Here is a 57,671-nt window from a genome sequence, read left to right on the forward strand (position 1 = left end):
CTCTTCATTAGAGCCAATACTCTCTTTAATCTTAAGAGTGATTTCATTCGCTAGGGCTTTATCTTCTTTCAATAAGGCTTTAGCGTTTTCTCGGCCTTGCCCTAGCTTTTTATCCTGGTAACTAAGCCATGCCCCGCTCTTATCCACGATGTCTAATTTCACGCCATAGTCAATGATTTCGCCCTCTTTAGAAATCCCTTCCCCAAACATGATGTCAAATTCCGCTTCTCTAAAGGGCGGAGCGACTTTATTTTTAACCACTTTGGCTTTAGCCCTATTGCCAATATGCTGTTCGTTTTGTTTTAAAGCGGCGATTCTTCTAATATCAATCCTAACGCTCGCATAGAATTTTAAGGCATTGCCTCCGGTTGTGGTCTCTGGACTCCCATAACCCGTCATGCCGATCTTCATCCTTATTTGATTGATAAAAATGAGAGTGGTGTTCATCTTGTGCAAGACACCAGTGATTTTCCTTAACGCATGGCTCATAAGCCTTGCTTGCAAGCCCACATGCTGATCGCCCATATCCCCATCAATCTCCGCTTTAGGCGTAAGGGCCGCCACCGAATCCACCACCACTAAATCAATCCCCCCACTTCTGGTGATCGTTTCTAAAATCTCTAAGGCTTCTTCGCCCGTGCTTGGTTGGGAAACGAGTAGATTTTCTGTATCCACGCCCAGCCTCTTGGCATAATACACGTCTAGGGCATGCTCAGCGTCAATGAACGCGCACACGCCGCCATTTTTTTGGCATTCTGCGATAATGTGCAAGCTTAAAGTGGTCTTCCCGCTTGACTCTGGCCCATAAATTTCAATGATCCTACCCTTTGGAACGCCCCCAATCCCTAAAGCTAAATCCAATCCTAACGAGCCTGTAGAAATAGCGTCAATCTTTTCTACTTGCTTATCCCCAAGGCGCACCAACGCCCCCTTACCAAAAACCTTATCAATTTGTTTGATCGCTAAAGAAATCGCTTTTTGTTTGTCTTCATCTATTGCCATTAAATCACCTTATTGAATTTGATTTGTTTATTCTATCAAATCCTAGCCTAAAATCTATTATAATAAAAGGACTTACCCTATCACAAAAGGATTTTACTTTGATTAGTGTCGCTCATAGCCCTGATGCTGATGATATTTTCATGTATTATGCGATTAAGTTTGGCTGGATAGATTGCCCCATTAAAAATAAAACATTCAAAAACATTGCCCTGGATATTGAAACCCTAAACCAAGAAGCCCTAAAAAACACTTATGATGTGAGCGCGATCAGCTTTGGGCTATACCCTAAAATTGCGAACGATTACGCCTTACTCCCCACGGCAACGAGCTTTGGGAATGGCTATGGGCCTAAATTAGTGAAAAAAAAGGGCGTGAAATTGAAAAAAGATTTTAGAGTCGCATTAAGTGGGGAACACACCACAAACGCCTTATTGTTTAAAATCTATTACAAACACGCGCGTATCGCTTACATGAATTTTTTAGACATTGAAAAAGCGGTTTTGGAAGGAAAAGCGCATGCGGGCGTGCTCATCCATGAAAATATTTTGGATTTCCATGATGAATTAGAAGTGGAAAAAGAATTGTGGGATGTTTGGAAAGAACTCATTGAAGTGGATTTACCCTTGCCTTTGGGGGGCATGGCGATTAGGCGATCCATCCCTTTGTATCGCGCGATTTTGATTAAAAAGGCTTTGATTAAAGCGGTTGAAGCCGCTTTAAAACACCAGGATCTGCTCTCTGGCATGCTGTTAGAGCGCTCGCTCATTCGTGTGAATAAAGAGCGGTTACAAACTTATTTAAGCTTGTATGCGAATGAGACTTCAACGCGCTTAAGCGAGATTCAAGTTCTCGCCATAGACAAGCTTTTTGAATTGGGCTATCAGCATGGGTTTTACGCTAACTTGTTAAAGACTAAAGATTGCTTGCTCACTGATGAATATTTAAAATACCGCTTTCCTTAATCCAATTCTAATTTATGCGTAAGCAAGTAACGGATCACCCCATACAATAAAAGGATTTTTAAAAAATCCACCCCCCATAAAAGATAGTATTTATTTTCTTGCAATTCTTGTTGTTGCAAGAAATAATAAAACCCCTCATTGATGCTTAAACTAGAGCTCATTAAGGGCAGTAACGAATTGAACGCCAATTCCAAAACAACCCCCACCAGAATGAACAACAACCCCCCGAGTAAAAAACGCGCTTTTTTGATCCTAGCAGCGTTTAAAACGCTCAAAACAAATAAAAATTTCATTAAAACAAGCCCTAAAAACAGCGCAACGCCTATAGTTTTAGTGGGTTTTAACGCAAAGGTTTTTAAAGCGGTGTGCAAGATAAACAACACGCTGGATTGCGCGTTAAAAAGGTAATAGCCCAAACGAACGCTCGCCACAAACCAGAACAAACTGAAGATAAAAAACACCATAGGGAGCAAGATTTTAGGGAGCAATAAAGATTCCAAACTAATGGGTAAGGAAAAGCTTAAAACCCCTCTTTTAGAAAAAAGCGCGTTGAGATTTTTGATCGCTCCCACACTGATTGCAATCAGTAAAAACGCCCCTAAAACAAAAAAGAGCGTGTAGCTTAGGGTGAGCATGGTCGTTTCTTCAGCGCTTTGAGAGGAAAAACAAACCGCTAAAATAGTGAGCGTGATTAAAAAATTCCCTATAACAATATTCCCTACTTGCCCTAAAGCGTCATGTTTAAAAACTTTTAAAAAACCCATGCGATTATTATACCCATTTGGATAGAAAATTCAGGCTTTTTATCATCAAATACTGATAACTAAAAGTCTTACTTTAATCGCTCTTTATCTCACAAAACAAAAAACTTAATTAGCCAAAAAATCCACTCAAGGCAACAATAAAAACCGATTTCTAAACGACCGCGCAAAGCGAGTTAATTTGAAAAATCCGAGCGTATTCAAGGTTTCAAATCCCCAAATCCCATGCTCTCTTAATTGTCTCACAATTTAACAAACTTTTTTAAAAGCTAGTGCCATTTTAATTTTTGTAACCTCCTTAAAAGAGCGTTACAACAAGAAAGGTTTTTTAAATTTTTAGAATAAATTGATGCGAGTTTATGGGGGTTTTTTGTTTGTTTTGGATCACTCTTTAATTTTTAAAAATGGGATTTTGATCCCTTTATTATAAGCTCATTTTTTTAAGGAAATAGGGGGGCATTTTGAAATCCCCCCTACAACCCCTAATCCCCCTAACCCATAAAGACCGCTTTTTAAAAATTATCGCTTGTTTTTTCGCAAGCTCTTTTATTTTTTGTATTTAAAAAATGCTTTAGCATTTTTTAAAATTGATATACCCATACAAGCCATGCTACTTAAAAAAAGCCAGTTGCTCTAAAATCAATTCTTCTTTGTTTTTAAAAGTGAATTTAAAAAGGATCTTATAGCGCCCCACTTTATCGCCCTCTAACAAATCAAATTTTAAAGGCTCGCATGCGTTTGCGCAATCAAGCGTTCCTAATAATCTGGGCTGTGATTGGCTGGGATAAAACGCTAAATACACTTGAATATTTGGCGAATCTAAAGCGGGTTTGAGCGGTTGCAATCGCGCATAAAGCGTGTTGGACTTTTCTAAAATCAAAGCGTTGTTTAAAAGGTTTTCTTGGATTTTTTTATCCCCATGCGTGCCTTTAGAAAAATAGGGCAAAATAGGGGTTTTAGGGCTTTCTGTAAGGGGCTTTAAACCCACTAAAAAACGATAATTAGACTTAAAGTTTTCATAAGTTTTAAGCATGGCGTTAAAGTTTAAATCCACTTCGTTATGACCCTTGAAATACACTAAATCGTTTTTAGGCGAATTTTTTAAGGCAAACACCACCAAAAACACCACGATCCCAAGCCCAAAAATAAGCACGCTCATGATCCCTAAAGGCCAAAAGTTTTTTTCTTTCATTGATTTTCCCTCTTAAGATTTTTTAAAAAAATAAAGCCCCAAAAACGCCCCTAAAAGCGTCAATAATAAAATATAAACAACCACCTTTACAAAAGTTACTCCCTTAGGAGCGTTAAAATTTTGCGCGATATTCACACGATATTTTTCCGCTAAAGCGTCTACTGCGACCGAATAGCCATTAATAAGCATGGCTGAAATCCTTTTAGGCGTGTATTCTTTAGCGTTTGTAGGGAGTAAGGGAGCGATTTTTTCAAAAAAGATTTTATCAGTGTCTAGCAAATCTTTAGGGTTAGCCACTAATTCTATTTTTTGAGCGTCATGGTAGAAAAAGAATACCACAAAAGGGGGTTTGAGCTGCTTTAAAAAGCCCTCTTGATAGCTTTGGCGCTCTTTTTTAGTCGCTAGAGCGATAGGATTTTTTTCAAAATCCGTCATGTCAATCGCAAAACGCACGCCTGTTTTAAGATAAAGCTCTTTAGAAACGCCCTCTATAAACGCAACGCTTTTTTCTGTTAAACGCCCCTTAGAATTGTTAAAAACATAAGATTCATTAGCCCACAAAAAACCAACAAAAGCTAAAGAAATTACAAGCCATAAGCCCTTCATGTGCTAAACAAAAACAAGTTAGGCACAAAAGAAATAACAATGGTCATTAAAATGGTCGCTACTACCATTAAGGCTAATATTTTTTCTAAAGTGGTGAATTTCATTTTTTACTCCCTTGATTGACTAATTCATAATTAGCGTGGTTTTGGGTGCTTTTTGTCTCTAAAGCGTTAATATCCTTATAGCGGTAATAATTGGTGGCTTGCTCTTTTTGGATATGGATCGCTTTGAATGCAAAAAGAACGACCACACACAACAAGATAACCACAATCAGTAAATTCCCTGCTAATCCGTTTAAAAATTTCATCTCTTTTCCTTTAATCTTCTAAGGGTTTTAGCGATTGGATAAATTCGGCCAACGCTTTAACTTGCAAGCCGCTAAAGTTTTTATACTTGAATGATGGCATATGCCCTATATTGCCCTTTTTGCCATGCGTTAAGATATTTCTCAAAAAATTCTCTGTGCCGTAAGCGGTCAAATCGGCCGCAAACACTTGATTTTCTTGCAAGCCCTTACCATCATTGCCATGACAGCCTGTGCAACCCATGCTTTCAAACAATTCCTTGCCTTTATCAATGAGTTGAGGGTTTTTCGTCTTTTTAACGCTAGAAAGTTCTGCCATCACATAGCTTGCGATCGCTTTAGCGTCTTTTTCATCCAATTCCATAGCGGGCATTTCCCCAGCGAGATAATCCATGCCCTTAGAGCCATGCTTAATGGTGTCCATAATGCCCTCTTCTTTACCCCAGCGCACCAGATTTTGAGCGCTCCCATGCAAGCCCTCAGCGGTGATGCCATGGCATTGCGAACAATGGACTAAAAAGATGCCTTGACCCATATCCACCAATTCCTTTTGACCCAAATTCTTCCATTTGGCTTCAAATTTTTGGTTGTGCGCTTTAACCTCTTCATTGTATTGCCCGATTTGAGAAAAGCTGTTCAGCGGGTACCCAAAGAAGAAATACCAAAAAGCCCACACAATCACACACATAAAGCTTGCGATCCAACCTACAGGCACATTATTGGCAAACTCCCCTATCCCATCAATCAAATGCCCATTTCCCATGAGCTCACCCTGAGATTTGCTGTCGCGCATTTCTTTAATGAGCGAACTGGATTCATAGATGGTTAAAACTAAAATCACAAGCGCTGCAATCAAGCCAAAAACATTTATATGGTCGTTTAAAAAATCCATTTCAACTTTCCTTTATGCCTTTATCATGAACTTCTTTATGGCGTGGTTCAATCAACTCATCTTCTAAAGCATCATTTAACGCTAAATACCCGTATCGCTCATAATCCACGACACCCTTTTTTTGCTTTCTATACATGCTAAAAATATAAGCGTACAAAAAGAGCGTAAAAAGAATAGTGAAAAACACATACGCAAAACCTCTCAAACTTTCTAAATCCATCATTCACCCCTTATTTAGCGTTTTGATTAGCGTTGATCCTGGAATTACCCAAGCTGTTCAAATAAGCGATCAAAGCCACAATTTCTAAGACTTCACCTCTCTCAATCGCTTCTAGCACCCTCTTGTCTTTCATGTCGGCTGTGATTTTTTTAGCTTCTTCTAGATAGGCCTTTTTCGCTTCTTCTACGCTCCCTAATTTCACGCCGTTTTCGGTGTCATAAGGCACGCCAAAAACCTTTTTTTGCGTCAAAGCTTCTGCATAAGCGGTGTCAAAGTCGCTCTTTTTTATGAATAAATGCTTATAGGCGGGCATGATGCTGTGCGGCACAACGCTTTTGGGATCAAACATGTGTTTTTCATGCCAATCGGTTGTGCGATAATCCCCCACCCTGTGCAAATCAGGGCCAATCCTTTTAGATCCCCATAAAAATGGCCTGTCATACGCATATTCCCCGCTCAAACTATACGCGCCGTATCGATCCACCTCAGCTTGGAAAGGGCGGATGAGTTGGGAATGGCAATGATAGCAACCTTCTTGGATATAAATTTGCCTCCCCGCTGTCTCTAAAACCGTGTAAGGTCTTAAGCCTTCAATGGGGCGAGCGGATTTAAAGAAATTGGGCAAAATTTCCACCAAGCCTGCAATAGAAAACACGAAAATAAACGCAAGAGTGAAAAAGAACGGGTTTTTTTCTAAAAAACTAAACATCTTAAACCTCCTTTATCTGGCCATAGGCGTGGCATAATTGGGCTCACGCTCTAATTTTTTGCCTGCCGTGATGGTCATAAAAATATTGTAAGCAAAAATAATAAATCCAATAAAATACATAAGACCCCCAACGCCTCTAATATTGTAATAAGGGATTAGCGCCTTAACCGTGTCAATGAATTGGTAAGTGAGATTTCCGTATTGATCCACATCCCTCCACATCATCCCTTGCGTGATCCCTGCAATCCACATGGACGAAAAGTAAAGCACAATCCCTAAAGTCATGATCCAGAATTGGAAATCCACAAGCCTGCCTGAATAAATCTCTCTTTTAAAAAGCCTAGGCACCATATGATACATGCTCGCAATCAAAGTGAAGCCTACCCACCCAAGCACGCCGTCATGCACATGCCCAATGATCCAATCGGTGAAGTGTGCTAAAGCGTTCACGCTCTTGATAGCTTGAATAGAGCCTTCTAAAGTGGAAAGCATGTAGAAAGTTGAAGCTAAAACTAAGAATTTGATCAAGGGGCTTTCTTTGAGCTGGTGCCATTGGCCACGCATCGTTAAAAGCATGTTAATCGCTGTCCCCCACGAAGGCAAGATCAACACCACTGAAAACACGCTAGAAAGGGTTTGCACCCAATCAGGCACGGTGGAATAAATCAAATGGTGTCCTCCCGCCCAAATATAAACAAACATCAAGCTCCAAAAGGAAAACAAAGTGAGTTTGTAAGAAAAGATAGGCTGACCGCTCTCTTTAGGCAAGAAATAATAAATCGTGCCAATCACCCCACTCGTAAAGACAAAAGCGACCGCATTATGCCCCCACCACCATTGAATGAGTGCATCATTACTGCCTGAATACATAGAAATAGAATGCCAAACGCTCCCCATATCAGCGACAAAATAGGTGGGGATAGAAAGGTTATTGAAAATATACATCACCGCTATACCCACATAAGTAGCGATGTAATACCACAAAGACACGTAAATGGTATTTTCCCTCCTAACGCTCATGCTCCCAAACATATTAACCCCCCATAGCACCCATGCCACAACCACAATAATATCTAAAGGCCACATCAATTCGGCGTATTCTTTAGATTGAGTAAGACCAGCAAACAAGCTAATAACCCCTAGGACTAAAAGAAGAATCCAGAGCCAAAAATGCAATAACCCTACAATTTTCAAAAAGGGGTGTTGGTAATAAGTGATTTTAAGTACCCTTTGACCGATATAATACCAACTCGCCCAAATCCCCCCAAGAGTGAAACCATAGATCACCGCATTCGTGTGTAAGGGGCGCAAGCGGCCAAAAACGCCATACTCCCCTGCAATGTAATTCAAACTAGGGAAGGATAACTCAAAGGCTAACACGATCCCTATTAACATGCCCACTATCCCAAAAGCAACCATCGCATAAAGAAACAATTTGCTAATGGAATAATCATAACTCAAAGGCACATTTTCTTGCATGCAATACTCCTATTTGTAGTAAATTCAACAAAGACAAACATAATTATAAAGTTTTATCTTTTTCAAAAAGCTTAATTTTTAATCTTTTTCTGTAACATTGTAATAACTCAATCCCATTTGAATGACATTTTTAAGCCAAATTATTACTATCTTTGGCTAAAGGCTAAACATGATTAAACAAATTCTCTCAATCCTTGCCCCTTTTTTTATCGCAACGCTATTGTATTTTTTAGGCGCACCAGATGGGTTAAACCCCAACGCATGGCTTTATTTTTGTATTTTCATGGGCATGATTATAGGGCTAATTTTAGAGCCGGTGCCATCAGGTTTGATAGCGTTGAGCGCGTTAGTGTTGTGCGTGGCGTTAAAAATTGGAGCGAGTGATAAAGTAGCGAGCGCTAATAAGGCTATTTCGTGGGGTTTGAGCGGGTATGCGAATAAAACGGTGTGGCTTGTGTTTGTCGCTTTTATTTTGGGTTTAGGGTATGAAAAAAGCTTGTTAGGGAAACGGATCGCTCTTTTACTCATTAGGTTTTTAGGGCAAACCCCTTTAGGTTTGGGCTATGCGATCGGTTTGAGCGAATTGTGTCTAGCCCCCTTTATCCCTAGCAACTCCGCTAGAAGTGGGGGCATACTCTATCCAATCGTTTCTTCTATCCCGCCCTTAATGGGTTCGACTCCCAATAATAACCCTGACAAAATCGGCGCGTATTTGATGTGGGTCGCTTTGGCTTCAACTTGCATCACTTCGTCCATGTTTTTAACCGCACTCGCTCCTAACCCCCTAGCAATGGAAATCGCTGCCAAAATGGGGGTGAATGAAATCTCATGGTTTTCGTGGTTTTTAGCGTTCTTGCCTTGTGGGGTGGTTTTGATCCTGCTTGTGCCTTTATTAGCGTATAAAACCTGCAAACCCACCTTAAAAGGTTCAAAGGAAGTGAGTTTGTGGGCTAAAAAAGAATTGGAGGGCATGGGGAGGTTTTCTTTAAAAGAAATTTTAATGCTCAGCCTCACTTTATTGGCTTTACTAGGTTGGATTTTTGGCAAATCTTTAGGCCTGCATGCGAGTGCGACGGCTTTGATTGTCATGGTGTTAATGGCGTTTTGTAAGATTGTAAGCTATGAAGACATCATTAAAAACAAGAGCGCGTTCAACATTTTTTTATTGTTGGGATCGTTACTCACAATGGCTGGCGGGCTTAAAAATGTGGGTTTTTTAAATTTTATCGGCAATGCGGCTCAAAATTTTTTAGAGCATGCTCACTTGGATCCGTTAATAGCGGTATTGTTTATTGTAGCCCTCTTTTATCTGTCGCATTATTTTTTCGCTAGCATCACCGCTCATGTGAGCGCGTTGTTTGCGCTTTTTGTGGGGATTGGTTCGCATATTCAAGGGGTCAATTTGCAAGAATTGAGCTTGTTTTTAATGCTTTCTTTAGGGATTATGGGGATTTTAACCCCCTATGGCACAGGCCCATCCACCATTTATTACGGGAGCGGGTATATTCCAAGCAAGGATTTTTGGAAATGGGGGTTTATTTTTGGCTTTTTGTATTTAATCGTGTTTTTAAGCGTGTGCACACCTTGGGTCAAATTCATCGCTTATAGGTGGTTGTAGCTGGAAACTTTACACAACGCCCTTTTAAAATGGTATGAAGAATTTGGGCGAAAGGATTTACCCTTTAGGAATTTAAAGGGCATTAACGCCCCTTATGAAGTCTATATCAGTGAAGTGATGAGCCAACAAACCCAAATCAACACGGTGGTTGAGCGTTTTTATTCCCCCTTTTTAGAAGCTTTCCCCACTTTAAAAGACTTGGCGAACGCTCAATTAGAAGAGGTTTTATTGTTGTGGCGAGGGCTTGGTTATTATTCAAGGGCTAAAAATTTAAAAAAAAGCGCTGAAATTTGCGTGAAAGAACATAACTCACAATTACCCAATGACTATCAAAGCCTGTTAAAACTCCCTGGGATTGGCACATACACGGCTAATGCGATCTTGTGTTTTGGCTTTAGAGAAAAGAGAGCATGCGTGGACGCTAATATCAAACGCGTGCTTTTAAGGCTTTTTGGTTTGGATCCTAATATCCACGCTAAAGACTTACAAATTAAAGCGAATGACTTTCTCAATCCTAATGAAAGCTTTAATCACAACCAAGCCTTAATTGATCTAGGGGCTTTAATCTGCTCCCCTAAACCCAAATGCGCGATTTGCCCCTTGAATCCTTATTGTTTAGGTAAAAACCACCTAGAAAGACACACGCTTAAGAAAAAACAAGAGATCATTCAAGAAGAGCGTTACTTAGGCGTTGTGATCCAAAATAACCAAATCGCTTTAGAAAAAATAGAGCAAAAACTCTATTTGGGGATGCACCATTTCCCTGACTTAAAAGAAAATTTAGAATGCAAACTCCCCTTTTTAGGTGCTATCAAACACAGCCACACTAAATTCAAGCTCCATTTAAACCTCTATTCAGCTGCAATAAAGGATCTAAAAAACCCCGTTCGTTTTTATAGCCTTAAAGACTTAGAAACTTTACCCATAAGCTCTATGACGCTTAAAATCTTGAATTTTTTAAAACAAAAAAATTTATTTGGGGGTTAAAGTTTGCCAAATCCAAAATGGCTCTACTTTATCGCAGGCACCACTTCAGGGATCAAATACGCAATCGCGCTAATCACGACTCCCATGATCGCTACAAAAATAAGGGAGTATTTAACCGTGAATTTGAACAAATCGCTCTCTTTCCCGGCTAATCCCACTGCCGCGCAAGCGATAGCGATGCTTTGAGGGCTTATCATCTTGCCCAAAGTGCCACCCACGGTATTAGCCGTTAGGGTTAAAACCTCAGGGAGGTGCAATCGTTGGGCGGTGAGTTGCTGTAAAGAGCCAAATAAAAGATTAGAACTTGTATCGCTCCCGGTTAAAAACACGCCTACCCACCCGATCAAAGGCGAGAAAAAGGTGAAAGCTAAGCCCGTATGGGTGAGCGCTAAGGCTAGAGTGGAAGAAATCCCGCTGTAATTAGACACATAGGCAAAGCTTAAGACTAAACCAATGGTGAGAATGGGGTAGCGCATTTCTTTCAAAGTCTCGCCAAAGACGCTCAGTGCATCGCTCACTCGCACCCTTAAAACGAGCATGCTAACAAGAGCGGCTAAAAAAATGGAAGTGCCAACCGTGTTGATTAAGAGGAGTTTAAACACCACCGGAAAACTCACGCTTTGATTGGCTTCTACAAAAGGCGGGCTTTTAAAGATGTGGTTACTGATGTTATTGAACTCAAAATAAAAATTAGAAAAAGCTAACAAGCCGTCTTTTTCAAATAAAGCTTTAAAAAAAGGCTGTATCCATAGCACAATCACTAAAACCAAAATCACAAAAGGAGACCAAGCGACATAAACCTTACAAATATGATGGTTACTCTTAGTGAATGAAGCCGCTTTGCCGTCGCTTCTAAAAATCGCTTTAGGCTGCCAAAATTTCAAAAAGAGCGCTGTCGCAACCAGTGAAACAAGGGCTGAAATAATACCAGGCAATTCTGGCCCTAAATAATTAGAGCTTAAAAATTGCGCGCCAGCGAAAGAAAAAGCCGCGATAAAAACGGCCGGAAAAGTTTCTTTAATCCCCTTAAAGCCATCCATTAAAAACACAATGAAAAACGGCACTAACAAGCTCACAAAAAAGAGGATTTTACCCGTCATGGCTGAAATTAAAATCGCTGGCACCCCTACCGCGCTCGCCATCGCGCTTATAGGGATACCCACCGCGCCAAAAGCTACAGGAGCGGTGTTAGCGATTAGGCACAATCCGGCAGAATACAAAGGGCTTAACCCCAACCCCACTAAAATCGCTGCGGTAATGGCAATAGGCCCTCCAAAGCCGATCGCCCCTTCTAAAAACGAGCCAAAACAAAAGCCAATCAAAATCACTAAAATCCTGTGATCTAAAGTGATGGACTGGACGCTTTCTTTTAAAATTTCAAAATAGCCGGATTTAACGCTAAGTTTGTATAAAAAAATCGCCGCAATAATGATCCATGCGATCGGCCATAAGCCATAGAGAAAGCCATAAAGAAAGCTTGATCCCACCATGCTAACAGGCATTTTATACACTAAAACCGCAATAACGGCTGATAAGGCCACGCTCAAAAAGGCCGCTGTATAACCTTTGAGTTTAAAAACCATTAAAGATAAGAAAAATAACAAAATCGGCAATAAGGCTACAAGAGCGCTCAGCCAAATATTACCCAAAGGGTCATAAACTTGATGAAATTCTAGCACTAAAAAATCCCTTTTTAAAAATATTCTCTTAGTGCTAGATCTCTTTAAAAACCCCCTTATTTAGGAATGATGGGGATAATAAAGGGGAAGACATAAGCAATAAGAGTGAAGACAATCCCCATAATGATTGCCAAAGCGATAGAGTATTTTACTGTAAATCTGAACAATTCGCTCTCTTTCCCCACTAACCCCACCGCCGCGCAAGCGATAGCGATGCTTTGAGGGCTTATCATTTTACCCACAACGCCCCCTGAAGTGTTGGCCGCTAAGAAAAGCACTTCAGGCAAGCCAAGCTGTGTAGCGATGAGCATTTGCAAAGAGCCAAATAAAAGATTAGAGCTTGTATCGCTTCCGGTTAAAAACACCCCAAGCCAACCTACCACAGGCGAAAAGAAAGTGAAAACATGCCCGGTATCCGCTAACGCTAAAGCGAGCGTGGCGCTCATGCCGCTATAATTAGCCACATACGCAAACGCTAAAACCACGCCAATGGTTAAAATCGGCAAACGCATTTCTTTTAAAGTGGCCCCAAACACCCCTATCGCATCGCTGATCTTCACGCGCAGCAAAAACACGCTTAAAAGAGCGGCTAAAAAAATGGAAGTGCCTGTCGTTAGAATCAAAGGGAATTTGAACACGACGGGAAAATTGGTCGCTTCAGTGACAATGGGAATGGTTTTAAAAATCTTTTGACTGATAGAATCAAATTCAAAAGCAAAGCTAGAAAACGCCAAAGCCCCGCCTTCTTTAAAGAGTGCTTTAAACCAGGGTTGCGTCCATATGATAATCGTAATAGTGAGCAACACAAAAGGCATCCACGCCACAACCACCTTACAAATATGGTGTTTTTCTGTGCTGATTGTAGGCTCTTTGCCATTGCTGGTGAAAATGCGTTTGGGCTGCCAGAATTTTAAAAACAAAGTGGTAGAAATCAATGACACTAAAGCTGAAATAATATCCGGAAGCTGCGGCCCTAGATAATTAGAGCTTAAAAATTGCACGATAGCGAAACTAAACCCGGTAACGGCCACTGCAGGAAAAGTTTCTCTAATCCCTCTAAAACCATCCATTAAAAACACGATGAAAAAAGGAATACCAATGGAAAAAATGGGTAACACCCTGCCTACCATTTGAGAAATCTCTAATTCAGGGATACCCACCACGCTAGCCATCGCCGTAATAGGGATACCCACCGCGCCAAAAGCTACAGGAGCAGTGTTAGCGATCAGGCACAACCCAGCAGCGTATAAGGGGTTTAGCCCAAGGCCGACTAAAATCGCCGCTGTGATCGCTACCGGGCCTCCAAAACCAATCGCGCCTTCTAAAAACGAGCCAAAACAAAACCCGATCAAAATCACTAAAATGCGGTGATCCGGCGTTAAACTCAAAATGCTTTCTTTTAAAATCTCAAAATACCCGGATTTCACTGAAAGATTGTAAAGAAAAATCGCAGCAATCACAATCCATGCGATCGGCCACAAGCCATAAAGAAAACCATAGAAAAAACTCGCGCTCACCATTTGAGCGGGCATTTTATACACGAATAACGCAATAATGATTGAAAGCAATAAGCTTAAAAACCCAGCGCTATACCCTTTAAGTTTAAAGACAATAAGAGAAATAAAAAAGAGCGCAATAGGCGATAGTGCCACTAAAGCACTCAGCCAAATATGGCCTAATGGGTCATAGACTTGATAAAATTCCATGCATTTTCCTTGAATAATTAAAAGTATTCTTTATCTTACTTAAAAGAAAAAACTAATTTTAAGTAGCATTTAATATTAAGTCAAATTTAATGGGTTTGTAGTTTATTTTAGTAACAACATTTGAGCGAGTGGGTTTATCAACTTGTGGTTACAATCTTACTAATTTTGAGTATTATATTGTGTTTGAAACTCTTAATTTGGAATTTTAAGGAGCCTTCTTTGAAAGTCAATTTCTTTGCCACTTGTCTAGGAGCAGCCATATACAGCAACGCATCGCTTAACGCTATCAAATTACTCCGCAAGGAAAATTTGGAAGTGGTTTTTAAAAAAGACCAGACATGTTGCGGCCAGCCAAGCTATAACTCAGGATACTATGAAGAGACGAAAAAAGTCGTTTTATACAATATCAAACTTTATTCCAATAACGACTACCCTATCATCTTGCCTAGCGGTTCATGCACAGGGATGATGCGGCATGATTATTTGGAATTGTTTGAAGGGCATGCGGAATTCAACATGGTTAAAGATTTTTGCTCTAGGGTGTATGAATTGAGCGAGTTTTTGGATAAAAAATTGCAAGTCAAATACGAAGATAAGGGCGAACCCCTTAAAATCACATGGCATTCTAATTGCCATGCCTTAAGGGTGGCTAAAGTGATTGACTCGGCGAAAAACCTCATCAGACAGCTTAAAAATGTGGAACTCATTGAATTGGAAAAAGAAGAAGAATGCTGCGGGTTTGGGGGGACATTTTCGGTCAAAGAGCCTGAAATTTCAGCGGTTATGGTCAAAGAAAAGATTAAAGATATAGAAAGCCGTCATGTGGATGTGATTGTTTCAGCGGATGCGGGGTGTTTGATGAATATCAGCACCGCTATGCAAAAAATGGGCTCTTTGACAAAACCCATGCATTTTTATGACTTCTTAACCTCAAGGCTTGGGCTTTAACGTTAAAGAATTGTTTTAAGGAATAATCAATGGAAAAATATCATAGCGACCAAGAATACGAAGAAATCATCACCGACCAATTAGGCGATATGCAATTAAGGGAAAATTTGCGTTCGGCAATGGATACCTTAAGGGCTAATCGTAAGAATCTGATTAAAAATCGTTACAGCGAGTGGGAAAATTTAAGGGAATTAGGCAAAGAAGTCAAGCTTAAAATCTTATCTAGGCTTGATGAGTATTTGGAATTGTTTGAAAAAAACGCCACTCAAAACGGCTTTAAAATCCATTACGCTAAAGACGGCGATGAAGCTAATGAGATCATTTACAACCTCGCTAAAGAAAAGAATATCAAGCGCATTTTAAAGCAAAAATCCATGGCGAGCGAAGAAATTGGCTTGAACCATTACTTGAAAGAAAAGGGCATTCAAGCGCAAGAAACGGATTTGGGCGAATTGATTATCCAGCTCATCAATGAACACCCTGTGCATATTGTCGTGCCAGCTATCCATAAAAACCGCAAGCAAATCGGTAAGATTTTTGAAGAAAAACTCAACGCCGCTTATGAAGAAGAGCCTGAAAAGCTTAACGCGATCGCCAGAAAACACATGCGCAAAGAATTTGAAAGCTTTAAAATGGGGATCAGTGGGGTTAATTTCGCTATCGCCAATGAGGGAGCGATCTGGTTAGTGGAAAATGAAGGCAATGGCAGAATGAGCACCACCGCATGCGATGTGCATGTCGCAATTTGTGGGATTGAAAAATTAGTAGAAAGCTTTGATGATGCGGCGATTTTAAACAATTTGCTCGCTCCAAGTGCGGTGGGCGTGCCTATCACTTGCTATCAAAACATTATCACAGGCCCCAGAAAAAACGATGATTTAGACGGCCCTAAAGAAGCCCATATCATTTTATTAGACAACAACCGCTCTAATATTTTGGCTGATGAAAAGTATTACCGCGCTCTTTCATGCATCCGTTGTGGGACTTGTTTGAACCACTGCCCTGTGTATGATAAAATCGGTGGGCATGCTTATCTTTCCACTTATCCTGGCCCCATAGGCGTGGTGGTATCCCCCCAACTCTTTGGACTGAATAATTACGGGCATATCCCTAATTTGTGCAGTCTTTGCGGGCGTTGCACTGAAGTATGCCCCGTAGAAATCCCTTTAGCCGAACTCATTAGGGATTTACGAGCCGATAAAGTGGGCGAGGGTAGGGGTGTAGTTAGGGGGGCTAAAAGCACCCAACACAGCGGGATGGAAAAATTCTCTATGAAAATGTTTGCCAAAATGGCAAGCGATGGGGTCAAGTGGCGTTTCCAATTGAAAATGGCTCAATTTTTCTCGCCTTTAGGCAAGCTTTTAGCGCCTATACTGCCTTTAGTCAAAGAGTGGGCGAGTGTTAGGACCTTACCCAATATGGACACGAGCTTGCATGCCAAAGTCCAACACTTAGAAGGGGTGATTTATGAGTAAAGAGCTTATTTTAAAGTGCATTAAAGAAGCCAGAGCCAAGCACGCTATTCAGGGAGCAAACCCTATTTATAGGAATATCATTAAAGTGGAGTTTGAAGACTTGGTGGAAGAATACAAGCATTTCCAGGTGTTGAATAAAGCTGAAGTCATTGAAAGCACTAAAGAAAATTTAGAGCAAGCAATCTTAAAGGCTTTAGAAAATTTTCAAAGCAAAAAAGTCTTACACTCTACGGATTTGAATTTGAATTTTGAAGCGTTTAAGGATTTTACTTTACAGCCCTATGATAAAGAAATTGAAGCGATGCGTGAAGAGTTGTTTGAGATTGATACGGCTTTATTGCATGGGGTTTGTGGGATTTCAAGCTTGGGCATGATCGGAGCGGTTTCTTCGCATGCAAGCCCACGGTTGCTTTCGCTCATCACCCTTAATTGCATCATTTTATTGAAAAAAGAATCCATTGTGCGCAATTTAAGCGAAGGCGTGCAAGCTTTAAAAAACCAGAGTAAAAACGGCGCATTACCCACGAACATGCTCCTTATTGGCGGGCCTAGCCGGACAGCCGATATTGAATTAAAAACCGTTTTTGGGGTGCATGGGCCTCAAAAAGTCGCTATCATTCTCTATTAAAGGACAAGGATGGAAAAATTAGAAGTGGGGCAATTAGCCCCTGATTTCAGGTTGAAAAACAGCGATGGCGTAGAGATTTCTTTAAAAGATTTGCTCCATAAAAAAGTGGTGCTGTATTTCTACCCTAAAGACAACACCCCCGGATGCACTCTAGAAGCCAAAGACTTTAGCGATCTGTTTAGTGAATTTGAAAAGAAAAACGCTGTTGTCGTAGGCGTAAGCCCTGATAACGCTCAATCGCATCAAAAATTTATCAGCCAATGCTCTTTGAATGTGATTTTGCTCTGCGATGAAGATAAAAAAGCCGCCAATCTTTACAAAGCTTATGGCAAACGCATGCTTTATGGGAAGGAGCATTTGGGGATTATGCGCTCCACTTTCATTATCAACACGCAAGGCGTTTTAGAAAAATGCTTCTACAATGTCAAAGCGAAAGGCCATGCTCAAAAGGTTTTAGAGAGTTTGTAGTTTAACTCTCTAGCTTTCGCCCGTTTTAATTTGAGATTTTTAGCCGTTCTCTCACTTTTAAAAAATATTTTTTTTAAGTTTTATTTGATAACAAACTTCATAAGGGATAGGGGGTGTTTTAAAATCATTCCCTTACAACCCTAAGATCGCATCACAAGAAACCACCACTCGCTAGCTTTTTGATTGTGTTATTTTAAAAACGCTTTTGAGTATTTTTACAATTTTTATTTTTGTTCAGGTTGCCAAATGGTTTTTTCTGAAGGGGTGCTATCGGCTTCGTTTTGTAAGATTTGTTTTTTAGTTTCGTGGCAAGCCACAAACAATAACGCTAAAATTACAGCTAAAAGAGAAATTCTCATTTCAAGCTCCTTTGAATATTAAAATGCTTACGATAATTATAAAGAAAAAGAGTTAAAGATAGATTAATATTTGGCTCTGTTTTCATCAAATGTCGGCACTCAAAACCTTATTTAACCTTATTATCCTTTAATTTTTAAAACTTTATTTTATACAAAACTCATTCTCTTAAGGGGATAACTGGGGTATTTTGAAATAACTCCCCCCCTACAACCCCCAACTAAATCCCCCTATAGAACGCATTACAAGAAACGATCGCTTGACTAAAACCTCTTATTATCTTGATTTCAATCAAGATCGTTGTTTTTTAAGCATGTCAGCAATTAAAAAAGCAAGTTCTAAGGCTTGAGTGGCGTTTAGTCTTGGATCGCATTGCGTATAATAATGGCAGCTCAAACCCTCTTCGGTGATCGCTTGCGAGCCACCGATACATTCTGTAACATTTTCACCTGTCATTTCCAAATGAACCCCTGAAGCCAAACTCCCTTCAGCCCTATGGATTTCAAAAAAGCTTTTCACTTCATCCAACACGCTATCAAAAGCCCTTGTTTTAACCCCCAAGCTGGTTTTCACCGTGTTGCCATGCATAGGATCAATGCTCCATAAAATATGGCGTTTTTCTTTCAACACCCCTTGTAAAAGTTTAGGCAAACGCTCTTTAATCATCTTAGAACCCATGCGCACGATCAAATTCAAACGCCCCTTAATGTTGTGCGGGTTTAAAACATCGCACAATTCTAACACTTCGCTCACGCTCGCATTAGGCCCGATTTTCACGCCAATAGGGTTACAAACCCCCCTTAAAAACTCCACATGCGCGCCCTTAGGGTCTCTTGTCCTTTCGCCAATCCACAGCATGTGCGCGGAGCAATCATAAAACTGGTTAGTCAAACTATCCTTACGCACCAAAGGCTCTTCATAATGGAGCAGTAACGCTTCGTGGCTGGTGTAAAATTCCACTTCCCTAAGAATAGGCGTTTTTTCTATCTCCACCCCGCATGCTCGCATGAACCCTAAAGCTTGCGTGATCCGGTCAGCGATTTGCTGGTATTTTTGCCCAAAGTCGTTGTTTTTGACAAAATCCAAATTGAAACGATGCACTTGCTCTAAATTGGCTAACCCGCCTTGGGCAAAGGCTCTGATAAGGTTTAAAGTCGCTACGCTTTGATGGTAGGCTTTAAGCATCCTTTCAGGCTTTGGCTCTCTTTCTTTTTTGGAAATCCCATTGATAATATCCCCTCTGTAACTCAACACTTCTTCATCATCCAGTATTTCAGTCGCATTGGAGCGAGGTTTGGCAAATTGCCCGGCAATGCGCCCCACTTTCACGATCGGTATAGAGCCGGCAAAAGTGAGAACGATCGCCATTTGCATCATTACTTTAAACATGTCCCTAATTCGGTTAGCGCTAAATTGAGAAAACGACTCCGCGCAATCGCCCCCTTGCAACAAAAACGCCTTATTGTCAATGGCTTGGGCTAAACGCTCTTGCAAGTTCCTCGCTTCGCCAGCAAACACTAAGGGAGGGTAGGAGTGCAATTCTTTTTTGACCCTTTCTAATTCTTGCTTATCTTTGTAAGTGGGGTGTTGCTCTATCTTAAAAGAATGCCATGAAGTTGGCGACCAGGTTGTGTTTGACATTTCTATAATCCTTTATTAATCTTTTTTTAAGCGTTATTATAGCTTGTGCGGGTTAAATCGTGGATTTTAGAAAATAAATGCGCGCCCAAAACCACCTCTCAATCTCAAAAAACCCTAATCATAAAAAGCTTTATGCTACAATGAAAGCTCTTTAACACGATAAAAGGGCGGTTTAATAGCATGGCACAAGAAAAAGCAGTTCCAAGAGATCCTAAAAAACTCAATTTGTTTGATTTGCGTTGGATAGCGTCTTTATTTGGCACGGCGGTGGGGGCTGGGATTTTATTTTTGCCTATTAGAGCCGGTGGGCATGGGGTATGGGCTATTGTGGTGATGAGCGCGATTATTTTCCCTTTAACTTATCTGGGGCATAGAGCTTTAGCTTATTTCATAGGATCTAAAGATAAAGAAGACATTACCATGGTCGTTCGCTCTCATTTTGGCGCTCAATGGGGTTTTCTTATCACTTTGCTTTATTTCTTGGCGATTTATCCTATTTGCTTGGCTTATGGGGTGGGCATCACTAACGTGTTTGATCACTTTTTCACTAACCAGTTGCATTTAGCGCCTTTTCATCGGGGCTTACTGGCTGTGGTGTTAGTTTCTTTAATGATGTTGGTGATGGTTTTTAACGCTACGATTGTGACGCGCATTTGTAACGCTTTAGTGTATCCTTTATGCTTGATTTTACTGCTTTTTTCTTTGTATCTTATCCCTTATTGGCAAGGCGCTAATCTTTTTGTGGTGCCGAGTTTTAAAGAATTTGTGCTAGCCATTTGGCTAACCTTACCGGTGCTTGTGTTTTCATTCAACCATAGCCCCATTATTTCAACCTTCACCCAAAATGTGGGAAAAGAATACGGCGCTTTCAAAGAATACAAACTCAATCAAATTGAATTAGGGACATCGCTGATGCTTTTAGGGTTTGTGATGTTTTTTGTGTTTTCGTGCGTCATGTGCTTGAATGCTGATGATTTTGTGAAAGCAAGGGAACAAAATATCCCCATTTTAAGCTATTTTGCTAACACCTTAAATAACCCCTTAATCAACTATGCGGGGCCTGTGGTGGCTTTTTTAGCGATTTTTTCATCTTTTTTTGGGCATTATTATGGGGCTAAGGAAGGTTTAGAAGGCATTATCATTCAAAGTTTAAAGTTGAAAAAAGCTTCTAAAACCTTGAGCGTGAGCGTAACGATTTTTTTATGGCTGACTATCACGCTGGTGGCTTATATTAACCCCAATATCTTGGATTTTATTGAAAATTTAGGCGGCCCCATTATCGCGCTCATTCTGTTTGTGATGCCCATGATAGCTTTTTATAGCGTTTCTAGTTTGAAGCGTTTTAGAAACTTCAAAGTGGATATTTTTGTGTTTGTCTTTGGGAGCTTAACGGCTTTGAGCGTGTTTTTAGGACTATTTTAATGGCTAGTTTTTCTATTTTATCCATTTTTAAAATCGGCGTTGGGCCTAGCTCTTCACACACCATAGGGCCTATGGAAGCGGGAGCGAGATTTTGCGGGTTGTTAAAAGGCATTTTAGAGCAGGTTGAACGCGTTCAAATCACCTTGCATGGCTCATTGGCTTTAACCGGTAAAGGGCATTTGAGCGATGAGGCGGTTTTAATTGGCTTGCATGGCATTTATGCTAACGAATTAGAGATAACAACCAAAAAAGCCTTATTGCATGAAGTGCTTGAGAATAAAGTTTTAAAACTCGCTAACCAACGCAACATTCAATTTGATTATTCTAAAGATTTGATTTTTGACAACAAACCTTTAGCCAGACACCAAAACGCCCTCATTCTAAAAGCTTTTAACGCTAAAAATGAGGTTTTAAAGGAAGAGACTTACTATTCTGTTGGTGGAGGGTTTGTCTATACTGAAAAAGAATTAGACAACTTGTCTGAAGAGGGCGGGAATGAAAGTATTGCCTATGATTTTTCAAGCGCTAAGGAATTGCTCGAATTATGCCAAAAACACCAAAAAAACATCGCTGAAATCGTGCGTTTGAGAGAAGATGCCCTGAAAAACCGCCCTGATGCAACGATGGTTAAAATTTATCATGCGATGCTTGAGTGTTATGATAATGGGGCTAATTCTAAAGAAAGGTATCTGCCTGGTTCTTTGAGAGTAACACGATTAGCCCCAAGCATTAAAACGCGTTTAGAAAAACACCCCACAAGCGGGAAAGACCCCTTAGCGTTGATTGATTACATTTCGCTTTACGCTCGCGCTATTGCTGAAGAAAACGCTAGTGGAGGAAAGGTGGTAACCGCCCCCACTAATGGGGCGTGCGCGGTGGTGCCAAGCGTGCTTTTATACGCTAAAAACCATTTGTTTGAAAATTTATCACAAAAGGCCATCAATGATTTTTTACTCACTAGCGCAGCGATTGGCTATCTTTACAAGAAAAACGCTTCCTTGAGCGGCGCAGAAGCGGGGTGTCAGGCTGAAATTGGCGTGGCAAGCTCTATGGCTGCGGGGGGGTTAGCCTGTTTGTGCCAAGCGACCACGCAACAGGTTTTAATCGCTAGTGAAATCGCTATGGAACACCATTTAGGATTGACATGCGATCCCGTGGGGGGCTTGGTGCAAATCCCTTGCATTGAACGCAATGTTTTAGGAGCGATCAAAGCGATCAGCGCGTCTAAACTGGCTTTAGAAGATGAATACAAGCCTAAAGTGAGCCTGGATGAAGTGATCGCTACGATGTATGCGACCGGAAAAGACATGAATGAAAAATACAAAGAGACTTCGTTAGGGGGGTTAGCCAAAACCTTAAAATGCTAAAGGATAAATCTAAGCTTTAGGGGTTTTATTTCCTAAAAAAGGCTTTGTTTTTATCAAATGCGAACAAGCTTTTCCAACTTTAATATCCTTCAAAAATTTTAAACAATAGGGTTTTAAAGCGTTATTCCATCGTTTTGGATTCCATTTTATAGTAAAAAAGTTTATTCAAACCCATAAGGGGATAGGAGGCCTTTTGAAATCATTCCCCTAACTCCCCAAAACTCCCCATAACCCTATAAAAGCGCGTCATGAGAAACTATCACTCGCTTTTTGCAAGCTTTTTTTAAATATGAAAAATACTCAAAAGCATCAATTTGATTACCAATACCCCACTAAAATAAAACCAAAAATTTTCACATGCTTTTATGTAAAATGCATTGGAATATCTTAAGGTTATTTTATCATGGCTCTATCCGTCATTATGTTTCAAAGATTTTTGCGTAACAAAAGAGCTAATCATTAAGCGTAAAAAGAGCTGAAAAGTTTAAAAACTTCAAAAAAGCGGTGGTTTTTAAAAGAGATAGTCCTAACCAATAGGACACAGAGCTTAGCGATAGAGAGCTATAAAGCCTAGAAAAGAAGCACTTAAGAGACTTATTTAAAGAAAGCCCCCTACTCAAAAAGGTAAGCTAGCTATTTTTCCTTACTATTTTTCAGACTTACTAGAGTCGCTAATTTGCTTTTCAAACTCTTGTTGCAAGGCTTGTTGTTGTTTTTCTTTCTTTGAAAGGCGGCGTTTTTTCTTAGGTTTTTTCTCTTTTTTTGAAGAAGTCTCTGGCTCTTTTGAAGCTGTTTCTTTGAGTGCGTTAGCATTAGTCGTAGAATCTAGATCCGAATTAGAAGCGTTCTGTGTTCTCTTAGAAGAGCTTATAAATTCAGGGCTATCAGTATGGTTTTGAAGCTCCCCACTGCTCCTCTTTTGAAACGCTGCCTTAGTGTCTTTCTCAGCTTGTTCTTCCATTTTTTTAAGAGTGATTGCATCCACTTTTCCAGCCTTTTCTTTTTGGCTTATCCTAACCATGCTGATCAAATACTTGATATACCCATCATACATATCCCCAAACTGCTCATGCAAAGCCCCAAAATCCGAGCCTTTGTAAAGCCAGTTGAACAAAGGGAGTGAAAGCTCTGTCCCTAAGTCTTTAAGCACATGTTTATAAAATTTCTCCCTGTCATTCACCACAAAAGAAACCTTGCCATCTTTATGCTCATAATAACAAATCTTTTGATCCACACAACTTTCCAAACTCCCCTTAAAGAAAGCTCCAAAAGCGGATAAGTCGCCCTTACTCATCTTGGTTTCAGAATACTGGTTAAAATTCTTCACGCGCTCTCTTTCCAAATTAACCATGCTCTTTAAAACCCTCTTGCGGTCTTTTTTCACATTCCCTGTGGAGCTTTCAGAAAACATAACATTGGGATCAACTGTAGTGTTAATAGTGGCAGAAGCCGTTTCTGCTCTCAACAAAAAAGTCGTAGCCGCTAAAAAAAACAAAATCCGTTTCACACCAAACTCCTATATCCATAACCGCAACAAAAACAAACGCTATTCTTCATTAAGAAGCCCTCTTTTAAAATCTTCTTCTATTTATAAAAACCACTTAGAATTCAAGCTATTTTGATCATCTTAAAATACAGACTTTCAAAGGGTATTTATCATTTGGGTATGATACTATAAATATCCAAAAAATACAAACACTCCAAAAACTTTAACTCTAAAAAATTGGCATGCCCTTCACAGCTAAAGGGTTTTAAGAGTAGCAAAGCCCACCCACCAGATAGATAGCCTCTATTTTAAGAGTCAACGCCCAAACGCTATGACAATTATAACACGAAAACGCCCTAATCCCCACAGCCAAAAGCTAGGGGCTTATGGCGTGGTTTTACAAAAATCAAAAAAAGTTAGCACACCCTAAGCGCTAATGCTTATGATGGCCTGATTTTTTCTCTTTTTTGCCCTTTTTTTCATGATCATGAAAAGGGCCTTCGCATGCACAATCATGCAAATCTAGCCCCTCTTCACGATACTCTTTCATGGTCATTGTTTTCTTTTTGTTAGCAATCACTTCAAGGATTTCTTTTTTACGCTTGTTGCGATCTTCTTGGCTTAAAGAAGCTAAATTCTTATCCATCGCTTTTTTAAAATCCGCTTTATAATTTTTACGATCTTCTTCTTTCATCACCGCTAATCGCTTATTGATTTCTGCGCGAAACTCTGGAACTTCGCTAGGAGCGACTTTCCCTGCTTGCTCCAATAGTTGCTTATCATTCATGCTCTTAAAATCACTCGCATTCAAAAAAAGCCCAAAAAAAGTCCCTGTAAATAATAAAGAAAACGCCAATTTTTTCATCAAATGCTCCCAATTCAAAAATAAAAAATGAATTCTATCATCTGATTGATTAAAGATAACTTATAGTGCTTTAATAGCCAATTGATTTTTAGATTTTATGATCAGCACTCCATTAAAACAGCTAACCTATATTCCCTATCATTATTTTCAAAAATAATCAATTTATTTTTGATTTTTCAAAGAATTGTTTGTGTGCTGTTGTTGGTAAGTTCAATTGCTTGTAAGGATTGCGATTTCATTTTTGATGAGTGGTCGTATTGATTAAACAACGGCTTTGATACAAGAAAGTCATAAAAGGCCATAAAGAGCAAAAGCCCTTTTCTATGCCCCCCATAAGATTAACCCTAAAACACCTTAAAAGCTTACAATGTAACGCCAATAAAAGGCATAGGGGCGGTGAAAGGTGAATCTATAAGTAGTCCTTTCAGGCACATTATCCGCACTAGCGGTGTAATAATTGTTGCGAATGGTTTGGATTTTCAAGCCAATTTCAAAACCTTGGTGTTTAGTGCCTAAGCGGATCCCACCATTCACTAAGACCTGGAAATTTGATGGGTGGAAACTCCCTCTATATTCTTCAGCTAAGTCCTTAAAATAATAGTTTGTTGGGCCCCAAGAGGTACCGCCGATCGCAACGCCAAGAAAAAACCCAAAATGCAAGTTCTCACGATTGAAAATAGCTGGGTTAAACAACACATCTGTGCCAGCCCCATAGCCAAACATGAAACTTTGAGAACCCTTGCGAGCGTCTCTCATGCCATAATCGTTATAAGTGTAATACTTATAATAAGAGCTTGCAAAATCAAAGAATCCGTAATAACGCATTCCAAATTGCGGGGATTTCTTAAAAAAATGCTTATACCCTACAACAAAACCAAAACCATTGATAGCGTATTGTTGGTTGCTTAAGCCTTTATACCCACGAGTCCCTAGAGCGCCATGGGTAAGCCCTCCTGTGGGGTTTGACGCTGTAGGCATGTTGGGCGTGTTAGAGCCATAAGCCCCACTTTGATTACCATTACAATTGCCATGGGAACAATTTTGAGCGGTAGTGCTGAGCATACCCAACTGGTAATCAATCCCTATAAAAGCAGCATTTCTTTCACCTTTTTTGGTAGGGCTAGTCTTAATAGCTTTTTCTTGCTTAGGGGTCTCTGCTGACAACAAGCTTGTCATTGCTAGAGAGATAGCACCTACTATAACAGATTTCTTCATGTATTCCTTCCTTCTACATTTTCTCTACTTGAGTTCTAAATGCTACATTCTACTATAAAATTGCTTTCTTTTTGATTAAATATAGCGATTGAATGAGAATAAATTGAAACAAAAATCAATTTTAGGAACTTTTTAGTAAAAATTCCTAAATCCTCTCACCTTTTTTAGGCTAAAACTAAAACCTAACAGCCAATAGAGATCAAAGATGCTCTTTCACGCTCTCTAACACGCTCTTAAAAGCTTGCATGTCATTCATCGCCATGTCTGCTAAAACCTTGCGGTCTAATTCAATATTAGCCACTTTTAAGGCATGCATGAAGTGCGAATAACTTGTTTCGTGCATCCTGCAAGCCGCATTAATCCTTACCACCCACAAACTCCTGAACTCTCTTTTCTTTTGTTTGCGATCCCTAAAGGCGTAATACATGCTCCTTTCAAGCTGTTCTTTAGCCTTTCTAAAATGCTTTCTTCTGCCACTATAAAACCCTCTAGCGAGTTTTAAGACTTTTTTATGGCGTCTTCTGCGCACAACGCCTGTTTTAACTCTCATTTCTTTACCTTTCTTTTTAAAATATTTTTAGGTGCGTTTTTACAACGACTTTCCCTTAAACAAGGGGATTAACTCCACTTTCTAATGAGCATTCCTAAGCCCTGCAAAGCAACGACATGACAGAATGTGCGTTAGTGTGATGCACATGTTTTGGCGCGTTTAAATTGGCTTTACGCTTAGGGCTTTTTTTAGTCAAAATATGGCTTTTAAAAGCGCTACCACGCTTAATCAAGTTTTTTTTGACTTTAAAACGCTTGGACGCGCCGCGATTAGTCTTCATTTTTGGCATGATTTTCTCCTTTCATAAGGTTAATACGATTAAAAGGCGGGTTATTTTCTTTAGGTTTCTTTTCGTTTTTGGGGGCTTCTTTAGCCTTAGGCACAAACATCCACGAAACGAAACGCCCCTCGGTTTTTGGCTCTTTTTCAGGGTTGGCTAAATCTTGCATCATCGTTTGGACTCTCAAAAGCACATCAAGCCCAGCTTTTGAGTTTTGGCTCTCCCTACCCTTTAAAACCACTTTGAATTTGACATGCTTATTGGCTTCAATAAATTCTCTCGCATGCTTGACTTTGTAGTTAATATCGTTTTGCGCGATTTGAGTGGAAAGCTTGATCTCTTTGATTTCAATTTGCTTTTGCTTTTTCTTGGCTTCCTTGATTTTCTTTTCATTTTGGTAGCGGAATTTATTATAATCCATCACCTTACACACAGGGGGTTTCGCGCTCGCTGAAATCAAAACCAAATCCAAGCCTAAATTTTGAGCGATTTTTAGCGCTTCTTTAGAGGAAATAATCCCATACACTTCGCCATCATCGCCCACGCAACGCACTTCTTTAAAATTAATGTCTCCGTTTAACAACACTTCGCTTCTACTCAAAAACTAACCTCTTGCATCTTAGATTCAACCATGTTTAAAAACTCCTTTAAGGGCATTTTATATTGAGCTTGTTTTTCTCTGTCTCTAATGGATAGAATTTCGGTCTCCATTTCCTCATTCCCTAGAACTAAAATCATAGGGATTTTTTGCTTTTCGGCTAATCGCACCTTTTTATTCAAGCTGTCGTTTTTATCCAGCACTTCTACAAAAATATCGTGCTTTTTTAGTGCCTCTTTTAGTTTCAAAGCAAAAACATGATGCTCTTCATTAATAGGGATGAGAGCGATTTGAGTGGGCGCGACAAAGAAAGGGAAATTCCCCCCAAAATGTTCGCTCAAAATCGCAATGAACCTTTCAAACGAGCCTAAAATCGCCCTATGGATCATCACCGGCTGTTCAGCGTGATTGTGTTCATTAGTGAAAGCGAGCTTGAAGCGTTCAGGCAAATTCATATCCACCTGAATCGTGCCGCACTGCCACTTACGTTTCAAAGCATCGGTGATTTTAATGTCAATCTTAGGCCCATAGAAAGCCCCTCCCCCCTCATCAATTTTATAATCAATGCGATACTCTTTTAGGGCTTCTTTTAAAGCGTTAGTGGCCTTTTCCCAAACTTTATCATCGCCTATGGATTTAGCCGGCCTTGTGGATAATTCCATTTCATAGCTAAAATCAAACGCTTTCATGATTTTATGCGTAAAATCTAAAATCGCGCTCACTTCGCTTTGGATCTGTTCAAAAGAGCAAAAAATGTGTGCATCGTCTTGGGTAAATTCCCTAACCCTTAAAAGCCCATGCAACACGCCGCTTTTTTCATGCCGATGCACCACGCCGTATTCATAAAACCTTAAAGGCAAATCCCTATAGCTGTGTAAAGCGCTTTGATAAACTTTAATATGCCCCACGCAATTCATGGGCTTTATGCCGTATTCTTGCTCATCAATCGTGGTGAAATACATGTTTTCTTTATAGTTGTCATAATGCCCGCTGATTTTCCACACATCGCTTTTTAAAATCTCAGGGCCTTTAACCGGCTCATAGCCTCTTAAAAGTAACGCTTTGCTCAATAAATCTTCAATGCGTTTCCTAAGCCTTGCCCCTTTAGGCAGCCATAAAGGCAAACCCGCCCCTATCTCATCATCAAAGCTAAAAAGCCCTAGCTCCACGCCCAGCTTTCTGTGATCTCGTTTTTTCGCTTCTTCTATTTGGAAAAGATAGTCTTTTAAGCCCTCTTTGGTGGCAAAAGCGATGCCATAGATTCTAATGAGCATTTCATTGTTTTCATCGCCACCCAAATAAGCCCCGGCCAATTTAGTGAGCTTGAAATGGTTTAAAAAACGGGTGTTTGGGAGATGTGGCCCCTTACACAAATCTTCAAACTCGCCTTGTTTATACACGCCAAATATATCGCCGCTGATTTTACTCATCACCGCATGCTTTAATTCATCGCCCTTAAAACGCTCCAAAGCTTGCTCTCTGGTTAAAGTCTCTTTAGTGATAGCGAGCTTTGACTTCGCAAATTCTTTCATTTTCGCTTCAATTTTAGGCAAATCCTCTTCGCTGATTTTTGAAGAAATCTTAAAATCGTAATAAAACCCCTCTTCTACCACAGGGCCTACAAAAAATTTCGCGTCCGGATAAAGGGCTTTCAAGCTTTGCGCGAGCAAATGCGCACATGAATGCCTGATCACTTCTAAAGCCAAAGGCGAATCATCAAAATATATCGGCTCTGTCCCTTTTAACGCTTTAATCCCATCGCTCAGCCCTAAGACTTTCGCGCTCTCTAAATCTATTATTTGCTCGTCTTTATAAACAGCAATCAGTTCCGCACTCATTCTTTAAAACTTATGTTTCCTTTCTTCAAACCTTAAAATTTAGCAATCTTTTGATCCAAACCCGCATTGCACTTGCGAATCCACTTTCTCAGCTTTAGGGTCGCTCATAGGCTTTAAACACGCTTGTAAAAACACCATACAAAACAAATTCAATAACAACCGCCTATACAAAACTACCCTTTCTATATTCAAAAATACCTAACTAATCGCCTATTATACAATAAAATCATAAATCAAAAAGAATACACCCCTATTAGAAAGCTTAGAATACAAACTAGCTAAAACTAAAGCTCTATCATGCTATCATTCATTAATTGGATTTTTGTTTTAAAAGACTTAATGATAATTTTAAGGGAGTTTTGTGCGATATATCAAGTTTTTCAAAGAGTTGAACAATAAGAATGTGAATCTGGTTGGGGGCAAGAACGCTAGCATTGGTGAGATGTTTCAAGAATTAGTGCCAATTGGGATTAAAGTGCCTGATGGCTTTGCGATCACCAGCGAAGCGTATTGGTATCTTTTGGAGCAAGGGGGGGCTAAACAAAAAATCATAGAGCTTTTAGAAAATGTTGATGCCACCGAAATTGATGTGTTAAAAATCCGCTCCAAACAAATCAGAGAGCTTATTTTTGGCACGCCCTTTCCTAGCGATTTGAGAGATGAGATTTTTCAAGCTTATGAGATTTTAAGCCAACAATACCACATGAAAGAAGCCGATGTGGCGGTAAGGAGTTCCGCTACTGCAGAAGATTTGCCAGACGCTTCTTTTGCCGGGCAGCAAGACACTTATTTAAACATTAAGGGTAAAACCGAATTGATCCACTATATCAAATCCTGTTTGGCGTCGCTTTTTACCGACAGAGCGATTAGCTATAGAGCGAGTCGTGGGTTTGATCATTTAAAAGTCGCCTTGAGTGTGGGGGTGCAAAAAATGGTGCGAGCGGATAAAGGCAGTGCGGGCGTGATGTTTTCTATTGACACCGAAACCGGTTTTAAAGATGCGGTGTTTATCACTTCAGCGTGGGGGTTAGGTGAAAATGTGGTGGGTGGCACGATAAACCCTGATGAATTTTATGTGTTTAAGCCCACTTTAGAGCAAAACAAACGCCCCATTATCAAACGCCAGCTCGGCAATAAAACGCAAAAAATGGTCTATGCCCCAAGAGGTAGCGAACACCCTACCAGAAACATCAAAACCACCAAAAAAGAATGGCAGTCCTTTTCATTGAGCGATGAAGACGTGCTGATTTTAGCCAAATACGCCATTGAAATTGAAAAACACTACTCTAAAGAAGCCAAACAATACCGCCCTATGGATATAGAATGGGCTAAAGATGGCGATAGCGGGGAAATCTTTATCGTTCAAGCGCGCCCAGAAACCGTTCAAAGCCAAAAAAGTAAAGAAGAAAATCAAGTCTTTGAAAAATTCAAATTCAAAAACCCTAACGAAAAAAAAGAGATTATCTTACAAGGCAGAGCGATTGGGAGTAAAATCGGATCAGGGAAAGTGCGCATCATCAATGATTTGGAACACATGAATTCTTTTAAAGAGGGCGAAATTTTAGTTACGGATAACACCGACCCAGACTGGGAGCCTTGCATGAAAAAAGCGAGCGCGGTTATCACCAATCGTGGGGGGCGCACTTGCCATGCCGCTATTGTGGCTAGAGAAATTGGTGTGCCGGCCATTGTTGGGGTGAGCGGGGCGACTGATAGTCTTTATACCGGCATGGAAATCACGGTTTCTTGCGCTGAGGGCGAAGAGGGCTATGTGTATGCAGGCATTTATGAGCATGAAATTGAAAGGGTGGAGCTTTCTAACATGCAAGAAACTCAAACAAAAATTTACATTAATATTGGAAACCCTGAAAAAGCCTTTAGTTTTTCTCAGCTCCCTAATCACGGCGTAGGGCTGGCCAGAATGGAAATGATTATTTTAAATCAAATCAAAGCCCACCCCTTAGCTTTAGTGGATTTGCACCACAAAAAAAGCGTGAAAGAAAAAAATGAAATTGAAAACCTCATGGCAGGCTATGCTAACCCTAAAGATTTTTTTGTGAAAAAAATCGCTGAAGGCATTGGCATGATCAGTGCGGCGTTTTACCCTAAACCTGTCATTGTAAGAACGAGCGATTTCAAATCCAACGAATACATGCGCATGCTTGGTGGCTCTAGCTATGAACCTAATGAAGAAAACCCCATGCTTGGTTATAGGGGGGCTAGTCGGTATTATTCAGAGAGCTATAATGAAGCGTTTTCGTGGGAGTGTGAAGCCTTAGCGTTAGTGAGGGAAGAAATGGGCTTGACGAACATGAAAGTGATGATCCCCTTTTTGCGAACCATTGAAGAGGGTAAAAAAGTCCTAGAAATCTTAAGAAAAAACAATCTAGAATCCGGTAAAAACGGGCTTGAAATTTATATCATGTGCGAATTACCGGTGAATGTCATTTTGGCTGATGATTTCTTAAGCTTGTTTGATGGCTTTTCTATTGGCTCTAATGATTTAACCCAGCTCACTTTAGGCGTGGATAGAGATAGCGAATTAGTCAGCCATGTCTTTGATGAAAGGAATGAAGCGATGCTAAAAATGTTTAAAAAAGCGATTGAAGCTTGTAAAAGGCACAACAAATATTGCGGGATTTGCGGGCAAGCCCCAAGCGATTACCCTGAAATAACAGAGTTTTTAGTCAAAGAGGGCATCACTTCCATTTCTTTAAACCCTGATAGCGTGATCCCCACTTGGAACGCTGTAGCCAAGTTAGAAAAAGAATTGAAAGACCATGTCTTAACTGCGCATTGATAATGAAGGGGTTGATCTAACTTGAGTGGATTTTTTCGTATTAGTTTCCATAATTTAATTTTGATGGGTAAGATTGTTTTTTGAAAGGATTTAAATGCCTATTATAAGAGTTTTAGTAATGCTTGCAACAATGATGATGAAATTAGTGAAAACAGGAAAAACAAATAAAGTTGGCAAGAACACAAAGATGGCTAACACAAAGACAAATAAAGAGACTTATTTTAAACAAGTGAGTGCCATTACAAATGGGCTCAGATCAATTGGTGGGATTTTTACAAAAATTGTAAAGAAAGTTAGAGAACTTGTAAAAAAACACCCCAAGAAAAGCAATGCGGCATTAGTAGTATTGACCCATGTTGCATGCAAGAGGGCAAAAGAATTAGACGATAAAGTCCAAGATAAATCCAAACAAGCTGAAAAAGAGAATCAAATCAATTGGTGGAAATATTCAGGACTCACAATAGCGACAAGTTTATTATTAGCCGCTTGTAGTGCTGGTGATATTGATAAACAAATAGAACTAGAACAAGAAAAACAGGAGGCAAATAAGAGTGGGATAGAGTTAGAACAAGAAAGACAGAAAACAAATAAGAGTGAAATAGAGTTAGAACAAGAAAGACAAAAGACAGAACAAGAAAAACAAAAAGCAAATAAGAGTGAGATAGAGTTAGAACAGCAAAAACAAAAGACAATTAATACACAAAGAGATTTGATTAAAGAACAGAAAGATTTCATTAAAGAAACAGAACAAAATTGCCAAGAAAAACATGGCCAATTATTTATTAAAAAAGCAAGAATTAAGACCGGTATTACTACCGGTATTGCTATAGAAGTAGAAGCTGAATGCAAAACCCCTAAACCCACAAAAACCAATCAAACCCCTATCCAGCCAAAACACCTCCCAAACTCCAAACAACCCCGCTCTCAAAGAGGATCAAAAGCGCAAGAGCTTATAGCTTATTTGCAAAAAGAGCTAGAATCTCTGCCCTATTCACAAAAAGCTATCGCTAAACAAGTGAATTTTTACAGGCCAAGTTCTATCGCTTATTTAGAACTAGATCCTAGAGATTTTAAAGCTACAGAAGAATGGCAAAAAGAAAATCTAAAAATACGCTCTAAAGCTCAAGCTAAAATGCTTGAAATGAGGAGTTTAAAACCAGACTCACAAGCCCACCTTTCAACCTCTCAAAGCCTTTTGTTCGTTCAAAAAATATTTGCTGATGTTAGTAAAGAAATAGAAGCAGTTGCTAATACCGAGAAAAAAGTAGAAAAAGCGGGTTATGGTTATAGTAAAAGGATGTAGCGATTAAAACATTACACCAAGTTTTTAATGATCTGTCGGCTTTTGATTTTTTATGGTATTGTGGCGTTATTTGGTAATAAAAGAGAACCTTTTTAAAAGCTTAAGCTATCCCTAAAGTAAGGTAAAACTATGGGTTACCAATGGAGGTTAAAACGCGCAATAAAACTCCAAAGAGCCGACTTTTTTAATCGTGATTTGCTTATGGTTTAATAAAGTTTCTAAATGTTTAAAAGCGCTAGGCTCTAAGATTAGGGGGGCTTCTTCTGCGCTTAAAGGGCGCCTGGAAATTAAAGCGAGCAATTCGTCTATACCGCAAGAAATCAATTTTTTAGCTTGAGTAATGGATCGTTTAGGCAAACTCACGCAAAGCCCTTCAAAAAACAAAGAGCGTTCCAACAATTCATCTTCGCTTAATTTAGGGGCTTTAAAGCTTGAGGGCCTGTCTATGGTGCTTAAATCCACTCTGGCGGTATTGATTTTTTTTAAAAAGGCGGCGATGAGTTTTAAATTATTCGCGCTATCATTCACGCCCTTAATTAACAGCACTTCAGCCACCAGTTGCCCCTGATAGATTTGAGAAAAGCGCAAAATCCCCTCTAAAATCTTGTTAATGTCTTTAGAATAAGGCTTATCCACTCTTTCAAAGGCTTTCAAATCAATAGCGTCTAAAGAAAATTTAACGATGTCAAATTCCTTTAAGGCTTGCTGGACTTTTGGCTCATAAAAGAGTGAGCCGTTGCTTAAAATCAAGGTTTTAACGCCCTTTAAAAAAGGCTTGATGCTTTGGATAAGCTCTAATAAATGAGGGTATAGCGTGGGTTCGCCATTAGCGGTAATGGTTAAAACATCAATGGGGGTAGCAAGGTTGTTTAGGGCGTTTTGAATGGCGTTAATCAAGGTTTCCACTTTGATCACTTCTCCCATGTACTCAATGGGCTTGGCTTTACCCAACTCGCAATAAATGCAATTGTAATTGCATTGTTTTTTAGAGGGCGATAGATCCACGCCCAAAGACTTCCCAAAACGCCTGGATAAAACAGGCCCAAAAACGACAGGCGGATTTTCTTTAGCCATTATCTTCCTCTAAAAACACGCGTTCTTTGCATTTGATGCATTCATGTGCCTTTTTTTTGCGATACATTCTTTCACTCATCAAATAATGGCATTTTTCGCAACGCTTGTTGATGGGCTTATGGTTGGATAAAAAATTGCATTTAGGGTAGTTGTTACAGCCATAAAACGAGCCTTTCCTACTCCTTTTTAAGGCAATATCCCCTCCGCATTCTGGGCATTTCACGCCTTCTATTGTTTCTTTTGCGTTAGGGGTGTTTTTTAACGATTTGGTGTTTTTGCATTCAGGGTAGTTGTTGCAAGCTAAAAACGCCCCGTTTCTGCTGAATTTTTGCACCATTTCCCCTCCGCATTTTTCGCACAATTCTTGTGTGGCTCCATCGTGAGCGGTTTCAGTCTGTTTGACATATTTGCATTTAGGGTAATTATTACAAGCGATAAACTCCCCATAACGGCTATTCTTTTTGACTAATTCCCCCCCGCATTTAGGGCATGATTGGCCGGTTTTTTCATGCACTTTTTGAGAGATGATATTCTTTTTCCCGGCTTCAATTTTATCCATAAAAGGGTAGTAAAAGTCCTTTAAGACTTGCTGGTAGTCGGCTTTATTTTGAGCGATATTGTCCAGTTCTTCTTCTAAAGAAGCGCTGAATTTGGAATCCACGATTTCTTCAAAATGCTTTTCTAAAATTTCTATCACCTTAAACGCACTCTCTAAAGCGCTGATTTGCTTTTTTTCTACCTTGATGTAGTCTCTGTTTTGTAAAAGGGAAATCGTTGGGGCGTAGGTGCTGGGCCTGCCTATGCCTAAACTTTCTAAAACTTTAATCAAACTCGCTTCTGAATAGCGCGCTGGAGGCTCTGTAATATGGGCGTTGCTCTCTAGTTTTTCTAATTTAATGGGATCATTTTCTTTCAAATTAGGGAGCAATTTGTCCTTATCGTCATTGCCTAAAATTTTATAATAGCCATCAAAAAGGAGTTTTCTGCCACTCGCTTTAAACTCGCCTTTTTCGCAAGCCACAACCACGCTTTGGCTTTCAAAAAGAGCGTCTTGCATTTGAGAAGCTAAAAAGCGTTTGTAAATTAAAGTATAGAGCTTTAATTCTTCAGGCTTAAGGTAGTCTTTTAAAGCGTTTGGCTCTAAAATAATAGAAGTGGGCCTGATCGCTTCATGGGCTTCTTGGGCGTTTTTATTCTTGCTGGAATAGACTTTGGCTTTAGGGGGTAAGTAGTCTTTGCCATAGTCTTTTAAAATCTTAGCTCTCGCTTCTTCTAAAGCCTCTTTAGCGATATTCAAGCTATCGGTCCTCATGTAAGTGATCACTCCCATAACGCCTTGTGGGGTGGCTACGCCTTCATATAATTTTTGAGCGATACTCATGGTTTTTGTGGGCGAAAAGCCTAAAAGACTGGAAGCGCTTTGCTGTAAAGTGGAAGTCATGAAGGGGGGCGGTGTGGGGGATTTTTTAGATTTTTTAACGATACTAGAAATAATATAGCTTTCTTTTTCTAATTCGTTTTTAATCTCTTGAGCTTTTTTTCCATCAATAAGCTCTTGGGCTTTGAGTTTGTTGCCCTTATAGCTAATGAGTTGCGCTTCTAAATGCGGCTCAAAATAAGCGTCTAGCGTGAAGTAGGTTAAAGGCTTAAAGGCTTTAATCTCTCTCTCCCTATCAATCACAAGCTTTAAAGCCGCGCTTTGCACCCGCCCAGCGCTCAAACCTTTAGTGATTTTTGATGAAATCAACGAGCTGAGCTTAAAACCCACGATCCGATCCAAAAAGCGTCTGGCTTGTTGGGCATTGACCTTTGACATGTCAATTTGTCGTGGGGTTTTTAGAGCGTTTAAAATCGCATTTTGCGTGATCTCATGAAAAACAATCCTAGGATAGCTCTCTAATTTCCCCCCAATCAAACATGCCACATGATAGCCTATCGCCTCCCCTTCTCTGTCTTCATCGGTAGCGATGTAGGTGGTAGATGCCTTTTTAGAAAGCTCTATGATCTGTTTGACAAGCTCTTTATGATCTTTATCCACGACATAATTAGGAGTGAAGCCTGTTTCATCAATCTTAATGCCTAAAGCGAATTTGGATAAATCCCTAACATGCCCTTTAGAGGCAACAACTTCATAATTTTTATCCAAAAAATTTTTAATGGTTTTGGCTTTTGCGGGGGATTCTACGATAATAAGGTGCTTCATTGAACGCCTTTAATGGAATGTTTATACCTATTAATGAATGATTGTAGCATAGAATTTTGACTAAACGATTCATCAAACCATAAAATTCTATAACGGCGCTAAAAATCAAAGAGTTGGAACACCCTTTGCTTGACTAACAGCAAATATCTATGCAAAGGATGCAAACATGAGTTTTAGGATAAATACCAATATCGCCGCTTTAACTTCTCATGCGGTGGGGGTTCAAAACAACAGAGACCTTTCAAGCTCGCTTGAAAAGTTAAGCTCAGGGCTTAGGATCAATAAAGCCGCTGACGATTCTAGTGGGATGGCGATCGCTGATAGCTTAAGGAGTCAAAGCGCGAATTTAGGCCAGGCGATTCGCAACGCTAATGACGCTATTGGTATGGTTCAAACCGCAGATAAAGCGATGGATGAGCAAATCAAAATCTTAGACACCATTAAAACCAAAGCCGTTCAAGCCGCTCAAGACGGGCAAACTTTAGAAAGCCGAAGAGCGCTCCAAAGCGATATTCAAAGGTTGTTAGAAGAACTAGACAATATCGCTAACACCACAAGCTTTAACGGCCAACAAATGCTTTCAGGAAGTTTTTCTAACAAAGAATTTCAAATTGGCGCGTATTCTAACACCACGGTTAAGGCGTCTATTGGCTCAACGAGTTCAGATAAGATCGGGCATGTGCGCATGGAAACCTCTTCTTTTAGCGGTGCAGGCATGCTCGCTAGCGCGGCGGCGCAAAACTTGACTGAAGTGGGTTTGAATTTCAAACAAGTCAATGGCGTGAATGATTATAAGATTGAAACCGTGCGCATTTCTACAAGCGCTGGCACTGGGATTGGAGCGTTAAGCGAAATCATCAATCGTTTTTCTAACACTTTAGGCGTTAGGGCTTCTTATAATGTCATGGCTACCGGCGGCACTCCCGTGCAATCAGGAACCGTGAGAGAGCTTACCATTAATGGCGTAGAAATTGGAACCGTGAATGATGTGCATAAAAACGACGCTGACGGGAGGTTGACTAACGCGATCAACTCCGTCAAAGACAGGACAGGCGTGGAAGCGAGCTTGGATATTCAAGGGCGCATTAATTTGCACTCCATTGACGGGCGCGCGATTTCTGTGCATGCAGCGAGCGCGAGCGGTCAGGTTTTTGGGGGAGGGAATTTTGCAGGGATTTCTGGGACACAGCATGCGGTTATTGGGCGCTTAACCTTGACCAGAACCGACGCTAGAGACATCATTGTGAGCGGTGTGAATTTTAGCCATGTGGGCTTTCATTCCGCTCAAGGGGTGGCAGAATACACCGTGAATTTGAGAGCGGTTAGGGGTATTTTTGATGCGAATGTGGCTTCAGCAGCCGGAGCGAACGCTAATGGCGCGCAAGCGGAGACCAATTCTCAAGGTATAGGGGCTGGGGTAACAAGCCTTAAAGGGGCGATGATTGTGATGGATATGGCGGATTCTGCGCGCACGCAATTAGACAAGATCCGATCTGATATGGGTTCGGTGCAAATGGAATTGGTTACCACCATTAATAATATTTCTGTAACCCAAGTGAATGTTAAAGCGGCTGAATCTCAAATCAGAGATGTGGATTTTGCTGAAGAGAGCGCGAATTTTTCTAAATACAATATTTTGGCGCAAAGCGGGAGTTTTGCTATGGCGCAAGCGAATGCGGTGCAACAGAATGTCTTAAGGCTTTTACAATAACAGCCCTTGATTCAAAGGGGCGTTAGCCCTTTTTATCAGTTATTTTTATAAGTTAAAATGATGGATATTTATCAAAAAAACTTACAAGCTCTTTTCAAAAAAGACCCTCTTTTATTCGCAAAGCTCAAAGCCGTTAAAGAAAACAAAAAATACGAAGTGTTTTTAGGGAATGATAGCGCGAATTTCAACCTATTAGATAAAGAAACAAACACGCCCTTATTTGAAAAAAGCCCGCTAGATTCAAGCTTAGAGCTATACAAAAATAGCGAAATTTACATGCTTTATCCTTATTTGTATTATTTTGGCTTGGGTAATGGGGTGTTTTATCGCTTGCTTTTAGGCAATGGCAATTTAAAACGCTTGGTGGTCATTGAGCCTGAAATAGAAATTATTTTCATTGTGCTGAATCTCTTGGATTTTTCCACTGAGATTTTAGAAAATCGTTTGATTTTATTGCATGCAAGTTTTTGCAATTACAACATGATCGCTTCATTGTTTGATATGGATAAAAAGTCTCGTTTATACGCAAGAATGTATGATTTAAAACTTTTTAACGCTTATTATGAACGATACTCTCATCAAATGATAGAAATCAACCAGCATTTCACGCACGCTTTAGAACATGGCGCTATTAGCGTGGGCAATGACGCTAAAGACGCGCTCATAGGCATCAAACAGCATGCCGCTAATTTGCCTGAAGTCATCAAAAGCCCTAGTTTAGTGGATTTTGTGAGCGCTTTAAAAAACAGAGACACCGCTATTATTGTTTCAACTGGGCCCAGTTTGAACAAGCAACTCCCCCTTTTAAAAGAAATCGCTCCTTATGCGACGCTTTTTTGCATAGACGCTTCTTTCCCTATTTTAGCCAGAGCCGGTATCAAGCCTGATATTGTGTTGTCTTTAGAAAGGGTGGATTTAACGGCGAAATTCTATGAAGAAACCCCCTTAGATTTTCAAGAAGGCGTTATTTTTGCTCTGACTTCTATTGTGCATAAACGATTGATTCAAGCGATTAAAAAGGGGGTTAAGCAATTCAGTTTCCGCCCCTTTGGCTATACCAACCTTTTTGATTTGCACCAGTATGGTTATGTGGGCATAGGCATGAGCGCAGCGAACATGGCGTATGAATTAGTGGTGCATTCTCGTTTCAAAAGGTGCGTGTTTATTGGACAAGATTTGAGCTTTTCACAAAGCGGTAACAGCCACGCTAGTGGGGCGATTTATGGCGATAGAGAGATCAAGCCTAAAAAAGATAAAGACAAGATTTTTATAGAAAAATACGGAGGTAATGGGGAAGTAGAGACCACTTTAGTGTGGAAACTTTTCTTAGAATTTTTTGAAAAAGATATTTTTAACACTCCCTATAAACTAGAAGTCATTAACGCTACTGAAGGGGGGGCTAGGATTAAAGGGACTAAAGAAATGCCCTTTAAAGAAGTGTGCGAAAAAATAGACAAATCCAAGCCAAAGCCTCCTATCAATCTTGTTTATCCCACTCAATCAGAACAGGCTAAAAACTTAAAGATCGCTAGGCAAAAATGCGAAGAGATGATCGCATACGCCAATGAGAAAAAAACGCAAGTTGAAGAAGCGTTTCTAAAGGTGGCAGAATTTTTAGAAGAAGTGGAAAAGCTTCATGAAGAAAAAAAATTAGAAGAGTTGGATTTTGAAGAATTAGAAAATTTGAGCGCTGAAATTGATAACGTTAAAGAACTTTTTGACGACAAGCAATTCAATTCGTATTTTATGGATGCGATACAATCTTACATCTTCCACCAGGAATTGCACATCGCTGAAATCGTGTGTAAAAAAACGAATAATGAAGACGAATTAAGGGCTAAGCAATTAGAATACATTTACGTGCACAAATACTGGCTTTTTAGTTTAGCGGGTGGGATGGATTGCGTGATAGAAGCGATCAAAATGGCTTTGAAGGAATGGTAAAACCCCCCTTTTTTAAAAGCGTGTGCGTCTTTAAGCGTATGTGTCCAGGCTGGAATAAATTTCAGGGGTATTTTCGCCATCAACAAGGTTTTTCTCAACTTGGGATCTATCTTTAATCTCGCCGTCGTTATTGATAGCGTTTAAAGCTTGTAACCGGTCAAAATCAGGGGCGTTTGGTGCATTATCTTGGCTGAAACCATCTTGAATACTGCTTTGTTGTAAATCCTGCTCTGCTTGATTCCTATCCTTTATGGTTGCGTCATTATTGATATTGTTCAAGGTTTGGAGCTGTGTGAAATTAGGGGTGTAATGGGTGTTGATGGTCATGTTTTATCCTTTTTAGCTTTTTACACGCTCAATCGTGGATCATCATTATAGCAATAATCCATTAAATCGCCCAATCGTAAAACCTTGCATGAGTTTTCAATCAAATCAAAAACTTCCATGAGTTTAGAAAGCTCTCTGTGGTAGGCAAAAATCCCACACCCCTTAATGAAAACAAAATATTTTTTGCTCTCTTGTAATTGGTGTAAAATTTCTGTATTCGCTCTTTCTTGCCAGCTGTCATAGTCTTTGGGGTTAAAAATGGCGATTTCTTCGCCCAAAGAACGATACCCTAAATAATCCCTAGGGAGCAATCGGTTATGGCGCAAGGAATACGCCAAACTATAAGGAGGGCGCGCGTAAGCGATGAATTTAGCGTCCAAAAACTCCCTATACACGCTCGCATGAATGGGCGAATCCAAGCTCGCTTCTTTCCAACGGTAATCTATCTTGTCATGCAAGACCAGTAAGGTGTTTTCATTCAATTGATCAAAAACAGCGTTTCTTTTATTGATCACAAACTGGTTAGTGCCAATGCGCGCCGAAATGGAGCCTTGATAAAGCCCAAAAAAACCCTTTCTAAACATGGATAATGAAATGCTTTGGAGCGAATGAATCAGATTGCTGTCAATGCCTCTTGTGTGTGTGTTCATGTTTAGCATGATAACAAGTTTTTTTAATAAAAGGTATTAGTTGCCCAACAGATCTAAATTAAATCAACTCTATAAAAAATCCTAATTTAATGCTAGTAAATAAATTTAGTGATATAGACTAAAGTTTAAAGAAAAATCAGATAATTTTTATCACTTTTTCAAAACAAGTGATAGATTATTAACTTTTTGCGCTATAATGCGAGGGTTCTTTCATCAAGAATGGTGATTGACGAGATTTTTCAAATAATGATGTTAAGAAGAATTAAAGTAGGTTCTGATTTGAATAAAAAAGAGAGTTTGTTAGATGCGTTTGTTAAAACCTATCTGCAGATTTTAGAACCCATTAGCTCTAAACGCTTGAAAGAGTTGGCAAACTTGAAAATATCTTGTGCGACGATCAGGAATTATTTTCAAATCCTTTCTAAAGAGGGCATGCTTTATCAAGCCCATTCTAGCGGTGCTAGATTGCCCACTTTTAAGGCGTTTGAAAACTATTGGCACAAGTCGTTGCGCTTTGAAGTTTTAAAGGTGAATGAAAAACGCTTAAAAAGCGCGAGTGAAAATTTTGGGCTTTTTGTGCTGTTAAAAAAACCCAGTTTGGAGCGTTTAGAAAGAGTCATTGAGTGCGAAAAACGCTTTTTGATTTTGGATTTTTTGGCGTTTTCTTGCGCGCTGGGTTACAGCGTTAAAATGGAAAAGTTTTTATTAGAACTTGTGGGTAAAAGCGTTAAAGAAGTGCGCTTAATCGCTGCTTCTGTCAATGCGTTGAGTTTGGCCAAGCAATTAGAGCGTTTGGAGTATTCCAACACGCAAATCACACGCTTTAATCTGATGGGGTTAAAAACGCTTTTAAACAGCCCTTTATTTTTTGACATTTTAGGGGGTAAGGTTTTAGAGCGTTTCAAAAAGGGTTTGCATTTTATAGAGCCTGATTGCATGCTGGTAATACGCCCTATAGAATTTCAAAACGAGCGGATGCAACTGCTTTGCGTGGGGAAATTGGAATGCGATTATGAAGGGTTTTTTCAAACGATTTCTAAGGAGAAATAATGAAAGATGAACACAACCAAGAACACGATTTAAGCCAAAAAGAGCCAGAGTCTTATCAAAACGCTTGCGCTTGTAAAGAACAACAAGGTGAAGAAAAGCAAGAAGCGAGCGAAAAAGAAGGCGAGATTAAGGAAGATTTTGAGCTTAAATATAAAGAAATGCACGAAAAATATTTAAGAGTGCATGCGGATTTTGAAAATGTGAAAAAGCGCTTAGAAAGAGACAAGAGCATGGCGTTAGAGTATGCGTATGAAAAAATCGCATTGGATCTGTTGCCAGTGATTGATGCGCTTCTTGGGGCTCATAGAAGCGCTGTAGAAGTGGATAAAGAGAACGCTTTAACCAAGGGCTTGGAGCTTACGATGGAAAAGTTGCATGAAGTTTTGGCAAGGCATGGCATTGAGGGGATTGAATGCTTAGAAGAATTTGATCCTAATTTCCACAATGCGATCATGCAAGTCAAAAGCGAAGAAAAAGAAAACGGGAAAATCGTGCAGGTTTTGCAACAGGGTTACAAGTATAAGGGTAGGGTTTTGAGGCCGGCAATGGTGAGCATTGCTAAAAACGATTAAAACATTTATTTTAATAAGAAAGGATAACGCATGGGAAAAGTTATTGGAATTGATTTAGGGACAACCAACTCCGCAATGGCGGTTTATGAAGGCAATGAAGCAAAGATTATTGCGAATAAAGAGGGTAAAAACACCACTCCTTCTATTGTGGCTTTTACGGATAAGGGCGAGATTTTAGTGGGCGAGAGCGCCAAAAGACAAGCGGTAACCAACCCAGAAAAAACCATTTATTCTATTAAAAGAATCATGGGCTTGATGTTTAATGAAGATAAGGCTAAAGAAGCTGAAAAACGCTTGCCTTATAAGATTGTGGATAGGAATGGGGCTTGTGCGATTGAGATTTCGGGTAAAGTTTATACCCCTCAAGAAATTTCAGCCAAAATTTTAATGAAGCTCAAAGAAGACGCTGAAAGTTATTTAGGCGAGAGCGTTACGGAAGCGGTGATCACCGTTCCTGCTTATTTTAACGACAGCCAAAGGAAAGCGACTAAAGAAGCCGGCACGATTGCAGGGCTTAATGTTTTAAGGATCATCAATGAGCCTACCAGTGCAGCGTTAGCTTACGGCTTGGATAAAAAAGAGAGCGAAAAAATCATGGTTTATGATTTGGGTGGGGGGACTTTTGACGTTACCGTGTTAGAAACAGGCGATAATGTCGTGGAAGTTTTAGCCACAGGGGGCGATGCGTTTTTAGGGGGCGATGATTTTGACAATCGTGTGATCGATTTCTTAGCGGCTGAGTTTAAAAGTGAAACGGGCATTGAGATTAAAAACGATGTGATGGCGTTGCAACGCCTGAAAGAAGCGGCTGAAAACGCTAAAAAAGAACTGAGCTCTGCGATGGAGACTGAAATCAATTTGCCCTTTATCACAGCGGACGCTACCGGGCCTAAACACTTGGTTAAAAAACTCACTAGGGCTAAATTTGAAAGCCTGACAGAAGATCTCATGGAAGAAACGATTTCTAAAATTGAAAGCGTGATCAAAGACGCGGGGCTAACCAAAAACGAGATTTCAGAAGTGGTGATGGTGGGCGGCTCCACTCGTATCCCTAAAGTCCAAGAAAGGGTGAAAGGGTTTATCAACAAAGAGTTGAATAAAAGCGTCAATCCTGATGAGGTCGTAGCGGTGGGAGCGAGCATTCAAGGGGGCGTGTTAAAAGGCGATGTGAAAGATGTGCTTTTATTAGACGTTACGCCTTTAAGCCTTGGGATTGAAACTTTAGGGGGCGTGATGACTAAAGTGATTGATAGAGGCACGACTATTCCTGCGAAAAAATCTCAAGTGTTCTCAACCGCTGAAGACAACCAGCCCGCCGTGTCTATCATGGTTTTACAAGGCGAAAGGGATTTGGCAAGGGATAATAAATCGTTGGGTAAATTTGATTTGCAAGGCATCGCTCCCGCTCCAAGAGGCATGCCGCAAATTGAAGTAACCTTTGATATTGACGCTAACGGGATTTTAACCGTGTCAGCGCAAGACAAAAATACCGGCAAAAGCCAAGAGATTAAAATTTCTGGCTCTAGTGGGTTGTCTGATAGCGAAATTGAAAAAATGGTGAAAGACGCTGAATTGCACAAAGAAGAAGACGCTAGGAAAAAAGAAGTGATTGAAGCGAGAAACCATGCCGATAGTTTGGCGCACCAAACCCAAAAGAGCCTTGATGAGCATAAAGCAAATTTGAATGAAAACGACGCTAACGAGATCCAAAACGCCATTAACGCCCTTAAAGATTGCATCAAAAACGATAACGCTACTAAAGCGGAGCTTGAAGACAAAACCAAATCATTAGCGCAAGCGGCTCAAAAATTAGGCGAAGCCATGGCGAATAAAAACAACGCCGAGCAACCCAAGAAAAAAGACGATGACGTGATTGATGCGGAAGTGGAATAAAAACGCTTTTAAAATTTCTTTCAAGCGGGCGGTTTTAATCAAAACCCGCTTGCTTTCCTCATTTTCATCAATGGGATACCGATTGCAAAATCTAAAAAATAGCGTTTTTAATCCAAATATCAAAGCTTGGTTTTAATCAAGCGATAGCTTTTCAAGACTTATTTTAAAAAGCGTTGGTGGATTTTAGGAAAATCCCTTATGAGAGAGTTCTTTTTGGTATGAGGGTGTTTCTCAATGGCTTGCGCTAGATGGCTCTAATTCAAAACACGCAGTGGGGATTTGATTAAATTCATTAGCAAAGCGTAAAAAATCGTTGGTAATGTTTTCAAGATCGGCTTCTAAATAGTCATAGAGCTTTTGATAGCATGCGTTTTCAATAACGATCTTATCATACGCTAGGCATTTTTGACACTCTTTTTCCCCATTCTCCTCTATGGATCGACCTATGCAAAGATAAAACTTTCTTGGATCGTTGCGCCAATAGTAAGCAAGCCAAATATAAAAACCTTTTTTTTGGGGTTGGTTTCTTATCATTGACAAACCCTTCCCCTAAAATATCCTGACGGCAAAAAGCGATGGATGGCTTATGGGATAAGTTCCCAGAGCCAAGACTGATTTTACACGCATAACCCCATGGCGCTAAAAACTTGTTCAGCCCGTTTTGGCATGAACCATACTTTGGTATTTTTGGAGTTCTGCCTGTTTGTTTTTCCTCTTGCATTTTAGCGTCAATTGACGCTACAAATTCTCTTAACAAGTCCTGAAACGCTTTTCTTTGCTCCTCATTCCATTCTATTTTTTTCATATCAACTTCTCAATCCATCTTAATAAGCCAACATTTTACCCTTAATTTTACTCCATTTAATGAGTTTAGGCATAATCGCAAAATTGAATTTTATTGTTTGTTATAGGAGGAATGATGATTATCACCACAATGCAAGACGCCATAGGCCGCACTCCCGTTTTTAAATTCACTAACAAGGATTACCCCATTCCGTTAAATTCCGCCATTTACGCCAAACTGGAGCATCTAAACCCGGGAGGGAGCGTTAAAGACCGCTTAGGCCAATACCTCATAAAAGAAGCGTTTAGAACGCACAAAATCACTTCCACAACGACCATTATTGAGCCTACTGCAGGTAATACCGGCATCGCTCTAGCCTTAGTGGCAATCAAGCACCATCTCAAAACCATCTTTGTTGTCCCGGAAAAATTCAGCACAGAAAAACAACAAATCATGAGGGCTTTGGGGGCTTTAGTGATCAACACGCCTACTAGTGAGGGGATTTCTGGCGCCATTAAAAAAAGTAAAGAGCTAGCCGAAAGCATCCCTGATAGCTATTTGCCCTTGCAATTTGAAAACCCTGACAATCCTAACGCTTACTACCACACCCTAGCCCCTGAGATTGTCCAAGAATTAGGCACAAATTTTACGAGCTTTGTAGCCGGGATAGGGAGCGGAGGCACTTTTGCTGGCACGGCTAAGTATTTGAAAGAACGCATCCCTAATATTCGCTTGATTGGGGTGGAGCCGGAGGGTTCTATTTTGAATGGGGGAGAGCCTGGACCTCATGAGATTGAGGGCATTGGCGTGGAGTTCATTCCTCCTTTTTTCGCAAACTTGGATATTGATCGTTTTGAAACGATCTCAGATGAAGAGGGTTTTAGCTATACTAGGAAGTTAGCCAAGAAAAACGGCTTATTAGTGGGGAGCTCTAGCGGTGCCGCTTTTGCGGCAGCCTTAAAAGAAGCACAACGCCTCCCTGAAGGCAGCCAGGTTTTAACCATTTTCCCGGACATGGCCGATCGTTATCTTTCTAAAGGTATTTATTCATGAATTCATCAAAAGGAAAAACCATGCGCATGCAAACCAAATTAATCCATGGGGGCATTAGCGAGGACGCCACAACGGGGGCAGTGAGCGTGCCTATTTATCAAACTTCCACCTACCGCCAAGATGCCATAGGCCGCCACAAGGGCTATGAATACTCTCGCTCAGGCAACCCCACACGCTTTGCTTTAGAAGAACTCATCGCCGATTTAGAAGGGGGGGTCAAGGGGTTTGCTTTTGCCTCTGGTTTAGCAGGGATTCACGCCGTTTTTTCTCTCTTGCAATCAGGCGATCATGTGTTATTGGGCGATGATGTTTATGGGGGGACTTTCCGTTTGTTCAACAAGGTGCTTTCTAAAAACGGGCTTTCTTGCACCATTATAGACACTAGCGATCTATCCCAAATCAAAAAGGCTATCAAACCCAACACCAAAGCCCTTTATTTAGAAACCCCTAGTAACCCCTTGCTTAAAATCACGGATTTAGCGCAATGCGCTGGTGTCGCTAAAGATCATGGTTTGCTCACTATCGTGGATAACACCTTTGCCACCCCCTATTATCAAAACCCGCTTCTTTTGGGGGCAGACATTGTGGTGCATAGCGGCACAAAATACTTAGGCGGGCATAGCGATGTGGTCGCTGGGCTTGTAACCACCAATAATGAAGCGCTAGCCCAAGAGATCGCTTTTTTCCAAAACGCTATCGGTGGGGTTTTAGGCCCTCAAGACAGCTGGCTGTTGCAAAGAGGGATTAAAACGCTAGCATTGCGCATGCAAGCCCATCAAAAAAACGCTCTTTGCGTGGCTGAGTTTTTAGAAAAACACCCTAAAGTAGAAAGGGTTTATTACCCGGGTCTTCCCACTCACCCTAATTACGAGCTAGCCAAAGCCCAAATGCGTGGCTTTAGCGGGATGCTCTCTTTCACCCTCAAAAATGACAGCGAGGCGACTCTTTTTGTAGAAAGCCTTAAATTATTCATTTTAGGCGAGAGTTTGGGCGGGGTGGAAAGCTTGGTGGGGATTCCGGCGTTTATGACCCATGCGTGTATCCCTAAAGTGCAACGAGAAGCCGCAGGGATCAGAGATGGTTTGGTGCGCTTGTCTGTGGGGATTGAGCATGAACAGGATTTGTTAGAAGATTTAGAGCAAGCGTTCGCTAAAATAAGCTAAAGTTTTTATTATAATCTATAAACTAAAGGAGTTAAAAACATGAAAATGAATGTAGAGAGTTTTAATTTGGATCACACCAAAGTCAAAGCCCCTTATGTGCGTATCGCTGATCGCAAAAAGGGCGTTAATGGGGATTTGATCGTCAAATACGATGTGCGCTTCAAACAGCCCAACAAAGATCACATGGACATGCCAAGCTTGCATTCTTTAGAGCATTTAGTCGCTGAGATTATCCGTAACCATGCTAGTTATGTTATAGATTGGTCGCCTATGGGTTGCCAAACGGGATTTTATCTCACGGTGTTAAACCATGACAATTACACAGAGATTTTAGAGGTTTTAGAAAAGACGATGCAAGATGTGTTAAAGGCTACAGAAGTGCCTGCCAGCAATGAAAAGCAATGCGGTTGGGCGGCTAACCACACTTTAGAGGGTGCTAAGAATTTAGCGCGCGCTTTTTTAGACAAACGCGCTGAGTGGTCTGAAGTGGGGGTTTGATTGGTTTGGGGAATGATTTTCACTCCCCTACTCCCTTATCTTTACCCGTTTTAGCGTTACATTCCAATCAAAAACCATCGTATCAGTGTTAATATTATGTAAAAATTAATGTTATGAATTTCTTGTATTAGAAGGATTTCAATGAAAAAATTGGTTTTAGTCATCTTTTTAACGCTAACGCTTTCAATATCTGCAAAAGAAGTGAAAATCGTGTTTTTAGAAACTTCAGACATTCATGGGCGGCTTTTTTCGTATGATTATGCGACTGGCGAGCAAAAACCCAATAATGGCTTGACAAGGATTGCGGCTTTAATCAAAAAGCAGAGGGCTGAAAATAAAAATGTGGTTTTGATTGACAGCGGGGATTTGTTGCAGGGTAATAGCGCGGAGTTGTTTAATGATGAGCCTATCCACCCGCTAATCTTAGCCGAAAATGATTTGAAATTTGATATTCGTGTGCTTGGGAATCACGAGTTCAATTTCAGTAAAGATTTTTTAGAGAAAAATATCAAGGGGTTTAATGGCGATGTCGTGAATGCGAATATTATCAAAATTGCGGACAATAAGCCGTTTGTGAAGCCTTATATGATTAAAAAAATTGATGGCGTGAGGGTGGCGGTTGTGGGGTTTTTGGTGCCGCATGTCCCAACTTGGGAAGCCTCTACGCCTGAACATTTTGCAGGATTGAAGTTTTTGGACGCTGAAGAAGCGTTAAAAAAGACCTTGAAAGAGTTAAAAGGGAAGTATGATATTTTGATTGGTGCTTTTCATTTGGGGCGAGAAGATGAGAAAGGTGGCGATGGGATACCCGATCTGGCGAAAAAATTCCCACAATTTGACATTATTTTTGCAGGGCATGAGCATGCGGTTTATAACACCAAAATAGGAAAGGTGCACACCATTGAGCCTGGAGCGTATGGGGCTTATCTGGCAAAAGGCGTGGTAATATTTGATACCAAAACGAAGAAAAAAATCGTAACGACTGAAAATTTACCCACAAAAGGCGTGCCAGAAGATGAAGAATTAGCGAAAAAATACGAATATGTGGATAAAAAATCAAAAGAATACGCTAATGAAGTTGTCGGCGAAGTTACAAAAACCTTTATTGACAGGCCTGATTTTATCACAGGAGAAGAAAAAATCACCACGATGCCCACCGCCGCATTGCAAGAAACACCGGTGATAGAATTGATCAATAGAGTCCAAAAATATTACGCAAAAGCCGATGTTTCAGCGGCAGCCTTATTTAATTTTGGGGCGAATTTGAAAAAAGGGCCTTTCAAAAGAAAGGATGTCGCTTATATTTACAAGTTCGCTAATACGCTCATTGGGGTGCATATCACGGGTGAAAACCTGTTGAAATACATGGAATGGTCATACCGATTTTACAACCAGTTGCAACCGGGCGATTTGACGATCAGTTTTAATGAAAATGTTCGCGGCTATAACTTTGACATGTTTTCTGGCGTGAAATACCAAGTTGATGTTACCAAACCCGCCGGGCAAAGGATTATTAATCCGACAATTAACGGAAAACCCATTGATCCCAAAGCAACATATAAATTAGCGATCAATAATTACCGATTCGGAACATTATCCACGACTTTAAAGCTGGTTACAGACGCTGATAGGTATTATGATTCTTACGATGAGTTACAAGATAACGGGCAAATACGGGATTTGATCATCCAATACATCACGGAAAAAAAAGGTGGGAAGGTAACCCCTGAACTAGAACATAACTGGGAAATCATCAACTACGATTTCAAAAACCCGTTGCTAAAAAAATTGGCAGAAAAATTAAAAGAGGGGAGCATCAAAATCCCCACTTCAAAAGACGGGAGGACTTTGAACGTCAAATCCATTAAGGAAAGTGAAGTTGAATAAGATTTTTTATTTTTATTATTTTGTTTTTAAGCCTAACTTAAAAAAGGGTGTTCTATAATCCTAGATTGTTGGTTTTTCACTTTGTTAGCGGTTTTCAAACAACCGGATTTTAATTTTGTTTTGCGCCACTCATTTTTCTGGGGGGGGGGGGTGCATTTAGAAGCTGAACTCTCAAATTAGGGTTTGACTTAAAAATGATTTATTAGGAGATAAATGATGTTTGCTTCAGTATTTGCTTCGCTAGGGACTCGTATCATGTTTGTCGTGCTAGCCGCTCTTTTGGGTTTAGGGGGGGTTTTTATTGGTTTTGTAAAGGTTATGCAAAAAGATGTGTTAGCGCAACTCATGGAGCATTTAGAAACCGGGCAATACAAAAAGCGTGAAAAAACGCTCGCTTACATGACAAAAATTATTGAACAGGGCATTCATGAGTATTACAAAGATTTTGACAATGCTATTGCAAGAAAAATGGCACTAGATTATTTCAAACGCATCAACGACGATAAGGGCATGATTTATATGGTGGTGGTGGATAAAAACGGGGTGGTATTATTTGATCCAGTCAATCCTAAAACCGTGGGCCAATCAGGGCTTGACGCTCAGAGCGTTGATGGGGTGTATTATGTTAGGGGGTATTTGGAAGCGGCTAAAAAAGGGGGAGGCTACACTTATTATAAAATGCCTAAATACGATGGAGGCGTGCCGGAGAAAAAATTCGCCTACTCGCATTATGATGAGGTGTCTCAAATGGTGATCGCAACGACTTCCTATTACACTGACATTAACACAGAAAATAAAGCGATTAAAGAAGGCGTGAATAAGGTTTTTAATGAAAACACCACAAAACTATTCCTTTGGATACTGACAGCGACGATAGCGTTAGTGGTTTTGACGATCATATACGCTAAATTGAGGATCGTGAAACGCATTGATGAACTGGTCCTTAAAATCAACGCTTTTAGCCATGGGGATAAGGATTTGAGGGCCAAAATTGATGTGGGTGATCGCAACGATGAAATTTCGCAAGTGGGCCGTGGGATCAATTTGTTTGTGGAAAACGCCCGCTTGATTATGGAAGAGATTAAAGGCATTTCCACTTCCAATAAAACTTCAATGGATAAATTAGTCCAAATCGCGCAAGAAACCCAAAAGAGCATGAAAGATTCCTCAACCACCTTAAATTCCGTAAAAAATAAAGCCACGGATGTAGCGAGCATGATGAATGCTTCCATAGAGCAGTCTCAAGGGTTAAGGAAGCGTTTGATTGAAACGCAAGGGTTGGTCAAAGAGAGCAAGGATGCAATTGGGGATTTATTTTCTCAAATCACAGAGAGCGCGCACACTGAAGAGGAGCTCTCTAGCAAAGTGGAGCAGCTAAGCCGTAACGCTGATGATGTCAAATCCATTTTGGATATTATCAATGATATTGCCGATCAAACGAATCTATTAGCCCTAAATGCCGCTATTGAAGCTGCAAGAGCCGGCGAGCATGGCAGAGGCTTTGCGGTGGTGGCTGATGAAGTTAGGAATTTAGCCGGGCGCACTCAAAAGTCTTTAGCCGAAATCAATTCCACTATCATGGTGATTGTCCAAGAAATCAATGCCGTAAGCTCGCAAATGAATCTCAATTCGCAAAAAATGGAGCGCTTGAGCGATATGAGTAAAAGCGTGCAAGAAACTTATGAAAAAATGAGTTCTAATTTAAGCTCAGTCGTATTAGACAGCAATCAAAGCATGGACGATTACGCCAAATCCGGACACCAAATTGAAGCTATGGTAAGCGATTTTGTGGAAGTGGAAAAAGTGGCTTCTAAGACTTTAGCCGATTCTTCAGATATTTTAAACATCGCTACGCATGTGAGCGAAACGACCATGAATTTAGACAAACAAGTGAATTTGTTTAAAACTTAATCAGGAGGAGTTGATTAAAAAAGGGTTGGATTGTTAAAAGTTTCTGTGATCACGGCGTGTTTTAATAGCGAAAAAACCATTGAAGACACCATTCTTTCCGTGCTTCATCAAACTTATAAAAACATTGAATACATCATTATAGACGGGGCTAGCACGGATAACACTTTAGGAATCATTCAAAAATATAAGGATAGAATCGCTTGCGTGATGAGTGAAAAAGATAAGGGCATTTATGACGCTATGAATAAGGGTATAAAGCGCGCGAGTGGGGATATTATCGCTTTATTGAATAGCGATGATTTTTATAAAGATGAGTTTGTGGTAGAAAAAGTGGTGCATGAGTTTGAAAAAAAGCATTGCGATAGCGTGTATGCGGATCTGGTGTTTGTCAAACCGGATCGTTTAGAAAAAGTGGTCCGTTATTATGAAAGCGGGGAGTTTAACCCTAAAACCTTGCTTTATGGCGTGGTGCCAGCCCACCCCACGCTCTTTGTCAAAAGAGCCATTCATGAACGCTACGGCTTATACAAAACCGATTATAAGATTTCAGCGGATTTTGAGATGATCATCCGCTTGTTTGTGGTGCAAAAAATAAGCTTTTCTTACTTGAAGGAAGTGTTAGTGGTGATGCGCACCGGGGGGGTTAGCGCAAGTGGGTTTAAAAGCCTTTTATTAAGGAATAAAGAAAACATAAGAGCATGTAAAGAAAACGGCATTCAAGCGAATGTTTTTTCCATGCTTTTAAAATACCCTAGGAAAGTCATGGGTTTGTTTAAAAGGGGGAAAGGGGAGACTAAAACGAGACGATTAAAGAAAGATTAGCGTTAAATCGTGGTTTGAATCTTTCTTGATGGTTGTTGTAGGTGTAAAAAACATTCCTTACTAAGGGCATTTCAATCCCTAATTGCAAGGACAAATAGCCGATAAAATCCACGATAAAACCAAAACGCAAAGGGGCTTGAAAAAAGGTTTTTTTGGTTCTGGGAATGATGGTCGTGATCGCACCGGTTTTAATCGTATCCACTAATAGCACCCCTTGCTCTAAGGCGATTCCTAAATAGCTCCTAAAACGATAGGTTTTTTTATCCACAAAAATCCAAGAAAAATCTAACGCGCCCCCGTAATTTTGCACCATTAGGATTTGAGGCTGGGAGAGCGAAACAGAATGGAAATAGTTATAGACGCTAAAGATTCTAAAACCGACTTTAGGGTGGTTTCTTAAAAAATGCTCCAAGCCCGTAGCGGTGTTAAACCCTATGCTATTAGCTACAAGAGTCAAGGTTTGATTAGAAGTTGAAAAAGTGGCTTGCGAATAGTTGTATCCAAAAATAAAGAAAAATTTAAGGCTTTTTTCTAAAGCCCTTTTTAAGATTTGCTGGTTTTTGTCTAGGACTTTCTGTTTTTCATTGTTTTTATCAAGGGTTAGGGGTTTAGGTTTGTCGTCTTCATTCTTGTTTTTAAAATTTTCTAAGAATTGAGACCAAGTGATTTCTTTAGCTTCTAAAAAGAGTGGATTCAACGATAAAAAGAGATAAACACTAAATAGAGTTTTCAAATACAGCCTTAAACTTTTTGCGACTATTATGCCTAATTATCTTAAATTGATTTTAAATTACTTGTATGTTTTTACTATAACCCCCACCCACACGCAACGCTATATTTTAATTTGGCTTAGAGCAAATAAAACACCTTTTCTTCTTGAAAAATGCTTTTAATTTCTACAAAAAGGGTTTTTTCTATGCGTTCTTCTAACACGATAATAGGGTTAATACTCTCGCTCCCGCTCACTAACGCCCTTAAAGACAACTCTTCTTCATAATTTAAGGGGTTAAAGTTTAACTCTTTTAAATTATCGTAGTTTTTTGCCATAAGAGTGTTAAGGCCTTCTAAAGTTAAAAACAAGGTTTCATCTCTTTGACTATAACCTACTAGCGCGTTTAAACGCTGGGAAAAAACCCACCTTAAATCGTTAATCCTTACTTTAGCCTTACTTTTAGAGCGCGCTAGAATATAACAATTCAAGGGGTTTGAATTTTTAGAAAGCCACACGCCCCCATTCAATAAGCGGTAAGTTGCGATCGTTTTTTGGGCTAAAGAAGACTTATTAGCGCCCTTTTTAGCTGCGTCTAATTCTCTAAAAACTTGCGTTCTTTCTTCAACGCTTGCGGGTAAAATCTGGCGTTTTAAAGGCGAGTAAAGCTCAAAGGGGCTTCTGTTTTGGGATTCTTTTTGGATTTTTAAAGCGAATTGGCAACCGCAATAATTTTGCCGATAAAGCTCGTTTTCTCTCGCCAAAGCTTGCAAGTTTAAACCCAACTCGCTCTTAAAATGTTCAAAATTATCGTTTCTAAACACAACAAATTCCAAATTGTGCCTTTGCGCGATGTGTTGTCCCTTAGCGATGAGCTGGTTAGGGTCTTTTTTAGGGCTTGTGAGTAAAGTGGTGGTGAATCTTTCTTCCCCTAATTCAAAGGCTTTCAAAGCGCTCGTTTCTAATCGCAAGTCAAAGCATTCAAAACAGCGTTCGCTTTTTTCCCCTAACAATTCCTTACCCTTAGCTTTATCTAAAAATTTTTCTAATTCATAATCGCCCTCAAGCAATTCAATTTCTAGCATCTCGCAAGTGCGTTTCACATCCTCTAAACGCAACAAGTATTCGCTATAAGGATGGATATTGGGGTTATAAAAAAACCCTACAATTTTTTCACCCGCAAAAGCCTCTTTAGCCTTTTTTAAAAAATAGAGATTATCCACCGAGCAGCAAATATGAATGAGCATTAAAACTGCTTTTTATTCACGTCTTCTAAAATATCGTTAGAGACCTTGTCAATTTCTTGACTGATTTCTAACGAATCGCTAGCGATTTTTAGATTGCCCTCAGTAACCGATCTTAAGGCTTCAATAGAAGCGTTGATTTCTTCTACTTCTTTAACCTGGTTTTTAATGCTTTCGCTCGTGTCTGAAATGCTTTGAACTAAAATATTAATATTGGCTTCAATCTCGCTGAGGGATTTTTGCGTCCTTTCAGCGAGTTTCCTCACTTCATCGGCCACCACCGCAAAGCCTCTGCCATGCTCGCCGGCCCTTGCGGCTTCAATAGCAGCATTTAGGGCTAAAAGATTGGTTTGATCGGCAATATCTCTAATGATTTCTACAATGCTTTTAATGTCTTGCCCTTGTTCAATCATGGCTTCACTTTGAGAGCTCACGCCTTGAATGGAAGTGGTGATATTTTCTATCGTTTTAGAAGTTTCCATCAAGCTTTTGTGTTGGGAGTTTGAAGCCTTTTCTAAATTTTGCACGCATTCTTTTAAATTCGCACTATCGTTCGCTAAATCTTTGGCAAAATTAGACGAAGTTTCTAGCATTTTTTGGATTTCTTGCCCTAAAGCGTTAGTAACCAATTCCACCCTACCCGAAGCGTTTTGGATCCGCCCTCTAAAATCCAAACCAGAATAGCTTTCAAAGATTTTAAAAATGCTTGGCATGTGAGTCCCTACGCTTTCTTGCAAATAATCCATGATTCCATTTAGTGCATCTCTCAATTCTTTCAAATCAGGGCTTGCGGGTTCAGCCGTGATGCGCACCGCAAAATTCCCTGCTTTCACATCTGAAACCACTTTAATGGTGTCTTGGACGGCTTGCCTGTCTTCTTGCATGATTTTTTGGGTTTGCAAGATATTTTTATTGATCGCTGTTTGCATGCGCCCTAATTCGTCATTAGATTTCGCTTCAACCAATTTAATACCGCTGGAATGGGCTTGATTGTTCAATAATTTGAAGAAATGAGATAAGGTGCTAGAAACGACTTCCAAACGATTGCTCACAATCGCTCGCATTAAGAGGGTGATCGCTATGATTAACGCTAACACCATGATAGCGCTCGCTACAACCACCACAAAACGCACCGATCCCACTTGCTCATAGACCTTATCTTTTTCAATGATTAAAGCGATCATCCAATTAAGATTGTCTTTACTTTCTGTTTTGCCTAGCATTTTAAAGGTTTCAACGGCTAAAAAATTCTCCTTATGGCTAAAGGGATCCAGGTATTCTAAAGTCGCTTTAGATCCGTTTTCTAAAATAGCCAGCACTTCGTTGGTGGCTTTAGGCACGCTCTTATAAATTTCTGCGATAGATTTGTCTTGCAAACTCTTATTCGCGCTCAAAAGCACTTTACCCTTAACGCCAATTAAAAACAAATCGCTCCTGTTTTTAGTGATTTCATTGCTGAAGCTGTCAATAGAAAGGAAAATCATCAAAGCCCCTACAGCCTCTTGAGTGTTTTCATTCAATAAAGGTAAAAGAACATCAACCCCATAAACTTCCGCCCCATTAGGCATTTTCCTATAATAAGGCAAGCTTTTAGAAATTTCTTTATTTTTCATCGTTTTTTGCACTAAAGGGTTATTCCCCAATGACGGATTTTCCAATAGCTTAATCGTATCGTTATCCCTTAAAAGCGTTAATCTTAAATCTTCTCTGTCTTTAAAAAACATGTTCACCCCAGCGACATGCGAATTGGCTAAAATGAAGTTTTTTAACAATTGGATTCTGATTTCTCTTTTGGTGTCTTTAGGGAGCATTTCTCTGACAATGCCCATGCTCGTATAAGTGTTTTCCAAAACCCCTTGCACTTCCTTAACCTTAAAATGCAAACTATCTTGCATAGAATGCAGGGCGCTTTCTTTTAAAATCTCTTTCACCCTGCTGTTTAAGGACACCCCTAAAATGCTCACGCACACGATCACAATCAACGCCACGCACAATATGATTTTATTACCGATACTCAAACCTTTAGACAAAACACAACCTTACTATGATGAATTTTTTGCCCATTTGCGGCAAAATTTTAAACCGCATTATAGTATTATAAGCATAAATCCAAAATTAAACTGGATTAAAAAGACGATCAATCATTCTCATTAAAAAAACATTTAAGGTTACATTCGCTCTTTTAGGGTATGCTACGACTTGAAATTATCCAAATATAAAAAGGAATCATTATGCCTTTTGTCCCCACGCGCTCTTTGAAAGAAAAAAAGATTGATTTTATTGAAGCGGTATTAAACCCCAACGCCCCCAAAGGCGGGCTTTACACTTTAGAAAATTTTGAAACGCTAGAATGGCAAGATTGTTTGAATCTGAGCTATAACGAGCTGGTAGAATGCGTGTTTGAACGATTGGGATTAGAGATTCCTAAGGGTTTATTAACAAGCGCTTTAAAACGCTATGAAAATTTTGATAACCCTAAAAATCCAGCCCCTATTTTTGCGCTCAATGAAAGGCTTTTTATCCAAGAACTCTACCATGGGCCTAGTTTGGCGTTTAAAGACATGGCGTTACAGCCTTTAGCGAGCTTGTTTTCTAACCTAGCGGTAGGAAAAAATGAAAAGTATTTAATGCTCGTTTCCACAAGCGGCGATACCGGCCCTGCGACTTTAGAAAGTTTGGCGGGCATGCCTAATGTTTTTGTGGTGTGTTTATACCCCAAAGACGGCACGAGTTTAGTCCAAAAACTCCAAATGGTTACCCAAAGCGCTAGCAATTTAAAGGTGTTTGGGGTGAGTGGGGATTTTGATGATGCGCAAAA

Annotated in this window: 52 protein-coding genes and 1 pseudogene (2 of these 53 only partly in view); 24 read left to right on the forward strand and 29 right to left on the reverse strand. The window is 40.0% G+C overall.

The window, feature by feature from the left end; translation table 11 throughout:
* Positions 1-1,002 carry the 5' portion of a recombinase RecA gene (recA, locus tag EXS92_RS01650; protein WP_000963114.1) on the reverse strand. 42 nt of this gene lie to the left of the window's left edge, so the window shows 1,002 of its 1,044 coding nt (coding positions 1-1,002); it begins with the start codon at positions 1,000-1,002; its stop codon lies beyond the left edge, outside the window.
* Positions 1,003-1,100: 98 nt separating this feature from the next.
* Between recA and EXS92_RS01655 the strand changes: the two genes are divergently transcribed.
* Positions 1,101-1,964 carry a menaquinone biosynthesis family protein gene (locus tag EXS92_RS01655; protein ID WP_165515346.1) on the forward strand — a complete coding sequence of 288 codons (864 nt, stop codon included), beginning with the start codon at positions 1,101-1,103 and terminating at the stop codon, positions 1,962-1,964.
* On the opposite strand, the gene EXS92_RS01660 is transcribed toward EXS92_RS01655, so the two are convergent.
* The 8 genes from EXS92_RS01660 to ccoN form a co-directional block, all read right to left on the reverse strand.
* Complete coding sequence (locus EXS92_RS01660) at positions 1,961-2,728, reverse strand: hypothetical protein (protein ID WP_000506299.1); 768 nt, start codon at positions 2,726-2,728, stop codon at positions 1,961-1,963. The genes EXS92_RS01655 and EXS92_RS01660 overlap by 4 nt on opposite strands.
* Positions 2,729-3,335: 607 nt before the next feature.
* Positions 3,336-3,917 carry a hypothetical protein gene (locus tag EXS92_RS01665; RefSeq protein ID WP_165515347.1) on the reverse strand — a complete coding sequence of 194 codons (582 nt, stop codon included), beginning with the start codon at positions 3,915-3,917 and terminating at the stop codon, positions 3,336-3,338.
* Positions 3,918-3,929: 12 nt separating this feature from the next.
* On the reverse strand, positions 3,930-4,523 hold the full coding sequence (locus tag EXS92_RS01670; protein ID WP_165515348.1) for a hypothetical protein: 594 nt from the start codon (positions 4,521-4,523) through the stop codon (positions 3,930-3,932).
* Between the two features lie 100 nt (positions 4,524-4,623).
* Positions 4,624-4,830, reverse strand: coding sequence for a DUF4006 family protein (locus EXS92_RS01675; protein WP_033592814.1), 207 nt, complete (start codon positions 4,828-4,830; stop codon positions 4,624-4,626).
* A 10-nt stretch (positions 4,831-4,840) separates the two neighbouring features.
* Positions 4,841-5,719, reverse strand: a complete 879-nt coding sequence (gene ccoP / locus EXS92_RS01680) for a cytochrome-c oxidase, cbb3-type subunit III (protein WP_120825498.1) — start codon at positions 5,717-5,719, stop codon at positions 4,841-4,843.
* A 1-nt stretch (position 5,720) separates the two neighbouring features.
* The gene (locus tag EXS92_RS01685; protein WP_001882476.1) at positions 5,721-5,939 is read right to left on the reverse strand and encodes a cytochrome c oxidase, cbb3-type, CcoQ subunit; all 219 of its coding nucleotides are present in this window, start codon (positions 5,937-5,939) and stop codon (positions 5,721-5,723) included.
* A 10-nt stretch (positions 5,940-5,949) separates the two neighbouring features.
* On the reverse strand, positions 5,950-6,648 hold the full coding sequence (gene ccoO / locus EXS92_RS01690) for a cytochrome-c oxidase, cbb3-type subunit II (RefSeq protein ID WP_165515349.1): 699 nt from the start codon (positions 6,646-6,648) through the stop codon (positions 5,950-5,952).
* A gap of 12 nt (positions 6,649-6,660) precedes the next feature.
* Positions 6,661-8,127 carry a cytochrome-c oxidase, cbb3-type subunit I gene (gene ccoN / locus EXS92_RS01695; RefSeq protein ID WP_165515350.1) on the reverse strand — a complete coding sequence of 489 codons (1,467 nt, stop codon included), beginning with the start codon at positions 8,125-8,127 and terminating at the stop codon, positions 6,661-6,663.
* 169 nt (positions 8,128-8,296) lie between these two features.
* Here ccoN and EXS92_RS01700 point away from each other — a divergent pair, with 169 nt between their 5' ends.
* On the forward strand, positions 8,297-9,745 hold the full coding sequence (locus EXS92_RS01700; RefSeq protein ID WP_165515351.1) for a DASS family sodium-coupled anion symporter: 1,449 nt from the start codon (positions 8,297-8,299) through the stop codon (positions 9,743-9,745).
* A complete protein-coding gene (locus tag EXS92_RS01705) occupies positions 9,746-10,732 on the forward strand; it encodes an adenine-specific DNA glycosylase (RefSeq protein WP_165515537.1) in 987 nt (328 codons plus the stop codon). It abuts the gene before it with no gap.
* A 23-nt stretch (positions 10,733-10,755) separates the two neighbouring features.
* Here the strand turns inward: EXS92_RS01705 and EXS92_RS01710 are convergent, their stop codons facing one another.
* Both EXS92_RS01710 and EXS92_RS01715 read right to left on the reverse strand, forming a co-directional pair.
* Positions 10,756-12,411 (reverse strand): lactate permease LctP family transporter, encoded by a 1,656-nt coding sequence (locus EXS92_RS01710; protein WP_165515352.1) that lies wholly within the window; start codon positions 12,409-12,411, stop codon positions 10,756-10,758.
* A gap of 56 nt (positions 12,412-12,467) precedes the next feature.
* Positions 12,468-14,117, reverse strand: coding sequence for an L-lactate permease (locus tag EXS92_RS01715; protein ID WP_165515353.1), 1,650 nt, complete (start codon positions 14,115-14,117; stop codon positions 12,468-12,470).
* 219 nt (positions 14,118-14,336) lie between these two features.
* Between EXS92_RS01715 and EXS92_RS01720 the strand changes: the two genes are divergently transcribed.
* From EXS92_RS01720 to bcp, 4 genes are read left to right on the forward strand one after another with little or no spacing between them, the layout of a single operon-like run.
* Positions 14,337-15,065 carry a (Fe-S)-binding protein gene (locus tag EXS92_RS01720; RefSeq protein ID WP_150144947.1) on the forward strand — a complete coding sequence of 243 codons (729 nt, stop codon included), beginning with the start codon at positions 14,337-14,339 and terminating at the stop codon, positions 15,063-15,065.
* Positions 15,066-15,094: 29 nt separating this feature from the next.
* Positions 15,095-16,540, forward strand: coding sequence for a LutB/LldF family L-lactate oxidation iron-sulfur protein (locus EXS92_RS01725; RefSeq protein WP_165515354.1), 1,446 nt, complete (start codon positions 15,095-15,097; stop codon positions 16,538-16,540).
* Complete coding sequence (locus EXS92_RS01730) at positions 16,533-17,168, forward strand: LutC/YkgG family protein (protein WP_165515355.1); 636 nt, start codon at positions 16,533-16,535, stop codon at positions 17,166-17,168. The genes EXS92_RS01725 and EXS92_RS01730 overlap by 8 nt, the downstream gene beginning before the upstream one ends.
* A gap of 9 nt (positions 17,169-17,177) precedes the next feature.
* The gene (bcp, locus tag EXS92_RS01735; RefSeq protein ID WP_017281497.1) at positions 17,178-17,636 is read left to right on the forward strand and encodes a thioredoxin-dependent thiol peroxidase; all 459 of its coding nucleotides are present in this window, start codon (positions 17,178-17,180) and stop codon (positions 17,634-17,636) included.
* Between the two features lie 224 nt (positions 17,637-17,860).
* Here the strand turns inward: bcp and EXS92_RS08060 are convergent, their stop codons facing one another.
* Together EXS92_RS08060 and EXS92_RS01740 are read right to left on the reverse strand one after the other, a co-directional pair.
* Positions 17,861-17,995 carry an HP0135 family lipoprotein gene (locus EXS92_RS08060; RefSeq protein ID WP_001222899.1) on the reverse strand — a complete coding sequence of 45 codons (135 nt, stop codon included), beginning with the start codon at positions 17,993-17,995 and terminating at the stop codon, positions 17,861-17,863.
* Between the two features lie 289 nt (positions 17,996-18,284).
* The gene (locus EXS92_RS01740; protein WP_165515356.1) at positions 18,285-19,634 is read right to left on the reverse strand and encodes a class II 3-deoxy-7-phosphoheptulonate synthase; all 1,350 of its coding nucleotides are present in this window, start codon (positions 19,632-19,634) and stop codon (positions 18,285-18,287) included.
* Positions 19,635-19,814: 180 nt separating this feature from the next.
* Between EXS92_RS01740 and EXS92_RS01745 the strand changes: the two genes are divergently transcribed.
* Both EXS92_RS01745 and EXS92_RS01750 read left to right on the forward strand, forming a co-directional pair.
* Entirely contained in the window at positions 19,815-21,056 is a 1,242-nt protein-coding gene (locus EXS92_RS01745) for a serine/threonine transporter (protein ID WP_165515357.1), read from the forward strand.
* Entirely contained in the window at positions 21,056-22,423 is a 1,368-nt protein-coding gene (locus EXS92_RS01750; RefSeq protein WP_165515358.1) for an L-serine ammonia-lyase, read from the forward strand. The genes EXS92_RS01745 and EXS92_RS01750 overlap by 1 nt, the downstream gene beginning before the upstream one ends.
* Before the next feature lie 646 nt (positions 22,424-23,069).
* Here EXS92_RS01750 and EXS92_RS01755 read toward each other — a convergent pair.
* On the reverse strand, positions 23,070-23,930 hold the full coding sequence (locus EXS92_RS01755) for a hypothetical protein (protein WP_165515359.1): 861 nt from the start codon (positions 23,928-23,930) through the stop codon (positions 23,070-23,072).
* Here EXS92_RS01755 and EXS92_RS07970 point away from each other — a divergent pair.
* A complete protein-coding gene (locus tag EXS92_RS07970) occupies positions 23,854-24,045 on the forward strand; it encodes a hypothetical protein (protein ID WP_078249835.1) in 192 nt (63 codons plus the stop codon). The genes EXS92_RS01755 and EXS92_RS07970 overlap by 77 nt on opposite strands.
* 297 nt (positions 24,046-24,342) lie before the next feature.
* On the opposite strand, the gene EXS92_RS01760 is transcribed toward EXS92_RS07970, so the two are convergent.
* The 7 genes from EXS92_RS01760 to EXS92_RS08065 form a co-directional block, all read right to left on the reverse strand.
* Positions 24,343-24,774: a DUF1104 domain-containing protein gene (locus tag EXS92_RS01760; RefSeq protein ID WP_165515360.1), complete on the reverse strand. Its 432-nt coding sequence runs from the start codon at positions 24,772-24,774 to the stop codon at positions 24,343-24,345.
* Positions 24,775-25,128: 354 nt separating this feature from the next.
* A complete protein-coding gene (locus tag EXS92_RS01765) occupies positions 25,129-25,989 on the reverse strand; it encodes an outer membrane protein (RefSeq protein WP_165515361.1) in 861 nt (286 codons plus the stop codon).
* Positions 25,990-26,188: 199 nt separating this feature from the next.
* Complete coding sequence (gene rplT, locus EXS92_RS01770; protein ID WP_001264158.1) at positions 26,189-26,539, reverse strand: 50S ribosomal protein L20; 351 nt, start codon at positions 26,537-26,539, stop codon at positions 26,189-26,191.
* Between the two features lie 94 nt (positions 26,540-26,633).
* Entirely contained in the window at positions 26,634-26,828 is a 195-nt protein-coding gene (gene rpmI / locus EXS92_RS01775) for a 50S ribosomal protein L35 (protein WP_001125542.1), read from the reverse strand.
* Positions 26,809-27,420 carry a translation initiation factor IF-3 gene (gene infC / locus EXS92_RS01780; RefSeq protein WP_000091340.1) on the reverse strand — a complete coding sequence of 204 codons (612 nt, stop codon included), beginning with the start codon at positions 27,418-27,420 and terminating at the stop codon, positions 26,809-26,811. The genes rpmI and infC overlap by 20 nt, the downstream gene beginning before the upstream one ends.
* Entirely contained in the window at positions 27,417-29,255 is a 1,839-nt protein-coding gene (thrS, locus tag EXS92_RS01785; RefSeq protein ID WP_165515362.1) for a threonine--tRNA ligase, read from the reverse strand. The genes infC and thrS overlap by 4 nt, the downstream gene beginning before the upstream one ends.
* A 39-nt stretch (positions 29,256-29,294) precedes the next feature.
* Positions 29,295-29,426 (reverse strand): hypothetical protein, encoded by a 132-nt coding sequence (locus EXS92_RS08065; protein ID WP_001871589.1) that lies wholly within the window; start codon positions 29,424-29,426, stop codon positions 29,295-29,297.
* A gap of 190 nt (positions 29,427-29,616) precedes the next feature.
* Here EXS92_RS08065 and ppsA point away from each other — a divergent pair, with 190 nt between their 5' ends.
* Together ppsA and EXS92_RS01795 are read left to right on the forward strand one after the other, a co-directional pair.
* Positions 29,617-32,055 (forward strand): pyruvate, water dikinase, encoded by a 2,439-nt coding sequence (gene ppsA / locus EXS92_RS01790; RefSeq protein ID WP_165515363.1) that lies wholly within the window; start codon positions 29,617-29,619, stop codon positions 32,053-32,055.
* Positions 32,056-32,191: 136 nt separating this feature from the next.
* Positions 32,192-33,358 carry a DUF874 family protein gene (locus tag EXS92_RS01795; protein WP_165515538.1) on the forward strand — a complete coding sequence of 389 codons (1,167 nt, stop codon included), beginning with the start codon at positions 32,192-32,194 and terminating at the stop codon, positions 33,356-33,358.
* 147 nt (positions 33,359-33,505) lie between these two features.
* Here EXS92_RS01795 and EXS92_RS01800 read toward each other — a convergent pair whose 3' ends face one another.
* Entirely contained in the window at positions 33,506-34,432 is a 927-nt protein-coding gene (locus EXS92_RS01800) for a radical SAM protein (RefSeq protein ID WP_165515364.1), read from the reverse strand.
* Positions 34,425-36,635 carry a type I DNA topoisomerase gene (gene topA, locus EXS92_RS01805; RefSeq protein WP_165515365.1) on the reverse strand — a complete coding sequence of 737 codons (2,211 nt, stop codon included), beginning with the start codon at positions 36,633-36,635 and terminating at the stop codon, positions 34,425-34,427. The genes EXS92_RS01800 and topA overlap by 8 nt, the downstream gene beginning before the upstream one ends.
* 166 nt (positions 36,636-36,801) lie before the next feature.
* Between topA and EXS92_RS01810 the strand changes: the two genes are divergently transcribed.
* Together EXS92_RS01810 and EXS92_RS01815 are read left to right on the forward strand one after the other, a co-directional pair.
* Positions 36,802-38,346, forward strand: coding sequence for a flagellin B (locus EXS92_RS01810; RefSeq protein WP_000010011.1), 1,545 nt, complete (start codon positions 36,802-36,804; stop codon positions 38,344-38,346).
* Positions 38,347-38,406: 60 nt separating this feature from the next.
* Positions 38,407-40,290, forward strand: a complete 1,884-nt coding sequence (locus EXS92_RS01815; protein ID WP_165515366.1) for a motility associated factor glycosyltransferase family protein — start codon at positions 38,407-38,409, stop codon at positions 40,288-40,290.
* Between the two features lie 30 nt (positions 40,291-40,320).
* On the opposite strand, the gene EXS92_RS01820 is transcribed toward EXS92_RS01815, so the two are convergent.
* Together EXS92_RS01820 and EXS92_RS01825 are read right to left on the reverse strand one after the other, a co-directional pair.
* Positions 40,321-40,617, reverse strand: a complete 297-nt coding sequence (locus EXS92_RS01820) for a hypothetical protein (RefSeq protein ID WP_079340351.1) — start codon at positions 40,615-40,617, stop codon at positions 40,321-40,323.
* Positions 40,618-40,637: 20 nt separating this feature from the next.
* Positions 40,638-41,276, reverse strand: a complete 639-nt coding sequence (locus EXS92_RS01825) for a class II aldolase and adducin N-terminal domain-containing protein (RefSeq protein WP_165515367.1) — start codon at positions 41,274-41,276, stop codon at positions 40,638-40,640.
* Positions 41,277-41,486: 210 nt separating this feature from the next.
* On the opposite strand from EXS92_RS01825, the gene EXS92_RS01830 reads away from it, so the two are divergent.
* Genes EXS92_RS01830 through dnaK form a run of 3 tightly spaced genes read left to right on the forward strand, consistent with a single transcriptional unit; the run spans position 41,487 to position 44,782 of the window.
* Positions 41,487-42,317 (forward strand): HrcA family transcriptional regulator, encoded by an 831-nt coding sequence (locus tag EXS92_RS01830; RefSeq protein WP_165515368.1) that lies wholly within the window; start codon positions 41,487-41,489, stop codon positions 42,315-42,317.
* On the forward strand, positions 42,317-42,889 hold the full coding sequence (grpE, locus tag EXS92_RS01835) for a nucleotide exchange factor GrpE (RefSeq protein ID WP_165515369.1): 573 nt from the start codon (positions 42,317-42,319) through the stop codon (positions 42,887-42,889). Before EXS92_RS01830 ends, grpE begins: the two co-directional genes overlap by 1 nt.
* A 30-nt stretch (positions 42,890-42,919) precedes the next feature.
* A complete protein-coding gene (gene dnaK, locus EXS92_RS01840; protein WP_165515370.1) occupies positions 42,920-44,782 on the forward strand; it encodes a molecular chaperone DnaK in 1,863 nt (620 codons plus the stop codon).
* A 231-nt stretch (positions 44,783-45,013) separates the two neighbouring features.
* On the opposite strand, the pseudogene EXS92_RS01845 reads toward dnaK, so the two are convergent.
* Positions 45,014-45,587, reverse strand: a pseudogene (locus EXS92_RS01845) (hypothetical protein).
* 114 nt (positions 45,588-45,701) lie between these two features.
* On the opposite strand from EXS92_RS01845, the gene EXS92_RS01850 reads away from it, so the two are divergent.
* The 6 genes from EXS92_RS01850 to EXS92_RS01875 all read left to right on the forward strand — a co-directional run bounded on the left by EXS92_RS01850 (position 45,702) and on the right by EXS92_RS01875 (position 52,900).
* Positions 45,702-46,619 (forward strand): O-acetylserine-dependent cystathionine beta-synthase, encoded by a 918-nt coding sequence (locus tag EXS92_RS01850; RefSeq protein ID WP_165515371.1) that lies wholly within the window; start codon positions 45,702-45,704, stop codon positions 46,617-46,619.
* 20 nt (positions 46,620-46,639) lie between these two features.
* Complete coding sequence (locus EXS92_RS01855) at positions 46,640-47,782, forward strand: cystathionine gamma-synthase (protein ID WP_165515539.1); 1,143 nt, start codon at positions 46,640-46,642, stop codon at positions 47,780-47,782.
* Between the two features lie 39 nt (positions 47,783-47,821).
* A complete protein-coding gene (locus tag EXS92_RS01860; protein ID WP_165515372.1) occupies positions 47,822-48,280 on the forward strand; it encodes an S-ribosylhomocysteine lyase in 459 nt (152 codons plus the stop codon).
* Between the two features lie 141 nt (positions 48,281-48,421).
* Positions 48,422-50,167, forward strand: coding sequence for a bifunctional metallophosphatase/5'-nucleotidase (locus EXS92_RS01865; RefSeq protein ID WP_165515373.1), 1,746 nt, complete (start codon positions 48,422-48,424; stop codon positions 50,165-50,167).
* Between the two features lie 213 nt (positions 50,168-50,380).
* On the forward strand, positions 50,381-52,078 hold the full coding sequence (gene tlpB, locus EXS92_RS01870; RefSeq protein ID WP_165515374.1) for a methyl-accepting chemotaxis protein TlpB: 1,698 nt from the start codon (positions 50,381-50,383) through the stop codon (positions 52,076-52,078).
* A gap of 30 nt (positions 52,079-52,108) precedes the next feature.
* The gene (locus tag EXS92_RS01875) at positions 52,109-52,900 is read left to right on the forward strand and encodes a glycosyltransferase family 2 protein (RefSeq protein ID WP_165515375.1); all 792 of its coding nucleotides are present in this window, start codon (positions 52,109-52,111) and stop codon (positions 52,898-52,900) included.
* On the opposite strand, the gene EXS92_RS01880 is transcribed toward EXS92_RS01875, so the two are convergent.
* The 3 genes from EXS92_RS01880 to tlpA all read right to left on the reverse strand — a co-directional run bounded on the left by EXS92_RS01880 (position 52,872) and on the right by tlpA (position 56,883).
* Positions 52,872-53,633 (reverse strand): outer membrane beta-barrel protein, encoded by a 762-nt coding sequence (locus EXS92_RS01880; protein ID WP_165515376.1) that lies wholly within the window; start codon positions 53,631-53,633, stop codon positions 52,872-52,874. The two genes, EXS92_RS01875 and EXS92_RS01880, sit on opposite strands and share 29 nt — an antisense overlap.
* A gap of 116 nt (positions 53,634-53,749) precedes the next feature.
* Positions 53,750-54,856, reverse strand: a complete 1,107-nt coding sequence (locus EXS92_RS01885; protein ID WP_165515377.1) for an epoxyqueuosine reductase QueH — start codon at positions 54,854-54,856, stop codon at positions 53,750-53,752.
* Complete coding sequence (tlpA, locus tag EXS92_RS01890; RefSeq protein WP_165515378.1) at positions 54,856-56,883, reverse strand: methyl-accepting chemotaxis protein TlpA; 2,028 nt, start codon at positions 56,881-56,883, stop codon at positions 54,856-54,858. Before tlpA ends, EXS92_RS01885 begins: the two co-directional genes overlap by 1 nt.
* 201 nt (positions 56,884-57,084) lie before the next feature.
* Here tlpA and thrC point away from each other — a divergent pair, with 201 nt between their 5' ends.
* A protein-coding gene (gene thrC, locus EXS92_RS01895) for a threonine synthase (RefSeq protein ID WP_165515379.1) crosses the window boundary here: on the forward strand, positions 57,085-57,671 show its beginning. It continues 868 nt past the right edge of the window; only the first 587 of its 1,455 coding nucleotides appear in the window; the start codon lies at positions 57,085-57,087; its stop codon lies off the right edge, out of view.

The organism is Helicobacter pylori (genome assembly GCF_011175115.1).
Lineage (GTDB): Bacteria > Campylobacterota > Campylobacteria > Campylobacterales > Helicobacteraceae > Helicobacter > Helicobacter pylori_DF.

Coding starts and splice junctions, on each gene's coding strand:
- EXS92_RS01660 (WP_000506299.1), bottom strand. CDS start 2,728: ATGGGTTTTTTAAAAGTTTTTAAACATGACGCTTTAGGGCAAGTAGGG.
- EXS92_RS01665 (WP_165515347.1), bottom strand. CDS start 3,917: ATGAAAGAAAAAAACTTTTGGCCTTTAGGGATCATGAGCGTGCTTATT.
- EXS92_RS01670 (WP_165515348.1), bottom strand. CDS start 4,523: ATGAAGGGCTTATGGCTTGTAATTTCTTTAGCTTTTGTTGGTTTTTTG.
- EXS92_RS01675 (WP_033592814.1), bottom strand. CDS start 4,830: ATGAAATTTTTAAACGGATTAGCAGGGAATTTACTGATTGTGGTTATC.
- ccoP (WP_120825498.1), bottom strand. CDS start 5,719: ATGGATTTTTTAAACGACCATATAAATGTTTTTGGCTTGATTGCAGCG.
- EXS92_RS01685 (WP_001882476.1), bottom strand. CDS start 5,939: ATGGATTTAGAAAGTTTGAGAGGTTTTGCGTATGTGTTTTTCACTATT.
- ccoO (WP_165515349.1), bottom strand. CDS start 6,648: ATGTTTAGTTTTTTAGAAAAAAACCCGTTCTTTTTCACTCTTGCGTTT.
- ccoN (WP_165515350.1), bottom strand. CDS start 8,127: ATGCAAGAAAATGTGCCTTTGAGTTATGATTATTCCATTAGCAAATTG.
- EXS92_RS01700 (WP_165515351.1), top strand. CDS start 8,297: ATGATTAAACAAATTCTCTCAATCCTTGCCCCTTTTTTTATCGCAACG.
- EXS92_RS01715 (WP_165515353.1), bottom strand. CDS start 14,117: ATGGAATTTTATCAAGTCTATGACCCATTAGGCCATATTTGGCTGAGT.
- EXS92_RS01725 (WP_165515354.1), top strand. CDS start 15,095: ATGGAAAAATATCATAGCGACCAAGAATACGAAGAAATCATCACCGAC.
- EXS92_RS01730 (WP_165515355.1), top strand. CDS start 16,533: ATGAGTAAAGAGCTTATTTTAAAGTGCATTAAAGAAGCCAGAGCCAAG.
- bcp (WP_017281497.1), top strand. CDS start 17,178: ATGGAAAAATTAGAAGTGGGGCAATTAGCCCCTGATTTCAGGTTGAAA.
- EXS92_RS08060 (WP_001222899.1), bottom strand. CDS start 17,995: ATGAGAATTTCTCTTTTAGCTGTAATTTTAGCGTTATTGTTTGTGGCT.
- EXS92_RS01740 (WP_165515356.1), bottom strand. CDS start 19,634: ATGTCAAACACAACCTGGTCGCCAACTTCATGGCATTCTTTTAAGATA.
- EXS92_RS01745 (WP_165515357.1), top strand. CDS start 19,815: ATGGCACAAGAAAAAGCAGTTCCAAGAGATCCTAAAAAACTCAATTTG.
- EXS92_RS01750 (WP_165515358.1), top strand. CDS start 21,056: ATGGCTAGTTTTTCTATTTTATCCATTTTTAAAATCGGCGTTGGGCCT.
- EXS92_RS01760 (WP_165515360.1), bottom strand. CDS start 24,774: ATGAAAAAATTGGCGTTTTCTTTATTATTTACAGGGACTTTTTTTGGG.
- EXS92_RS01765 (WP_165515361.1), bottom strand. CDS start 25,989: ATGAAGAAATCTGTTATAGTAGGTGCTATCTCTCTAGCAATGACAAGC.
- rplT (WP_001264158.1), bottom strand. CDS start 26,539: ATGAGAGTTAAAACAGGCGTTGTGCGCAGAAGACGCCATAAAAAAGTC.
- rpmI (WP_001125542.1), bottom strand. CDS start 26,828: ATGCCAAAAATGAAGACTAATCGCGGCGCGTCCAAGCGTTTTAAAGTC.
- thrS (WP_165515362.1), bottom strand. CDS start 29,255: ATGAGTGCGGAACTGATTGCTGTTTATAAAGACGAGCAAATAATAGAT.
- EXS92_RS01795 (WP_165515538.1), top strand. CDS start 32,192: ATGAAATTAGTGAAAACAGGAAAAACAAATAAAGTTGGCAAGAACACA.
- EXS92_RS01800 (WP_165515364.1), bottom strand. CDS start 34,432: ATGGCTAAAGAAAATCCGCCTGTCGTTTTTGGGCCTGTTTTATCCAGG.
- topA (WP_165515365.1), bottom strand. CDS start 36,635: ATGAAGCACCTTATTATCGTAGAATCCCCCGCAAAAGCCAAAACCATT.
- EXS92_RS01810 (WP_000010011.1), top strand. CDS start 36,802: ATGAGTTTTAGGATAAATACCAATATCGCCGCTTTAACTTCTCATGCG.
- EXS92_RS01815 (WP_165515366.1), top strand. CDS start 38,407: ATGGATATTTATCAAAAAAACTTACAAGCTCTTTTCAAAAAAGACCCT.
- EXS92_RS01820 (WP_079340351.1), bottom strand. CDS start 40,617: ATGACCATCAACACCCATTACACCCCTAATTTCACACAGCTCCAAACC.
- EXS92_RS01825 (WP_165515367.1), bottom strand. CDS start 41,276: ATGCTAAACATGAACACACACACAAGAGGCATTGACAGCAATCTGATT.
- EXS92_RS01830 (WP_165515368.1), top strand. CDS start 41,487: ATGGTGATTGACGAGATTTTTCAAATAATGATGTTAAGAAGAATTAAA.
- grpE (WP_165515369.1), top strand. CDS start 42,317: ATGAAAGATGAACACAACCAAGAACACGATTTAAGCCAAAAAGAGCCA.
- dnaK (WP_165515370.1), top strand. CDS start 42,920: ATGGGAAAAGTTATTGGAATTGATTTAGGGACAACCAACTCCGCAATG.
- EXS92_RS01850 (WP_165515371.1), top strand. CDS start 45,702: ATGATTATCACCACAATGCAAGACGCCATAGGCCGCACTCCCGTTTTT.
- EXS92_RS01855 (WP_165515539.1), top strand. CDS start 46,640: ATGCGCATGCAAACCAAATTAATCCATGGGGGCATTAGCGAGGACGCC.
- EXS92_RS01860 (WP_165515372.1), top strand. CDS start 47,822: ATGAAAATGAATGTAGAGAGTTTTAATTTGGATCACACCAAAGTCAAA.
- EXS92_RS01865 (WP_165515373.1), top strand. CDS start 48,422: ATGAAAAAATTGGTTTTAGTCATCTTTTTAACGCTAACGCTTTCAATA.
- tlpB (WP_165515374.1), top strand. CDS start 50,381: ATGATGTTTGCTTCAGTATTTGCTTCGCTAGGGACTCGTATCATGTTT.
- EXS92_RS01885 (WP_165515377.1), bottom strand. CDS start 54,856: ATGCTCATTCATATTTGCTGCTCGGTGGATAATCTCTATTTTTTAAAA.